The organism is Planctomycetota bacterium, from assembly GCA_016872555.1.
Taxonomy (GTDB): Bacteria; Planctomycetota; Planctomycetia; order Pirellulales; family UBA1268; genus F1-20-MAGs016.
In genome coordinates this window covers 1-57671 of record VGZO01000022.1, presented here as the reverse complement: position 1 = coordinate 57671, position 57671 = coordinate 1, and the positions used below count along the sequence as shown (strand labels likewise).

Sequence of the window (57671 nt, the reverse complement as noted above, 5' to 3'; positions counted from 1 at the left end):
CGTTCGTCCGCGGCGGGGCCGAGCTGCTCGCGGAGTCGCTCGTCGAGCGGCTCACGGCGGCGGGGCACGAGGCGGCGCTCCTGCGCGTGCCGTTCGCCTGGCATCCGCTCGAGCGCGTGTACGACGCCATGCTCGCCTCCGGGTTGCTCGCGCTGCCCCGGGCCGACCGGGTGATCGCGCTCAAGTTTCCCGCCTACCTCGTCCCCTGCCCCGACAAGACGATCTGGCTGCTGCACCAGTTTCGCCAGGTGTACGACCTGTGGGGGCCGGAAATCGCGGCCGATCCGGCGGCGACGGGGCTGCGCGCGGCGATCAAGGCTGCCGACGAAGCCTGCTTCGACGGCGCCCGGCGGATGCTGTGCAATTCCCCGGTGACGCGCGACCGCCTCGCGTGCCACAACGGCCGCCGCGCCGACGTCCTCCCCCCGCCGCTCAACGACCCGGAGCTGTTCCAGCCAGGGCCGCACGGCGACTACCTCTTCGCCGGGGGGCGGATCAACGCCGCCAAGCGCCAGCACCTCCTCGTCGAGGCGATGCGGCACGTGCGCGGCGGCCTGCGGCTGGTGGTCGCCGGGCCGCCCGACACGCCGGCCGACGGAGAACGCCTCGTGGACCTCGTCGCCCGTCATCGCCTCGGCGATCGGGTGCGGCTCGAGCTGGGGTTCGTGCCGCGCGCGCGGATCGCCGAGCTGGTCAGGGGCGCCCTGGCGTGCGCCTACTTGCCGATCGACGAAGACAGCTTCGGCTACGTGGCGATGGAGGCCTGCGAGGCGGCCAAGGCGCTGCTCAGCGCCCCCGACGCCGGCGGCGTGCTCGGGCTGGTGCGCGACGGCGAGACGGGGCATGTCGTCTCGGCCGATCCCGAGGCGCTCGCCGACGTGCTCGATCGCCTGTGGACCGACCGGGCGACGACGATCGCCCAGGGGCGCGCGTCGCGGGCGCTGTGGCGCGCCCAGGGAATCGACTGGCACCACACGATCGAGACGCTGCTGGCATGAAGCTCGCGTGGTACACCCCCTATGCACTGCCGTCCGCGGTCGGGCGGTATAGCGCGCTTGTCGTCGCCGAGTTGGCCCGTCAGGGGATTGACGTCGTCGTCGTGCGCAGCGAAGTCCCGACGGCCGACCTGCTCCGCGCCGGCGCGCACCCGGCCCCGGGGCCGGTCTGCTGGGCGGCCGATGGCGGGGCGTGTGCCGAGGCCGCCGATCTGGTGGTCCACAACATCGGCGACCACCATGGCAACCACTTCCATTCGTTCGACGGCCTCCGCCGTCGCCCCGGGATCGTGGTCCTTCACGACGTCTCGCTGCACGGGGCGCTGCTCGGGCTGGCAAGCGCGGGGGGCGCGGCGGCGCCCGACTACGAGACGGTGCTCCGCGCCGAGTGTGGCGACGGTGCCCTGCGCCGGTATCGGGCACTCCGCGAGGCCCTTCCGCGGGCCTGGTGGTACGACGCGGTGGCCGACCATCCCGTCCTCCGATTCGCTCTGCGCGACGCACTGGGAATCGTCACCCACTCGCGCTACGCGGCCGGGATCGTGGCCCCGCGCGTGGCCGCACCGCTGACGACGATCCCGCTGGCCTACGATGGCCCGCAGCTCACCCTCCCGCCGCCGCGGCTCGCCACGCCGCTGCGCCTGCTCACGATCGGCAACGTCAATCCCAACAAGCGGGTCGGCGACGTGGTGGCGGCGCTTGCCGGCGACGCCGTGCTGGCGGCGCGGTGCGACTACCGCGTCGTCGGTGCGATCGAGGATGCCGTCCGCGCCGAGATCGTGGCGCACAGCGCCGCTGCGGGCCTCGTCGTCACGGTCACGGGGCCTGTCGATGCGGCGGCGCTCGCGGCCGAACTGGCCGCCGCCGACGTCGTCATCTGCCTGCGCCGGCCGTCGCTCGAGGGGGCGTCAGCGAGCGTGATCGAAGGGATGCTGTCGGGGCGGCCGGTGATCGTGAGCGACACCGGGTGCTTCGCCGAGATTCCAGGGGCGCTGGTCGCCAAGGTCGCCCCGGGGCGCGAGGTGACCGATCTGCGGCGGGCGTTGCACGCGATTCTCGCGGCTCCCGACGGCGCCCGGGCCCGCGGTGCGGCGGCCAGGGCGTGGGCCCTCGAGCATCACGCGCCGGCGGCCTACGCGCGGAGGTTCCTCGACTTCTGCACCACCGTGCGCGATGCCGCCGGGCTGCTCCACACGGTCGACAGGATCACCGAACGGCTCGCGGGCTGGGGCGTGGCGCCCGATGGCGCCTTCGCCGAGCGCATCGACAGCGTGCTCGCGGGCTTGTTTGGCGCCAGGAGGGCAGCGTGACCACCGGCGTGCTGCCATTTCGGCCCAGCGAACGGATCCGGATGCTCCTGCCGGTGCCGCCCTCGGCGCGTGCGGCCGAGCCGGCGATCCCGATCACCTGCGTCCAGGGGCTCGGCCGCGGTGCGGGTGTGGCCGTGGAGGGGGACTTCGCCGGCTTTCATCCGCTCGAGCTCGACGGCGGCGTGCCGTTTGCTTGGACCGACGGCCATGGCACGGTCGTCTGCCGCGCCGCGCGGACGGTGACGCTCCGCCACGTGTGGATCGTCGTCCACGCGACCGCGCCGCACGGTGCATCTGTCGAGGTCAAGGTCGACGGCGGACCGCCACGCCACCTGGCGCGCGTCCGGGGGCGGCGGACCGTGCGGATCAACCTGGGACAGCGCGTGCGCTCCACCGAGATCCGGCTCGAGCTGACGAGCCCCACGTTCGTCCCGGCCGACGCCGGCCTGACCGACTCCCGGTGCCTCGGCGTGGCGATCGAGCGGATCATCCTCGGCCGGAGTGTCGCGGCGTGTGCCGCCGCCGCCTGGGCCGACGCGCTGCGCCGATTCGACCGCAGCCGGTCCGGCCGGGGGGCGTGACCGCTGGCCCGTCATGAATTCCCCTCAGCCCCCGGAGCCGCCATGAGCCCCGAGTACACCGACCGGATCACGCTGGCAGGCCGCCGGGCGCTCGTCACCGGGGCCTCGCAGGGGCTCGGTGCCGAGATCGCCACGGTGTTTGCCGACGCCGGTGCCGATCTGGTGATCACCGGCCGCGACGCTGCCGGGCTCGAGCGGACCGCGCAGCCGTCGCGGCGATGGGGCGGCGCTGCACCGCGATCGCAGCCGACCTCGCCACGGTCGACGGGCCGCGTGCCGTCGGCCGGCAGGCGCTCGACCTCCTCGGCACGGTCGACATCCTCGTCAACAACGCCGGGATCGTGTACGTCGACGAATTGCTCGCGATCACGGTCGACCACTGGGAGGAGACGCTCGCGGTCAATCTCCGCGCCCCGCTCCTCCTCGCCCAGACCGTGGCGCCGGGAATGATCGCCCAGCGCCGCGGGAAGGTGATCAACATCTCGTCGATGGCCGGAGTGCTCGTGCCCGAGGGGCACGGCGCCTACGCCGCGTCGAAGGGTGGGCTCAACCTGCTGACCCGGGCGATGGCCGCGGAGTGGGGCCGGTTCAACATCCAGGCCAACGCGGTGGCGCCGACGGTGATCCTCACCGAGATGGGGCAGCAGGTGTGGGGCGACCCGCGCAAGGGCGACCCGATGAAGGCCCGGATCCCCGTCCGCCGGTTCGGCGAGCCGGTCGAGGTCGCCGACCTGGCGCTGTTTCTCGCCCCGGGCGCGTCGGACTTCATCTGCGGCCAGATCCTCCACCTCGACGGCGGCCTGTCGGCGGTGTGAGCGTTCAGCGCGGCGGCGGGTCGGCTTCGCGCACCGCGGAGCCGGCGCCGGGGCTCGTGACGAGGATCGAGAACCGCCGGGCCGATGCGGCGTCGGGGGTCGAGAGCGAGGCGTAGTCAAACCGGCCGCGGATGTCGGTGAACCCGTCCTTGTAAAACGCTACCCGGCCGTCGTCCATCCGCGCGTAGACCTTGCAATACGCCTTCACCACCGGCTTGCCGTCGGCTGCCATGGTCACGATGACCTGGGCGTAGTTCTCCATCACGCGCACGGTCAGGCCGGTCGAGTAGGCCGGGGCCGAGCGGGTGATGCCGCCGGCGGTCACGGTGACGAGCTGGTCGCGCGCCGCGGCCTCGGCCGGCAGCGCCACGCGCGTCGTCCCGCCGGCGTCGAGCGCGACGTCGAACGTGCGGTTGGGGCGCACCGAGCCGAATTGGCCGGCGAACGTGCCGGCGAACGGGTTGCGGCTGAACAGCACCTCGAGATCCATCTCGTGCAGCGCGACCGTCGCCGTGGCGAGGTTCTCGTGGTCGAGGACGAGGTCGCGCCCCTCGACGCGCAGCGCCAGCGCCGGCGATGCCGCGGCCAGCCGCCCCTGCCGCTGCTCGCGGTCGAGCGGGTCGAGCACGGCGGCGTCGCCGCGCCCGGCCGCCTCGTCGACGTGGGCCAGGACGAGCTCGAAGCGCCGCCGCCAGCGCTCCACCGGGAAGCCGGCGTTGCGGAGGGCGATCGCCCGGGCCCGGTCGGTGTCGCCGGCGTGGAGGGCGAGGATCGCGTCGGCGTAGTCGTAGTGCAGCGGCGTCTCGGTCGCCTCGCGGCGCACCCGCGCGAAGTGGCGCGTGGCTTCGGCGACCCGGTCTTGCAGGAGCAGGTAGACGACCGCCGCCAGCCGATCGTCGTCCGACACCGACCGGGCCCGGGCCAGCTCGCCGAGGAATCGGTGGTACTGCCCGTGGAAGGCGTCGTTGACGATCTGCCGCCGGCTGCCGAGCATGAATTGGCGCGCGTTGACCAGGGGCCAGTATTCGAGGTGCTCGTAGGTGCGCCGTTCGACCGGATCGAGCGGCATCAGGCCCCCCTCGATCCGGCCGCCGAGCAGCGCCACGAATTCGTCCTCGTGCTCGAGCCACGTGCGCATCGCCGCCGGGTCGCGGTGGAGGAAGGCGTAGGACCACAGCGTCCTGTCCCAGACGTGCCGGGAAGCGAGTTTCGCCGTCACCCGGTCGAACATCCCCCGGTCCTTCATCCGCCAGGCGATCATCCCGAGGTCGACGCCGTCGAGGACGTGGGCGTCGAGCCAGGCGAGGACCTGCTCGTCGCTCCCCTCCTGCGACACGGCGGCCCACGAGCGGTCGTCGGGGCGCGCCGGCCGGTCGACGACGGTGAACGCCGTCGGCGGCACGAACGCGACCAGAGCGTCGCCCTCCGAGACGTGGGCCGGGTAGTGGGCGAATTCACCGGCGGCGGGAAACACGAACGAATACTCGAGCGCCTCGACCGCATACGGCTCGAGCACCACCTGCGCCGTCCGGGTCGGGCGGCTGCCGAGGACCGGGATCGAACCCTGCGGGATCTGGAGGAGCACCGCCACCTTGCGCCGCGCCGAGCCGGTGTTGGTGACGACGACGCGGCTGGTGTAGACGACGTGAGTGAGGAACTCGCCGGTCACGAACCGCTCGCGCGGCTCGCCATCGACGATCTCCTCGCGCTCCGACTGGCGCAGCACGTTTTGGCCGACGAGGATGCTCGACGGCGCCGCCGGGGGATCGACCGCGGTCGTCCGTTCGTGAAAGGCGACGATCGGCCCGGCCGGCTCGATCGTCATCTTCCCGTCGGCGAAGCTCGTCCGGTGCTCGGGCGACTCGTACGGCAGGTCGAGGACCGCCAGCGCCAGGAGGGTTTCGGCGAAGCTCCGCGACGCCTCGCCAAGGTGGACCGATCGAAACGGCGTGGCGGGATCGTGCGCGGCGTAGTCGAGCCAGAACCGGCTCGGGCCGATGAGGGAGGCATCCTGGGCCGCGATCCGCAGGTGGTGGTAGTTGTTTTCGGCATGCTCGCGCGTCGGGTCGAGGAGGCGATACAGCGCCTCGGCCAACCGTTCCTGCCGGGCGAAGAACTCGACAGGCTTGCCGGCCGCGTCGTCGAGAGCGGCGGGATCGGCGCCGAATCGATCGATCGATTCCCCTTCCTGGAGCTTCCGCTTCGATCGCCCGCGGAGGCTGCCGCGGGCTTCGTCGCGCCGCGCCATGTCGCGGCCGAGCATCGGGTTTTTATCGGTGGCGGTTCGTCCCTCGACAGACAGCGATTCGGGGGCCGCTGCGGCCGGCGGCGGGCTCCCCAGTGCGCCGCCGCGCGTGCCAGCGGCACTTCCGCCAAGCCCGCCGCCCATTCCCCCCATGCCGCCTCCTCCCGCGCGAAATCCGAATTCGGCATCGGCCGGCAGGGCGTTGTCGGCGTCGGCGCGGCCGAACCGGTCCTCTGTCCCGAGCGCGTCTGCCGACACCGCCGCGTCGAACAGCATCTGCCGCCGCTCCGTGTCCGGGGGGAGGACGGCGAGGAGATCGGCGAGGTGCCGGCGCGTCCGCGGCTGCTCGGCGGCGACGCGCCGGGCGAGGAGGGCGCGCTCGGCCACGTTGAGCCGGGCGTAGCGCCACGGCTCGAGCCAGGGAGACAGGTCGTCGCCGAGGAGCCACCGGTCGAGGAACGTGCGGTCCTTCTTCGTCCGCAGCCCCGGCGCGACGACCGCATCGAAGAACGGCCGGTCCTTGTGCCAGAGGAAGAAGTGCAACTCGTGGCAGGCATGCTCCGAGGCGAGGCGGCGCTTCTCGGCGTCGTCGAGCGACGGCCAACGGAGCAGGAACGCGAACGCCGCCAGGCCACGATCGCCCGACACGGCGGTGGCGAGGCCGAACACCCGGCCGAGGCTGTCGTAGGCCTCGAACCGCCCCGACGTGGCGTCTTCGATCACGATCGGACCGTCGGCCGGTCCGACGAGCGTGATCGTCTGCCGCTGGACGAAATGCCGCGCCGGGTCGAGCCCACCGCGGAAGCGCGTCTCGACGATCCGCGGGGCGCGGGCCGGCAGGGCGACGGAGCGGGCGAGCGTGAGAGCCGGATCGACGACGACCACCGTCACGTCCTGGTGGCCGGCGAGATCGGCGCGGCGGACGCGAATCGTGCCGTCGGCGGCGGGGACGAGATTGGGGACCACCGGTGGATCGTCGGCGAGGAAGTCGAGATCGGCGAAGCTCGTCGGGATGCCGCCCCCCGCGACGGGCCCCGGCGCGGCGACCTTGGCCATGCTCATCGGGGCGTCGGCCACGGCGGCGAAGTCGTCGCCGGCGGCGGCCTCCTGACGGACGGTGGTGGTGTCTTCCACCGCCCACGGATGGAGGAGCACGCTGGGCCGGTCGAGCATCGTGCCGGCAAACGGCGGTTCGGCGCGGCGGCGGAGAACGTAGGCGATCTCGTCGCCGAGGTTGCGGCCGCTGACATACGCGTTCGAGAACCCGCGCCGGGCAAACGCCCATGGCTCGGCCGCGCGAACGGTCGCGAGCGCCGCGAACGGGTCGAAGTCGGGAGCCATCCGCGTGGCCAACAGGTGCACGCGCGTGAACGGGTTGGGATCGCCCAGGCGGATGACCACCTCCTGCCCCTCCCCGTCCCCCTCGACGGTCACCGACTCGATCGCCGTCGGCGACAGCCGCGGTGCCTCGAGCTGGCGGACGCGGCCGACGAAGAACCCGTCGACCGGCGCGCCGTCGGTGATCCGGACCTCGACCCTTGCTCCCTCGCCGGGAAAAAACAGCTCGTAGTCGCCGGCGGGCAGATCGCGGAGGACGAGATTCCCCTGCTCGACGGCCAGATGCGCGAACCGGTCGACGGCATAGGCCCCGCCGCGGAGCTCGAACAGCGCCACGTCGGCCGGCGTGGGGGCCCCTGCCGCGCGGCCGGTGCGGTGGACCGCCGCCGGGAGCCAGGACACGCGGACCGGCGCCCCGACGCGCCCATGGACCACCTGTGGCCGGGTCACCCGGTCGGGGCGCAGCGGCCAGGCGTGCGACACCCCCTCGGGGCCGGTGACGGTCACCACCTCGATCCCGTCGAGCGGCCCCAGGTCGATCGCCCCCGCGGCGTCGGTCTTCAAGGAGAACGTCGCCGTTTGCCGGACATCGCGGTGTTCGAGCGTGACGACCACCGGTTGCGAGCCGCGGGGCTCGCCGCCACGCCCGCGGACTTCGACCAAAAACCGCTCGCCGGAACGGACGAGAAACAGGTTCTCGACCTTGTCGGTGCGGTCGATCTGGTTGACTGCCAGCGACCGGCTCGCCGACACGTCGAGCGGCGCGTCGCCGGCCGTGATCCGCCGCACCTTCCCCGAGAGCGTGAACGTCACCTCGGCCAGCCGCGGCGGGACGAGAAACTCGTGGACACTGTCGCGGTCCTCGAACAGCGGGAACGGCGCCACCTCGCGCACGGCCGGGACGCCGTCGGAGTCGACCGAGCGGATCGTCAGCCGCGGTTCCTCGATCGCCGCCAGCGACACCGGCCGCCGCTCGAGGAGCAGTGCCGGCCGCACGATCACCTCGGCGCTGCGGCGCGTGCGCAGGCTCTCGCGATCGACGTGGATCGCGGCTGTCAGCTCGAGCGACTCGGCGCGATGGACGAAGGCATCGAGCGTGGACACCGTCGCGGTCGTGCCGTCGGCGAGCGTGATCGGGCCGGTGACCACGATCGGCTTCCGCGCCGGCGCCGTGCTCGGCGGTACGAGGATCGTGCCGTCGCCGTCGGCCTGCTGCTCGCGCCCCTCGAACCACAGCCGGGCGCCGGTCACCTTCCGCCCCGCGTCGTCGAGGACGGTGAACCGCTGCCCGGCCGCGGTATCCTCGACCAGGGCGCGGAGCCACCCCTTGCGGACGAGCGCCCGGCTCGACCGGCCGTTGCCGACGAAGTCGACGACCCACACGCCGGGGCCGGCGAGCTGCGGCAGGGGCACGCGCTTCACCGTGCGGCGCAGCGCCGGCTCGTCGACGCGAACGGTGAATTCGGCCGTCGGCGTCAGGCCGTCGAGGGGGATGTCGGTATCGACCTCTGTGAGGGTGCCGCGGTAGTGGCCGAGCGTGTCGATCGCGAAGATCCGCACGGCCAGCTCGGGGACGTTCTTGAGCGCCACGTCGAGGGCCACCGGATCGTCGACCGCGACGCGCGTCGGATTGGACGGCAGCAGGTCGATGTCGACCCGATCACGGAGCGCCCGGAACGCCGCCGGACCGAGGACGGCGGCATGCTGCTCGGCATTGCCCAGGCCGGCGAGGAGCTTCGTCTCGGCAAACACCCGGTCGAGCCAGCCCTTCTCGAAAAACGGCTCCCAGGCGCGCGTGTCGGGGGCGTCGACGAGGAATCGGCCGAGCAGGTCGCGGACCAGTGCCTCGTCGTCGCCGACCGGCGGAAACGGGCAACCGGCACAGGGCTGGCCGAGATTGCAGGGGAAGCCCCGCGCCGCGTCGGTCGCGAGCAGCTCGGGCGACACGTAGGGCAGATGCCGCGGCAGCGCGAGGTAGTCGCGGAACACCTGCGCGTCGAGCCGGCCTTGCTTGCGGTCGAGGACGAGGCGCTCGTGGAGGACGATCGCCTTGAGGCTGTTGTGTGCCGCGCCGAGCGACCGGACGAACGGCTCGAGGCGCTCGAGGGCGGCGCGGCGGGTGGCATCGTCGCCGGGATGGTCTTCGTCGGGCGAGGGCTGGAGGCAGAGGAGCATCGCCGTGACGACCGTGGCGTCGTCGCGGAGGCCGGGCAGCGACCGGACCACCTCCTCGAGCTGGGGCCGCGTCAGGGCGCGGTGGATCGGCAGCGATCCGAAGCCGCCCGAGTCGGGCTCGCGGAGATCGTCGGCAACGAGCCGCACGAGGTCGGGGATGTCGGGGCGCGCGAGGCGCGACAGGAGCTGCCGGCGCCGGATCCGGTCGAGCGGCGCCGCCGGTTCCATCCCGGCGGCGATCCGGCGCAGGGCGGGGTCCTTCCAGCCGTCGAGCGTGCCGGGGGCGCTGTCGCTGGCCCGGCGGGCCCAGGCGTCGGCCGACACCTGCTCGGGGGCGAGTGCCGTGGGCAGTTGCGGCTCGGCACCGGGCACGACGCGCTCATGGTCGAACGACAGCCCGAGCGAGGCGACGAGAAAGTCGGCCGTCGCCGGCGGGTCGGCTGCGAACGAAAGCAGCGCCTTCCGGGCGCGGATCTCGTCGACTCCGGGCGTCTCGCCATGCGTCTTGATCCACTCGGCAAGGAGCGGCTCGACCTCGGCGAACCGCTCGGTGGCGAGGAGATGGAGACAGCGGAAGAAATAAAACTCCTCGGTGCCGGGAACGAGTTGCTCGAGGGCGGCGGCGCGGTCGTCGGCGAGGGCGAACGTCTCGACGAAGCCGATCTCGGCGGCCGCGCCGAGCGTGCCGGGGAGGACGAGGGCCGCGGCCAGTGCGGCGATCCCCGGGCGCGAGGGAGGTGTCGAGGAACGTGGAAACGACGATGGCGACATGGGGTCCTCGCGAAAGGGTGCGACCGTGCCGCCGGAGGCCGTCGTGGGCCCTCGGCGACGGGCAGTGGCGGATCCATCCTAATTCCGGGAGACGGGTCCGAGCTGCGATCGGAACGGTCACCCGCGGGCGGGGGACACCAGCCAGCGGTGACCGGAATCGGCGATTTCCTGCCGGCTGCGGTCGATGGGCGGTGCAGACCGCCGGCTCGCCTTGCCGGCCGGCGGAGCGATGGATACCGTTGGTCATCGAGGAGTTGGCGTGCATACCGGCCGGACGATCATCGCGCTTGTGACGGCCGTCGCCGTGATCGCCGGTCCGCAGTGGTGCTGCTGTTCACTCGAGGCGCTCACGCCGTCGATCGCGCGGCAGACCGCGCCGGCAGAGTCCTGCTGCTGCTGTCCGGCAGCGCCGACCGAGCAGCCGTCGTGCCCCGACGGAGCAGGCGGCCGCGGCTCGTGTCCCTGCCGCAGCAAGCCTCGGATCGCCGCCGCCGACTTCGGGTGGTCGATCGCCGATCCGGTCTGCCCGGCGATTCCGTCGGGGGATCACCTCCTTTTCTTTGCCGACGTGCCGATGCCGTGGGCCCGGCAGCCTGTTCCGGCCGTCGGCCGTTGCCGGGCCCGTGGCGGAGATGCAGCGCTCGCCGGCCGGGCGCTGCTGCGCGCGCTGTGCGTGCTGCGCTGTTGAGCGGAGCGTGACCGCACCCTCGGTGCGGCTTCCCCGATCCGGCATTCCGGCGGTCTGCCTCGGTGCGGCCGCTTTTCCCGCGCGGGGTGTCCGCGCGTCTGTCCGATCCCGTCCCGTACACGAGGAGAGTGCCATGGAATGGTTCAGTCCCGGTCGGTCGCGCGTGACCCGCGCCTGCTGCCTCCGCCCGCTGGCCGCGGTCGTGGCGATCGCCGCCCTCGCCGCCGAACCCGACGACCACGAGCACGGCGTCGGCGCGCATGGCGGCTTGATCGTCGCGCTGGGACGCGACAGTTACCACGTCGAGCCGGTCTTCGAAGCCGGGGGCATCCTCCGCATCTACCTGCTCGGCTCCGACGAGACGCGCGTCCAGGAGACGCAGCGACAGACGCTCACCGCCTATGCCAAGCCCGTGGGCGGCCGCGAGGCGGTGGCGCTGCCGATCGTCTCCGAACCGCAGGAGGGGGATGCCGAAGGTCAGACGTCGCGCTTCAAGGGGACGCTTCCCGAAGCGCTCCGCGCCGGGCCCGTCGAGGTCACGATCCCGAACCTGCGGATCGAGGGGGCACGATTCCGGGTCGGATTCACGTCGGCACCGCCGCCGCCGGTCGCGATGCCGGCAGCACTCGCCGACGACGATGCCGCGAAGCTGTTTCTCACGCCGGGCGGCCGGTACACGGCGGCCGACATCACCGCCAACGGTCGGGTCACGGCACAGCAGAAGTTCAAGGGATTCCGCGCCAAGCACGACGTCAACCCGGTCGCCGGCGACACGCTCTGCCCGATCTCCGAGACCAAGGCCAGCCCCGCCTGCACCTGGATCATCGGCGGCCAGACGTACCAGTTCTGTTGCCCACCGTGCGTCGAGGAGTTCGTGCGGATGGCCAAGGAGACGCCCGACGCGATCAAGGAGCCGGGCGAGTATGTCAAGCGCTGAGCGGGCGGGGCGGATCCATCCCGCGCTCGGGCTGGCCGCGGCGTTGATCGCCACGGCTGCCGCGGGCACGTCGGCCCACGAGGGCCACGAGGCACTGCCCACCAAAGGGGTCGTCGTCGACGCGCGTCACGGCACGCTGGCTTTGAGCGCGGCCGCCCACCGGGCGCTGGCGGTCGAGACGGCCGACGTCACGACCCACGCGCCCGCGACGCGGCTGACGGCGACGGCGCGTCTCGTCGCGGCCTGGAATCGTCATGCCTACGCCGCGCCGGGGATCGCCGGGCGGGTGGCGGCGATCCACGTCCGCCCCGGGGACGTCGTCGCCGCCGGGCAGCCGCTGGCCACCGTCGACAGCCTGGCGCTAGAGACGATCCAGGTGGAATTGCTCACCGCCCGTGCCGAGCACGAGCTCGCGGCGCGGACCTTCGCGCGGATGGAGACCCTCGCCGCGGCCCAGGCGGCGGCACTGCGCGACCGCTCCGAGGCCCGCGCGAGGCTCGAGCAGACCCAGGGAGCCGTCGACGTCGCCGTGGCCAAACTCCGCAGCCTGGGGATCGCCGAGGGGGTGATCGCCCGGCTGCTGGCTGACGCCGATCGGCCACTGACCGCGACGGTGGCGATCGCCAGCCCGATCGCCGGCACGGTGGTCCACGTCGACACCACCGTCGGCGACGTCGTCCAGGGCACGGAGCACCTGTTCGAGGTCATCGACCTGGCCGAGGTCCAGGCCGAGATCCAGGTGCTCGAACGGGACGTCGCCACCGTCGCGGTCGGGCAGCCGGTCGAACTCGCCGTTCCCGCCTGGCCCGACAAGCAGGTCACGACCGCGATCGATGCCCTCGGCATGAGGCTCGACCCGACGACCAAGCTCGGCACCGCGTGGGCGACGGTCGCCAACCCGGCCGGGCGTCCGCCGCGCTTCCTGCCGGGGATGACCGGCCGCGTCGCGATCGCGACCGCGGCGGGCCGCGCCCGGACCGCCGTCCCCGTCGGGGCGATCGTCACCTCGGGCGCGGAGCGCTCCGTGTTCGTCGAGGAGGCGGCGACCGAGCGCGGCTACGAATACCGCCGCCAGCCCGTCGTCGTCGAAGGCAGCGCCGACGGCCTGGCGACGCTCGCCGACGGGGCCGTGTTTCCCGGCGATCGGGTCGTCACCAGGGGAAGCCACCAGCTCGGCAGCTTCTTCGTCGCCGGCGCGCTGCGGCTCAGCCCGGAGGCGGAAGCATCGATCGGGTTGCAGACCGAGGCTGCCGAGCTGCGGTCGGTCGACGACGTCCTCGAGTTCGACGGCCTCGTCGACGTGCTCCCCGGAGCGCGGACGGTCGCGGCCGCACCGATCGAGGGACGGATCACGCGCCTCGTGGGCCGCCTCGGGCAGGAGGTCGCCGCCGGAGACGTCGTCGCCGAGGTCGCGAGCCTCGCGGCGCTCGATCTCCAGCTGCGGCTCATCCAGGCATCCGCGCAGCGCCGGCTCGCGAACGAGACGCTCGCGCGGCTCGCCGAGCTCGACGCAGCCGAGAGCGTGCCGCGCAAGCGGGTCTGGGAAGCGCAGACCGCGGCGCTGTCGCTGGCCGAGCAGGCCGAGGCGCTCGGTCGGTCGCTCCGTGGCGTCGGGCTCTCGGCCGCCGAGGTGGAGCAGGTGGCAGCGCACGGTGCCGTGGTCCCGGTGATCGCCGTCCGGGCTCCGGCCGCGGGGCGGATCGTGGCGCTGTCGGCGATCCTCGGCCAGGTGATCGAGCCCGACGTGCCGCTGGCGGAGATCCACGACCCGCACCATGCCTGGGTCCGCGGCCACCTCACCGAGCGCGAGGTCGGCCGGTTCGTGGCCGGTGCCGCGGGCGGAGCCGTCCGCGTCCGCTTCGTCGCTCTCCCCGGCAGGGCGTTCACCGGTGCGATCGTCCGCCGCGGCACCGTCATCGATTCCCGCGACCGGACGCTGCCGGTGTGGGTCGAGCTGGAGACGTCGCCAGCCGAGATCCTCCAGCACGACATGCTCGCCCGGGTCTCCGTGCCGCTGGCGAGCTTCCCCCCCGCGCTTGCCGTGCAGCGGTCGGCGGTGGCGCGGGAGGGCACCCAGGCCTACCTGTTCGTGCGCGAGGGGGACGGCTCGTTCCGCCGCCAGCCGGTCGTGCTCGGCCGTGGCGACGACCGGCTGGTGACGGTCGTCGAGGGGCTCGCTGCCGGCGCGATCGTCGCCGTGTCGGGGGTCGCCGACCTCCAGACCGCGTTCGCGGCGATCCGCTGACGAGGGGGTGATCGGATGCTCGACGCGATCATCGCCTTCTCGCTCCGCAACCGGCTTGCCGTCCTCGCCGCGGCACTGGCGGTGGCGGTCGCCGGGGCCGTGGCGCTCGAGCGGATGCCGGTCGACGTCTTCCCCGATCTCGACCGGCCGACGGTCACGGTGATGACCGAGGCCCCGGGGCTCGCCCCCGAGGAGGTCGAGACACTCGTCACCCGGCACCTCGAATACCTCCTCAACGGCGCCACCGGTGTCCGCCGCGTCCGCTCGTCATCGGGGATCGGCCTGTCGATCGTGTGGGTCGAGTTCGAATGGGGGACCGACATCTTCCGCGACCGGCAGATCGTCGCCGAGAAGCTCCAGCTCGCCCGCGGCCGGCTCCCGGCCGACGCCACCCCGGTCATGGCCCCGGTGTCGTCGATCATGGGGGAGATCATGCTCCTCGGCCTTCGCGACACGCGCCCGATCGACGGCCCCGACGCCGCGCGCGACAGCGCCCTGGCGATGCGGACGCTCGCCGAGTTCACGATCCGCAACCGGTTGCTGGCGATCGACGGGGTCGCCCAGGTGACGGTCATGGGGGGCATCCTCAAGCAGTACCAGATCATCACCTCGCCGACCCGGCTGGCGGCGCAGGACGTGACGCTGCGCCAGCTCGTCGACGCCGCGGCGAAGGCCAATGCGATCGCCGGTGGCGGAGTGATGGAGGACGGCACGCGCGAGTCGTTGATCCGGATCAGCGGCCAGTCGTTCACGCTCGACGAGGTCGGCGACACGCCGGTGGCGTGGCGCGCCCCGCGGCCGGTGCTCGTCAGGGACGTCGCCGACGTCGTCTTCGGCGGGCCGGTCAAGCGCGGCGACGGCGCCGTGCAGCTCAAGGAGGACGGGGGCACGACGGGGGGGCCGGCGGTGATCATCGCGATCCAGAAGCAGCCCGCCGCCGCGACGCTCGCCCTCGACCGGCGCGTCGATGCGGTCCTCGACGGGATCCAAGCCGATCTTCCCCCCGGCGTGACGATCGAGCGCCGGATCTTCCGGCAGGCCGACTTCATCCGGGCCGCGATCGACAACGTCGTCGAGGCGGTCCGCGACGGTGCGCTGTGGGTCGTCGTGGTGCTGTTCTTGTTCATGTGGAACCTCCGCGTCAGCGTCGCCGCGCTGACGGCGATGCCGCTGTCGATCCTGGCGACGGTCCTCGTGTTCCGCGGCTGCGGCATCACGCTCAACACGATGACGCTCGGCGGCATCGCCGTCGCGATCGGCGACCTCGTCGACGACTCGATCGTCGACATCGAGAACATCTACCGGCGCCTCCGGGAAAACCGCCACGCCGCGCGCCCCGAGCACCCGTTGCGCGTCGTGTTCCGGGCGTCGGCCGAGGTCCGCAATTCGATCGTCTATGCAACGCTGATCGTCACGCTCGTCGTCGTGCCCCTGCTCTCGTTGACCGGCCTCGAGGGGAGGATGTTCGCCCCCCTCGGCCTCGCCTACGTGATCGCCCTCCTCTGCTCGCTGGCGGTGTCGCTGACGGTGACCCCCGTGCTCGGGTACCTCCTGCTCGGGCGGTCGCGCCTCCTCGACGAGGCCGACGACCCGTGGTTCCTCCGCCTCCTCAAGCGGCTCGACGCCGCCGTCCTCCGCTTCACGCTCCGACACGCCCGGGGCGTGCTGGTGGTCGTCGCGATCCTGGTGGTCGCCAGTGTCGCGTCGATCGGCTGGATGGGGGGCGAGTTCCTCCCCCCGTTCAACGAGGGCACGCTGACGATCGGCGTCCAGACCGAGCCGGGGACGAGCCTCGCCGAGAGCAGTCGCATCGCCCGGCTCGTCGAGGCCCAGGTGCTCGAGGTGCCCGAGGTGATCGCGCTGTCGCGCCGCACCGGTCGCGCCGAGCTCGACGAACACGCCGAGGGAGTCCACTCCTCGGAGATCGACGTCCGTCTCGCACCGCACGAGCGGCCGATCGCCGGTCTCGGTGCCGCGGTGCTCCGGTTGGTGCCGGTGCTCCACCTGTGGGGGACGGAGCGGGTCGGCCGCCCCCGGGACGAGGTCGTCGCGGACATTCGCGACCGGATCACCACGATCCCCGCGGTGCGCCTCGCCATCGGCCAGCCGATCTCCCACCGGCTCGACCACATCCTCTCCGGCGTGCGTGCCCAGGTCGTCGTCAAGGTGTTCGGCAGCGATCTCCGCGAGCTCCGCGCCGCGGCCGCCGACATCGAAGCCCGGATGGCCCCGATCCCCGGCGTCGTCGACCTCCAGGTCGAGCCGCAGGTCGAGATCCCCCAGGTCAGGCTCCGCGTCGATCACCGCGAGGCGGCACGCCACGGCCTCGCCCCCGGCGACGTCGCCGAGCTGCTCGAAACGGCCTACAAGGGGCGGCTGGTCTCGCAGGTCGTGGAGGGCGACCGCTCGTTCGGATTGGTCGTGTGGTACGACGAGGAGTCGCGTGCCAGCCCGGCGATCATCAACGAGACGATCCTCGAGACGCCCTCGGGGCGCCGCGTGGCCCTCGGCCAGGTCGCCGAGGTGCTCGACACCACCGGGCCCAACACGATCAATCGCGAACACGTGCAGCGGCGGATCGTCGTCTCCTGCAACGTCGCCGGCCGCGACCTCGCCGGAGTCGTGGCCGACATCCGCGCCGCGATCGCGCCGGTCGAGGAGCGGCTCCGTGGCCTTCCGGGCGATGCCGGCGTGGTCCTCGGTGGGCAGTTCGAGGCGCGCCGCGACGCCACCCGCCGGCTGCTGATCCTCGGCACGGCGGCGGTGGTCGGCGTCTTCATGCTGCTGTGCAAGGCGCTCGGGTCGTGGCCGGCGGCGCTGCAGGTGCTCGTCAACGTGCCGCTGGCGGCGCTCGGCTCGGTGGTGGCGCTGTTGATCGTCAACCAGCCCTCGGCGGAGGCCCTCGCGGCGGTGCCGTGGTGGCAGTGGCCTCGGGTCTGGGCGGGGGCGACGACGCTGTCCGTCGCCCATTCGGTCGGATTCATCACCCTGATCGGGATCGTCAGTCGCAACGGCATCATGATGATCTCGCACTACCTCCACCTGATGCGTTACGAGGGAGAGCCGTTCGGCGAGCGGATGGTGATCCGCGGCAGCGTCGAGCGGCTCGCACCGGTGCTGATGACGGCGTTCACATCGTTTTTCGGACTGCTGCCCCTGTTGTTCGGTGCCGGCCAGCCCGGCAAGGAGATCCTCGAGCCGTTGGCGGTCGTCGTGTTCGGCGGGATGGTCGGGTCGACGATCCTCGATCAGATCGTGACGCCGGCGCTGTTTTTCGCGTGCGGTGGGCGGGGCCTCGCCGTCGGCGAGGCGGGCGCGCTGACGACGGCAGGCGCTACGCCGTTTCTCGACGGGAGCGATCGCCAAGCGGCCGACGGTGGTCCGGTGGCCGGAGAGAGCGATTCATGAGCACCTGGCTGGTCGCGAGCGACGTCGACGCTACCCTTCTCCGCGGCCCAGCCGACGTTCCCGCCGTCGGGGACTGCCTGCGGCAGCTGCAGCGAAGGGGTGTCGCGACCCTGCTCGCCTCGAGCAAAACGTTCGGCGAAATGGTGACGTTGCACGACGACGCCGGCCTCGACCCCCAGCCGTTCGTGTTCGAGAACGGCGCCGGCATCGGCTGGCCGCTCGACCGCTGGCCCGCCCGGATCGGTTCCCTGCCGGAGGTGCGCAGGAGTGGCTACGGGGCGATCGTCACCGGCGACGGTCCCGAGGCGATCGCCCCGCTGCTCCGCGACATCCGTGACCGCCACGGCCTGCGTTTCACGCTGCTGGGCGAGCGCTCCCCGGCCGAGATCGGGCGCTGGCTCGGGATCTCCGTCGCCCAGGCCCGGCTGGCGCTTCTGCGGCTCGCGACCGTCCCGCTCATCTGGGAGGACGACACCCACGCCCTGGCGAAGCTCCAGGACCACCTCGGCGCCCGCGGTCTTTCGGCCGTGTCGGGTGGGCGCCTCGTGCACGTCGCTCCCGCCGGAGGGAAGGCGGAGGCGCTCGGGCGGGTCCGGCCCTGGTTGGTGGACGGCGGGCTCGCCCCCGATCACCGCGTGCTGGCCTGCGGCGATGCCGAGAACGACCGCAAGCTGCTCGAGGGTGCCGCGATCGCGCTGGTGTTCCACCCGCCGGACCGGCCCCCGCTCACGCTCGCCGATCCGGCGCCGGGGATCGAACGCGTCGGCAGGGCGGTCGTCGCCGGCGGCCCACTCCGCTGGCTCAAGGCGGTCGAGGCAGCGCTCGCGGAGGCCGAGAGCACGCCCCGATGAGCGACTTCTTCCAGAACGGCATCGTCACCACGCTCCACGACCTCGACCAACGCGGCGCGGGCGCGCCCGAGGCGGCGGTCGCCCGCGCAGCGGAGCGGGCGGCGGTCACGCTCGTGCTCCCCTGCCTCCACGCCGAGCTCGATGGCCCCGCCCTGGAGCCGTTCGTGGGGCAACTGGCGACGATCCCCTGGCTGCGGAGGATCGTCATCGGCCTCGACCGCGCCGATGCCGCCGGCTTCCGCGCGGCGCGGGCCCTGTTTGGGCGCCTCCCCCAGCCGCATCACGTGATCTGGAACGACGGCCCACGTGTCGCCGGGCTCGTCGCCGAGTTGGCTGCCGAGCAGCTCGCGCCGGCGGCCGCCGGCAAGGGACGCAACATCTGGCTGTGCCTCGGCCTCGTCCAGGCGCTCGGGGACGCCGACGTGGTGGCGCTCCACGACTGCGATGTCGTCACGTTCACGCCGCGGATGCTCGCCCGCCTCGTCTACCCCCTGCTCCTTCCCGACGCCGGCTTCGTGTTTGCCAAGGCGTTTTATCCGCGCGTCACCGATGGCGTGATGTATGGCCGCATCAGCCGGCTGTTCGTCACGCCGCTGCTCCGCGCCCTGCGCCGCTGCCTGCCCCCGAGCCGGTACCTCGAGTACCTCGACAGCTTCCGCTATCCGCTTGCCGGCGAGTGTGCGCTGCGGTTCGGCGCCGCGCGGCGGCTGCACCTGCCGTGCGACTGGGGGCTCGAGATCGGCGTCCTCACCGAGATGTTCCGCGATCATTCGACGCGCGAGATCTGCCAGGTCGACATCGCCGCCATCTACGACCACAAGCACCAGCCCTTCCCCGACGCCACCGGGAGCGGCGACGGCCTCGGGCGGATGAGCCGCGACATCGCCCTCGGCCTGTTTCGGGGGCTCGCCGCCCAGGGGCAGGTCGTCGACGGGGCGCTGGTCCGGGCGCTGGTCAACGCCTACCAGCGGATCGTGCTCGACCTGATCGACTCGCATGCCGCTGACGCGGCGCTCAACGGCCTCGCGCTCGACCGTGCGGCCGAGGCGCGCGCCGTGACGTTCTTCGCCGGCTGCCTACTCGAGGCGGGGCAGGCCTTCGTCGACGACGATCGGCTCGCGCCGCTCGCCCCGACCTGGGACGAAGTGATGTCGCGCGTCCCCGACGCGCTCTCCCGGCTGGCTGCCGCCGTCGCGGCGGACCACGCCGAGCCGTAGCAGGCTGCGGACAGACCGAGCGGCCGCCGGACTGCGGCCGAGGGCCATGGAAGAGGGTGGGCGGCAGGGTGCCCGGTCAGACCGTCGCGAACGGCCGTCATGCCAATCGCGGGAGGAGTCGAGCCAGCTCGACAGGAATCCCGTTGCCGGCGTCGTCGACCACGGTGGCACACGCGACCGCTTCGTGCGGATCGGCGCTCGCTTGTTCGGCGTAGCCGCTGCTCTCCGGGCGACCGACCTCGCCACCGCCGACCGGCCGGCGAAACACGCGGATCTGCCGCGTGGCCGCGTCGATCACCCACACCTCCGGAATGCCGTGGCGGGCGTAGAGGGGCACCTTCGTACCGAGGTCGTAGGCGAGGCTCGTGTCGGCAACCTCGATCACGAGCAGCACGTCGGCCGCACCCGGATGCGATGCCGTGTAGAAGTCGACCCGAGGCCGGAGAATCGCGATATCGGGTTCAGGCTCGCTGAAATCGTCGAGATGGAGCGGGTTTTGGCACCACACGCCCCCCGCCGCCCCGAGACGCAGGCTGAAATACGAAGCCAGTCGCGCGACGATCGCCGCATGGAGGACTCCGATCGGCGACATGTCGATGATCTCCCCGTCGATGAGCTCCACGCGGTCTTCGGGACCGAGGATGCCCGTCTCGGCCATGCGGTGGAACGCGTCCACCGAAATCAGATGGCGGGACGGGGCGGCAGAAGGGAGCGTGGCCATGGTGGCGGCACTGTCGGCGGGATCGACTCATGATTCCGTGGTACTCAGTATACGAAAGCACACCGTCCGTGGCGACGTGGAGCCCGCCGGCGTATCCTTCCGCGTCACAGTCGTCAGTTCTGCCATTCGGGATCGCGGCACGCGCGCGGCCAGGGAAGTGGCCGTCGAAGACTGCAACAGCCGACATGAGACTCCTCGACCGGATTCCGATGCACTCTCCTCCGTCGCGCACGCTTCTCGGCGTCGTCAATCTGTCGCCCGAGTCGATGGTCACCGATTCGGTTGTCGACGGCACCGGCCAGCTCCTCGAGCGCGCGAGTTTCCTCCGCGACCAAGGCTGTGCCGTGATCGATCTCGGTGCCCGGTCGATCACGGCCACGGCACCGATGATCGACGACGCCGAAGAGCAGCGGCGGCTCGTGCCGGCGCTGCGCTGCCTCGTCAACGCGGGGTTCAGCGTGTCGGTCGATACCTGGAGCCCGGTGACGGTCCGCGTGGCGCTCGCCGAGGGAGCGACGGTCGTGAATTTCACCGGCGCCGTGATCGGGCAGGAGGCGCTGGCCGCGGTGGCGGCCGCCGGTGCGCCGTTGATCCTCACATACATGCCGTATGGCGATGCCTACCGGATGCGCGCGGCCGCCCCGGTGCCCTACCGGCTCCAGGGGATCCTCGACCATCTCGGGCCGCGCGTGGAGGAGGCGCGGGCCGCCGGCGTGCAGGAGGTGATCGTCGATCCGAACCTCGGCATCATCCATCCTGCGACCGACGATGCCGGCAAGACGCAGCTCCAAAACAGCGTCCTGTGGAACCTCCCCCGGCTCCGCACGCTCGGTTGCCCGATCCTTCTCTACGCGGCGCGCAAGCCCGAGCCGCTCGCGCGGCTGTTGTTCGCGTCGAACGTCCTGTTTGCCGGTGCCGACTGGATCCGCACCCACCACCCCGATCTGATCCAGGCCCTGCTCGGAGCGGCCACGGCCGACGCGCCATGAGCGCCCGACCGCTCCTCGGAAGGGTGGCGCTGGTCACCGGCGGTGCCAAGCGCACGGGCCGGGCACTGTGTCTGGCGCTGGCCGAGGCGGGTGCCGACGTCGTCGTCCACTATCGCCACAGCCATGCCGAGGCGCTCGAGGTGGTGGCGGCGATCGAGGCCCTGGGGCGGCGTGCCCTGCCCCTGGCGGCCCACCTCGACGACGCCGAGGCGACGGCCGCCGCCTTCGCCACCGCGGCCGAGCGCCTCGGCGGCCTCGACATCCTCGTCAACAACGCCTCGGCGATCGTCTGGAAGACGCTCGGCGAGATGGACGTCGCCGAGTGGCACCACGGCATCGACCACACGCTCCACATCACCCACCACGCCTGCCGTGCGGCACTGCCCTTCATGCGGCGCCGAGGCTTCGGCCGGATCGTCAACATCATCGACGTCGATGCCGACTCGCCGCTCGCCGTGCCGATGGTCACCCCCTACAAGATCGGCAAGGCGGGCGTGCTCCTGCTGACGCGCACGCTGGCGGTCACCGAGGCACCCCACGGGATCACCGTCAACGGCGTCTCCCCGGGCACGCTCGACAACTCCGAGCGCAAGCCGCCGCTCGACCGGATTCCCGCGGGGCGGTACGGCACGGTCGACGACGTGGCGCGGGCCGTGCTGTTTCTCGCCGACCCGGCCAGCGGTTACGTCACCGGCACCAACATCAAGGTCTCCGGGGGCTACCTGATCTGATCGGTTCCGCGTGTCGCACGCCGAAGGATAGCAGCCCGAGGAAAAAGGGATCGGCCGCCGGATGCGGCCGACGGCGACCCGGGAAACCCTCGGCGTTTCCCGCGGTCGCTCGAGTGGACAAAGGCCATGGAGGGCTTTGTCCACGGACAGATAGACTTATACAGATGCAGTTTGCAGCCCCCGTCCCGATCGCCTGTCGCCAGGTCAGCGTGCGGTTCGAGGGGGGCCGCGACGTGCTGTGCGGCGTCGACCTCGACGTGCCGGCGGGCGCGGCGGTGTCGCTCGTCGGCCCGAGCGGCTGTGGCAAGACGACGCTGCTGCGCTGCATCGCCGGGCTTCAGCAGCCCACCGCGGGCTCGATCGAGCCCGGGACGGGAACCGTCGCGGCCGGCGCCATGGCCTACGTCTTCCAGGAGCCAGCGCTGCTCCCCTGGCTCGACGCGGTCGCCAACGTGATGCTGCCGCTCGATCTCGTCGGCCGCGGCACCCGCGCGGAGCGCCGGGCGGCCGCCACCCGGTGGCTCGGCGAAGTCGGGTTCGCCGCGGCCGATCTGGCCAAGCGCCCCGCCGAGCTCTCCGGGGGAATGCGGATGCGCGTCTCGCTCGCCCGGGCACTGGTCACGGAGCCGGCGATCCTCCTCCTCGACGAGCCGTTCGCCGCGCTCGACGACCTGCTCCGCACGCGACTGACCGATCTGCTCCTCGATCTCCACGCCCGGCATCCGCGGACGATGGTCCTCGTCACCCACAACATCGGCGAGGCGATCCTCGTCGGCGACAGCGTCGCCTCGATCGACCGCGGCCGGATCGGCGGAACCGTGGCCGTCGATCTCCCGCGCCCGCGCCTCGCCCGCACGCGCGGAACCCCGGCGTTCGGCCGGCTGTACGACGCCGTCACCGACCTGCTCGCGGAGGCCGTACGGTGAGCCGCACGCGGACGAGCCCCGGTCGGGCACTGCTCGAGACGCTGCCAGCGCTTGCCACCGCCGTGGCCGTGGTCGCCGTCTGGCAATGGGCCATCGGCCACTGGCGGATTCCCCCCTACCTGCTGCCGTCGCCCGGGCAGGTGGCGACGGCGGCGTGGGAGAAGCGCGCCGCCCTGGTACAGGCGTTCGCGGTGACCGCGCGGGGCGCGGTGGCCGGGCTGGCGACGGCGGCGGTCGTGGGCACGGCGCTGGCGATCCTGTTCAGCCAGTCGCGGATGCTGCGGATGGCGGTCTATCCCTACGTGCTGTTTCTCCAGACCGTGCCGATCGTCGCCATCGCGCCGTTGCTCGTGACCTGGAGCGGCTACGGCGAGCGGACCGTGATCCTCGTGTCGGCGATCATCGCGCTGTTTCCGATCCTCTCCAACGTCACTGCCGGGCTCCTCGCGCTCGACGCCAACCACCGCGACCTGTTTCGCCTGTACCGTGCGGGGCGCGTGCCCACGCTCCTCCGGCTCCGTCTGCCGACGGCGACAGGCCACCTCGCCCAGGGGCTGCGGATCAGCTGCGGCCTGGCAGTGATCGGGACGATCGTCGGCGAGTTTTTCGTCGGCCGCGGCGGCGATTCCCCGGGCCTCGGGGCCGTGATGGACCGGTGGCTGGCGATGGGGAAGACCGACGCCCTGATCGCCGCGGTCCTGCTGTCGTCGCTCCTCGGCCTGGCGATGTTCGCCGCGGTCAGCCTGCTGACCGATCGGCTCCTGCGCCGGTATCTTCCCGGCACGGGCGACTGACGCCCGCTTCCAGGAGCGCTACCGATGCCGTCCAAGCTCGCATTTCTCGTCGGCTCGATCCTCGTCCTCGCCGGGTGCAGTCGCCCCGCACCGCCGGCCGCGGCGCCGCGCGCCGAGCCGGTGGTCCTCCAGCTCAATTGGTTCCCGGAGGCCGAGCACGGCGGGTTCTACACCGCCGCGATCGGCGGGCACTACGCCGCCCAAGGGCTCGCCGTCGAGGTCCGCCCCGGTGGTCGGGCGATCCGCGTCGCCGGCGAACTGGCGAGCGGACGGGTGCAGTTCGCCGTCGCCAATGCCGAGGACGTCGTCATTTTCCGCAGCCAGGGGGCCGATGTCGTCACGGTGATGACCGCCTGCCAGCATCACCCGCGCTGCATCCTCACCCGAGCCGACAGCGGCGTGACGTCGTTTGCCGATCTCGGCAGGAAGGGGATGACGCTCCAGGTGCAGCAGGGCCATGCGTTCGTCGAGTTCATGCGGTCGAAGGGAGTGCTCACCGGCGTGAAGGAGGTGCCGTTCACCGGCGGCGTCGCGCTGACCGTCGGCGATTCGTCGTTCGCCCAGCAGGGCTACGTCTATTCCGAGCCGCTCCTCGCCCGGCAGAAGGGGGTCGCGATCACGACGCTGATGGTCTCCGACCTCGGCTTCGATCCCTATTCGAGCGTGTTGGTGACGACCGGAAAGCTCGTCCGCGAGCGCCCCGACCTCGTGCGGCGGATGGTCACCGCGGCGATCGCCGGCTGGCGCGGATACCTCGCCGATCCGACGGCGACCAATGCCCGGCTCCTCGAGGTCAATCCCGAAGGAGTCACGCGGCCGATGCTCGAGGAGGGGGTGGCGATCCTCCGCGGCCTCTGCCTCCCCGGCGACATGCCGGTGGACGAGCTGGGCACGATGACTGCCGAGCGCTGGGACCGGCTCCTCGAACAGATGACCGCGCTCGATCCCTCGCTCGGGGCGAAGGTGAAGGCGACCGACTGCTACACGCTCGCGTTCCTGCCCGAGGCCGCGCCGGGCCGGTGACCGCGCGGTCGCCAGCCGACTGTGAGCCACATGATCGGCCGCCGGATGCGGCCGACCGCGACCCGAAGAAACCTCGGCGTACCCCGCTCGACCCGATTCCCACCGACAGGTGCCCTGCCCCATGACGAGCGCATGCCGTCCCGCCCGCGTGCCGTGTGCCTTGGTCGCGATCCTCCTCGCCCTCGGTCCGTCGGTCGTCGCCCCGGCCGACGACCCGGGGCCACGGTCCGCGGAGATGGCGGGCTATCTGCTCGTGCCGCACGGAAAGGTGGAGGCGACCTACGACGCTGGGTTCTCGATGTACGTGGCGGCCTGGCCGTTGCTCGAGCACTACCCTGGGCAGGCGTTTCAAAGCGGGCTGTTCGGCACGTGGATGTTCGCGCGGTACGACGGGCCGAAACCGGAGAAGGCCTATTCCGACATCGAAGGGGGCTTGGGGTGGTGGCGCGACACGCGCTTCGCCACGGAGACGCCGAAGTTCATCATGGGGGGCGTGGCGCGGGAGTTCGTCGAGTGGGCCAACGGGCCCGGCGCCGGCAAGGGGCGCGACTGGAGCAAGCCAGCCGGTCACTACGCGATCGCCCAGCTCAGCCCGTGGGTCCTGTGGCCGCCCGACGGACTCAATCTGAAGCAGGGCACCTGCGGCGAGTTGGTCGGCTACGGCTACCTGCCGCTGCCGCTCACCACCCCCAAGGCGTCGACCGCCGGCGCGGACGTGCCGACCGGTAACCAGTGCTGGACGCTGTTTTTGAGCACCGGCAACTTCAAGGGACCGGTGACGTTTTTCCTGCCGTTCTTCTGGTCGAAGCCGTCGCTGGAGGCACGCGACCTGGCCGGGGCGTTTCTCGACACCCGCCCGTCCGAACCGAACAAGGCGGTGCAGATGGAGACGCAGCACGTCCCCGCGTTCATCGCCGACGACACACATGGCGAGACGTTTGCCCGGGTCGCGCCGACGCGCTTCCCAGGTCGGCGCGACTCCCCGGCGCCTCTGATCCACCGGATCACGGCCTACGGGCGCGCCGCGCTGTGGGACGGCGTCGACGCCTGGTTCAAGGGAGGGCCGGCGGTGTCAGGGCGGATCGACCCGGCGGCGGGGCGCGTCCATCCGTTTGACGGCAAGGGAGGCGCGACCTGGCAGATCTATCCGCCGAACACGCCGCGCGACCGCAAGGTGCCGATCGCCTGGCCGTCGTTCGCCACGCCGGTCGCGCTCGACGAGACGACCTACGCCTACCGGTGGGGTGAAGCTGCGCGGGACTCGACCGATGCCCAGGGGCGCCCGGTCGTCACCCTCCCCGAGTATTTCAAGCTCGAGCGCGACGGCAACGAGCGCCGGCGCTGGGCCGTCGTCGATCGCCGCGACGTTCCGGCCGAGTGCGGCCTGGACACCGTGGAGTTTCCGCGCCGCCGCGGCGCCGAACGGGGACCGTACGTCACCCCCGACGGGCCCGGCAGTTGCTGGAAGATGCCGGGTCCGGCGGCGGGGCCGTTTCAGGTCGCCCTGGGCGACGGGAGCGTGGTCACCTACTGGTGGTATCGGTTCGCCGACCAGCCGGCGCTGCTCAATGCCGATCTCGACGCGGCCGAGCGCGAGGCGCTCCAGCAGCGGGTGGAGCTCCTCCATCGCGACTGGACGATCGAGCGCGACTACCTGCCGCCGCCGACCGTCGGCAGTCTGGCCGACCTCGACCCGGCGCTGCTCGTCGTGCCGCCGCCCGGCCTCGAGATCGGCTACGTGCCGATCGTGACCCGGCAGGCGGCCGAATGAGCCGGCTGTCACGGCCGGCCGGAGCTCGCTGGCCGTTTCGGCGGCGAATCCGAGGACGGCGGGCAATTCACGCCGACGCCCCGAGGGCAGTCGGTCAGCCGAGCCGGAGCCTGGCGAACGGGTGGAACCGGAACCGATCAGCCGGATCGAGCGCGGTTTTCTGGCGCGGGACGACGTCGGCCAGCGTCTCCGTTCCGAAGATCACGTTGTCTTCCACGGCATGGCGGGGGTCGTCGGGCTGCGAGTGCGTGCCGCTGAAGTCGACCGCCAGCCCGGGCACGCCCCGCGCCTTGGTGGCGACGCGCGCCGTCAGGTCGGCGATCTTCTCCCGCTCTTCCACGGTCTTGCCCTTGGCGTCGTAGAGCGTGATCACGTCGACGAAAAACCGGTGGCGACAGTTGCCGGTCGGCAGCGGCGTCTTCTCGATCACCGCCCCCCCGAGCGTGCGGATCTCGATGATCGAAAACGGCGCCTCGTCGAGCGGCGCCTCGGCGACGACCGTGTCGGCGATGAAGTCGAGGATCACGTCGTCGGGCGCGCCCTCGGTCCCGATGCAGTGCTGCAGCATCCCCAGCGGACTTCCCTTGATCTCGGCGAGGACCGGCCACAGCGCCGCGGCCGCCTCGTACCACGTGGTCGATGTCGCCCGGGCGACGATCGGAAGCTCGAGCCGTGCCGCGAGCTCCTCCAGCGGCCTGACGAAATCGGCCGGATCGCCCCGGAACGAGTCGTAGAACACGACCGTCACGACCACGGCCTTGGCTCCCGAGACCACCAGCTCCATCGACACCGAATCATTCGGCAGGACGCGGTCGCGGAGGATCCGCAGGGCATCCCGGGCGAATGCCACCGCCTGGGCGCGCGATTGGAATCCCACCACGCGCTGCTCGGCCGAGCGGAGGATGCTGCCATCGGCCACGCGGATCGTCACGTCGCACACGATCCCCAGGGCGCTTCCCGCCCCGAGCAGTGCCGTGCACAGCTCGCTGCCGGCCTTGACCACACGCACCTCCCCGGCCGCCGTCACCACCGTGAGGCTTTCGACGCGCTGGCCGAGCAGGCCGAGGCGGCGCGAGAAGTAGCCGCTCAGGCCGCCGTTGACGACGTACCCGACGACACCGACATCGGGCCCCGTCCCCACCGGTAGGGCGCCTCCCTTCGCCTTGACCGCCTCGACGAGCTGGCGAAAGACGACGCCCGCCCCGACCGTGACGAGCGTGCCGCCGGAGTCGGTGGCAAACTCGATCGCCTGGAGCCGCGCCAGGTCGAGGACGACCGCGTCGCTGGCGGCGACGATGGCGGCATTCGACGACTCGTGACCGCCGCAGACACAGGCGATCGGCGTGGTAGGCGGCAGCGACTTCACCACCTCGACGACCTCGGCGATCGACCCGGGGCGTTAGACCTGCCGCGCGGTGGTGGTGGTGGCGAAAGGACCGGGGCCGGTCGCCTTCACGAGCCGGTTGCCGCTCAGGCACCAGGCGCGGCTCGCCGCCCAGGCCTCCTTGGCAGCGACCGTCTCGACGGCGCCCCGCGCCTCCCCGCTCCCCGGGCCGGCGACGAGCACCCCGGCCACGGCCCCCGCGCCACTGGCGGCCGTGCGCTGGAGCACCGACCGCCTGGTCAGGTCATCGCGATCGCCTTCCATGGGCCGAGCGCTCCGTGATCGGGTGGGGGCTCCGGGGCGGTGGCATTGTGACACGACTCGCGCGTGAATCACCACCGGCCATCCCCACGTTCCCTACGACACCGACCGCGCCCCGCGGTGCAGGCCGCGCTCGGCGGCTGCCGGCCGCAGCCAGGCGAACCACACCAGGCCGCAGAGTGCGACCGGCCACGCGACCATCACCACGTCGTTCATCGTCTCGGTAAACGTGAACCATCCCAGCTCCATCGGGAGCAGGTGCCTGCCCCAGATGCCCAGCCACAGGTGGCCGAGGGTCTCGCAGGCCGCCAGACCGGCGAGGAATTTCGCCGCTTCACGAAGGGCGGTCGTCATCATCCACCTCACGGAACAGCCGAGGATGCGGGCCATCGATGGCCGTGGGCACCTCGGACCCCCCGGGGTGTGCGACTCGTTCGCCTTCGCTATCACCCGAATCGTGGAGGGGCAGGCAAGCCCGCACCGGTCGGCCGACGCCTGGCGCCCAGCAGGCCGGCGGGTCCGCCAGGGATGGCTTCGTCCACGGACAGCTAGCGCTGTTCCGCCAGGATCGTCGCCGCCCCGCCGTCGGGTCCCCGCGGCGGGGAGCGGTGGGTGGAATACCGCTGGGCAGCCGTCCAGCCCGCGACTCTGCTCACCTGGGATGACAGCCGCTCCGCACCGACCCCGACGGGTACGGTGGACCAACGACCGGTTGCATGATTGCCGATAACGACCGCGGCCGCGTGCTGTGTCGGATCGAGGTCCACCGCGGGGTCCCTGTCGTACAGTTCGAGGGCCCGTCTGAGGCCACGAATCTCGTCGGCCGAACCGGTCAGGAACACCCACTCCGGGGTATCCGGATCGGTCGTCGGAAGGCGATACCGCGCGGCATACTCGGCGATCGCGTCAACGTCGTCCTTCTCCGGTTCGATGCTGATCGAAATCATGCGCACGGACCGGCCGAAGTCGGTGGCAAGCCGATCGCGGAGGTCCGCGAGCACCAGATTCGTCCCCGGGCAGGTGCCCCGGCAGGTCGTATAGAAAAAACTGATCACCACCGCGTGATTCCTGACGAGGTCCGACATGAACCGCACGTCGCGGCCGGTGTCGTCGACGAGGGCCGCGTCCGGGAGGCGATCCCCCATCGGGTGGCGCATCAGGTGAAGCGGCCCGACGGGCGGGCTCCCGATGGCCGCCGTGGCCACCGCAGGCAACGCGGATTCCTCGCCATGGCAGGCCGCGGACAACGCGAGCGAGGCCGCAATCGCGGCGATGGACATCGTGCGGCCGAACCCGGTCATGGAAACCACCGCTGCGGGGCCGGGGAGTTGGACATCGGAATCCGTGGGTCGAACTGAAACATCATGTCCATGTCTTCGTGCTCCACGTTGTGGCAGTGAAACACGAACGGTCCCCGGAATGTTCGAAACCTCATCCGCACCACGATCTCGGAGTTAGGCCCCAGGGTCGTAGTGTCGGTCTTGAAGCTGTCGTGATACGGGATCGGCTTCCTGGTACGGAGATCGGCGACTTGGGTATGTGATTCGAGGTGGATGTGGATCGGATGCCACCATCCACCACCCCCGTTGTGAAGGGTCCACTCCTCGACGGCGTTCTCCGGCATGAACGCGTTGGCGATGTTGGGCTCGTAGAACGCACCGTTGATCGCCCACATCCCGTTCTTCCGCTCGAAACGGAACCTCCGCCGCGCCGTGACCAAATTGGCCGGAGGTGTCTCGTGCGGCCGCAACGACGACGTGAGGTTGATCGAAGCGTCGGGAAAACGGTTATCCCTCGGGACGACCACGAATTTCAGGATCCGATGCCGCCAGTCGGGTGCCGTCGGCGCGGTCGTGACGTTTTCGTCCTCCAGTTTGCCGTCCGGCCCGCGCGGATCCTCCTGATGGAGAATATTCTCCAGATAGATCTCGGTGCCCGGGCGGTACTTGCTGAAGTCGACGACGATGTCGGCCCGCGTCGCTATCGCGAGAAGGATCGACTGGGTTTGCTGCGGCTTGGGGAACAGCCAAGCGTCCTTTCCGATTCGGAGATACGGGGCGTTGTTGCTCAGCCGCAGTCGCCAGACCCGGGCGTTGCTCGCGTTGAGCACGCGAAACCGGTACTTTCGGGCCTCGACCTGCATGTACGGGTAGGCCAGGCCATTGACGCGCGCCACGTTGCCGAGATAGCCGTTGTGGCCGTTGCTCGTGTAGTTGAGTTGCCCCTTCGTGTCGAAGATGTCGTCGCGGATGACCAGCGGCAAATCGTAGGGGTTGCGGTACTCGGGGCCGACGTCCGACGTGCCCCGGATGCCGGGCAGGACCCCTGAGCGAATCAGGTCGGTTTCGAGGTCATCGAGGCAGAGGTTGACACCTCCGCCTAATCCGCGCGCGACGTGGGCCGCGGTGAGGTGGATCGCGTGGTCGTGATACCACATCGTGCTGGGCGACTCGGTTGTGTCAAAAGCTGAACCGGACTCGTTGCCGCCGTTCTTCCGCGGCAGGACATTGGGATAGTAATAATCGCGTCCCTTTCCTGGCAGAATCAGGAAGTCGGGATGGCCGTCGGGGTGTGCCGGCCAGTGGCCACCGTGCATGTGCAGCGACATTTCCTCCGGCAATGCGTTGATGACGCGCACGAGTGCCGGTTGGCCGATCCGGGATCGAAAAAGCGGGGGCAACCCCACGGGAAACATCGTTCCGTTCGCCCCTCCGCCCGCATACCCCCAGAAGTTCGTCGCGGGAATCCGCATCGAACTGGGGAGGAACCTGTAGCTGCCCGTTGTGTAGTACAACTGGTAATACTGCGTGGGGAAGCGATCCCAATCGGCTGGGTGCGAAAACCACTCCGGGGCGACGCCGTGGTGGACACTTCCGACCGGGCCACCGAAGGCTGACGGAACGGCTCCCGTCGAAACCGGCGGCAGCCACCGCGGGAAGATGATCCGATCGACCCACCGCGGGATCTGTTCGTTGATCAGCGGATCGGCGAACGTCGAAAGGTCGACCGTCAACGGGGCGTCGGGCTGCTTGAGCACCGGAAACTGCTGATCCGGGAGCCTGCTTTGAGCGTGGAGCCGCGATGTGCCGAGAGCGGCAGACAGGGCAACGGAGGTTCCGAGGAGTTTGCGACGGGATGTCGCGGCAGCAGAAACACGGGATGAGCTCGGACGACGGTCGACGAAACTGGAAACGCGACGCTTGGGCATGAGAACTCCGTTTACAACAAGGTTCCGCGACGAGTCGGACGAGGGTCGTCACTCGGGCGGAGAACAAACTTCTTCAACCGACACTCTGTGTTCTTTCAGTCAATTTCCGAAAAACAGGTTCTTCGGGGAATTTCGTGGCACGGGCAGGTCGTTCCGGGGGCTTCGGTGACATAAAGTGCGGGGATGGACGCACTTTTCACGCATTATACCCGGCTTCTGGGCCTCGACAACTCCTGGCGAGTCGATGCTGTTGACCTTCGGCTCGATGAGCGGCGAGTCGAAATCCGCCTGGCGCATGTCGGTTCGGGCGTTTACTGCCCGGAATGCAGCCAATCCTGCGGTATTGCCGATCACGCGGAGGAGCGGCGCTGGCGGCACCTCGACACGATGCAGTTCACGACGGAGCTGGTCGCCCGACTGCCACGGTGCCGCTGCCCGGATCACCGGGTGAAGACGATCGTGCCGCTGTGGGCAGGAAAGCACAGCCGTTTCACGCTGTTCTTCGAAGCCTTCGCCATAGAAGTCCTGCAGGCATGCCGCACCGTCAAGGCCGCGGCCTCCCTCCTCGGGCTCTCCTGGGATGCGGCCCAGACAATCATGGATCGGGCCGTCGAACGGGGCCTCGAGCGGCGCGAGGCGACGCCCATTCCCCACGTCGGCATCGACGAGAAGAGCTTCGGAAAAGGGCACGACTATGTCACCGTTGTCACCGACATTGACGGCTCCCGCGTCCTGGACGTCGCCCCAGGGCGAACCCAGGCCGCGGCGGAGGCCGTCCTTGAGACGCTGACGGTCGAGCAGCGGCAGGAGGTTGTGGCCGCGGCTGCCGACATGCTCCCAGCCTACGCAAGCGCGGTGGCGAACCAGACCCCGAACGCGGAACTCGTGCACGACAAGTTCCGTGTCGCAAAGCACTTGGGAGAGGCGGTCGATCAGGTGCGGCGTGCCGAGAACAAGGCTCTTCAGGCCGAAGACGATGACCGGCTCACGGGGACACGGCAGCTCTGGCTCTTCAACAAAGCCAATCTCTCGCCAAAGCAGCGGCGCAGGTTCGCGGCCATCCGGCGGAACGGCCTGAAGACGGCCCGAGCCTGGGCGATCAAGGAGGAGTTCCGCTGGTTCTGGCGGCATGTGTAGCCGACGAGTGCCGAGGACTTCTTCAACCAGTGGTACGCCTGGGGTGTGCGGTGCCGCCTGCGGCCGATCATCAAGGTGGCGAGAATGCTCAATCGCCATCTGCCAAATCCTCTGAGCTACTTCCGGCACCGCATCACCAACGCCACGAGCGAGGGCTTCAACAGCGTCATCCAGGCCTTGAAGTACGCAGCTCGTGGCTTCCGGTCCTTCCAGAACTACAGGACGCGAATCCTGTTCTTCTGCGGGAAACTCGACCTCAGCCCGCGGCTACCCTGCCACTGAAATACCGGAAGAACCGAAAAACAGCAAACACTTGGTTCGGGTTGAACGCGACCTCACCTCTCGGCATGCGCTGGCAAACGCAGCGAGATCGGTGACGAAACCTTGCGGTTTCGAGAGCACGCCTGACTGTGATTCAGGCGAGCAACCGCGATTGCGGCTGGTCTTTTGAGGCGGGAGTTGCGGGGCAGGCGCTATCTGGCGGAGTGACTGGAAGGCAATTCACACAGTGGCAATTCTTCTACGGATCGAAGCCACAGATCCTGACGACCAGCACCTGAACGAACCGCGCGAATGTAGGTTTCATAGGAAAAACTTTGATTACCCATAGGAAAAACAATCACTGTCGTCTCATTGCGAGACGGCTCAGTGGGGCACGAAACAGTGTCGAACCGTGACTTGCCTGACCTGCCTGGCTTCGGGTTCGTAGCAGCGGATTCGAATCTCGATCCCCCGTACGGGGAACGGATATGGCGGTGAAGTCTCCAATTCGCCGCTGTCGTCGGCCACGCCGTCGGCCGGATGCCCGGTGAGGGCTCCGGACCGGGGCGGAACGTCGTCGTCGAGTCCGTTCGTCGCCTGATCGGGTCCGGCGGCGGAGTCCTCGTCGATGCCGTTGGACTCGTAGTGGGTGGTCCACGTGTCGTAGGTGCGCCGGGTCGTCGCCGATCCGACGAGCCCTCCACTGAGCGGGTGCCCGTAACCAGCGAATCGGGGGCCCTGCGTCTCGGGAAGTGACGCGGCTCGACCGTGGACGCCATTGCCAAGATCGACGTAGCACCCGTTGGCGATGCCGCCGCCGATCTCGACGGCATCGCCGGGCGTCACCGCCGTGAGACCGTCGCCCCCTCCGAGCGCGACGGGTGCCGCCGGATCGAAGACCCGGACATCGAACGCGATCACGCCGGTGAGCAGCACGTCTTCGCCCTGGCGGTGGCTGGTGGAATCGAACACCAGGCCGCGGGCCGAGGGTGGAAGCGTTTCCGTGGACGTCGAGAGCGACGGAATCTGGTGATCGGCGATGAACGGGAACGGGAATCCCCCCGCCACCGCAGGATCCAGCGGACCATGGAAAAACCGTCGCTCGCGGCACGTCAGATCGGCGAGCGTGTTCGGCACCAGGCGCGCCGCGGAGCCCGAGCCGACGGGTGCCAGCGAGACGTCGAACCGGTCGTAGACCGCCGCCAGGCCTCCCGTACGGAATCGCGCGAGGATCCGCCCGAGCTCCGCCGTCCCGAGCCGGCCGACCACGAGCAACTGCCGTCGGTACAGCGTGCAGGTGGGCGGAACCGTCGCCGGCACCGTCGGCCGGAGAAACCACGCCACCTCCGCCGTGCCGGCGTTCAGGATGCCGTCGTCGAACGTGCCGACGAGCCGTCGCTCGACGCCGGCCGTGGTGAACAGCAACACGTCGTCGGTGTCGGCCCGGAGCTCGGCCGAACCGTCGGCTGCATCCCGGTCTTGCCGGGGACCCTCGATGTATTCGAAGTAACCGGCCCCGGCTGCCGGGCTGAGCGGCGGCAGGAGAGGGGCTGTGACGCCATCCAGATCGCGCCGCAGGAGGAGAGCCGTCGTCCGCAGCCGCGCGTTCAGATCCATCACGGCGCGGCCGTTGCCGACGCCGCGGGCGAATTCGGCAAACATCACGGCGACCGCACCCATGACGATCATCGTGGCCGCGGTTGCCACCAGCATCTCCACGAGCGTCATGCCGTGCCGCCCGCCGACGCCGTTGTGCGCTGGCCGCGACGGCGTCATCGGAGCACCCGCTCGAGGATGATTCCGTCGCGGACGTTGTGATCGCGCCCCGGCTCGAAGGCCACGGGCCGCGACCGGTCGTAGACGAGGAACATCCGGTGCAGGCTCACCGTCTCACGGTCGACGCCGCCGCCGGGCACCGTGTCGATCGTCCGCAGCGTGATCCAGATGCCGAAGACGTGCGAGCGGTGGGTCGCCAGGCTGCTCAGCCGGATCGCCGTATGGTAGGCGTGCGCGGGATTGAGGCTGGCGTCGGCGATCGCATTGGTGCCGTTGAGGACGAGGGTCGGCCTGACCTCGACGCCGGACAGGCCGAGCACCTGGCCGGTCGTCTTCGCCGGGGAGATGGTTCCCGCGGTGCCCGTCGAAGCGAGCTCCGCGAACCGGCCTGTCGTCGGCACCGTGCCGCTGGTGCGCGCCCGGACGAGGCCGTGTGCGTACGGAGATCGGTCCCGACGCTCGTCGATCCGCGGCACGGTCCCCTGGACGACAGCCTCCCAGACGGCATCGGAGGAGATGGTGTTGAGATTGACCCGTCCCGGCTCCCGTCCGACGTGCAGTTCGTTGCCGTCGAAGGGCGCTCGATAGGACGCCGCCGCGTCGCCGGCGAAGCCGACGGCGTGGCGCGCGAGGGCATCCCAGTAGGGGGCGGTGCGGTCGATGCTCTGCCGGGTGCCGGCGAATCGCGACGGCACCATGAAGGCGTCGAGGGCGATCAGTTCGTCGCCGGGAATGCGATCGGGGAGATAGACGCCGTCGTCGGGATCGGTGACGTGGTCGTCGAGCATCCCCACGCCGTCGCGGTGAGTCTCGTCGTTGACCGCTCCGGAGATGAATCCCGGCACGAACACCAGCTCGGCGAGGCTCGTCAGCGGACGATTCGGCCAACAGAACCAGCGCGGGTCGCCTTCCCACTCGGTGGTGATCTCCGGCGCCTCCCCCTTCGGCCACTGCCGTTCGTCATGTTGCTGGGCCCACCCGGCGTTGCGCCGGCACGACGTGAAGCGAGCGTCCGGGTCACCCTCCTCGTCGGCCGCGCCCGAGCGATCGGCGACGATCACCGACAGGGCGTCGACGATCAGGTAGGGGTTGGTCGTCGTGTCGTGGTCGGCGCGGGGATCGGCAAGCCTCTCGAGATACACGAACGTCGCGCGGGGCCGCGGCGCTGGCGCTCCGCCCGGCGGCAGGACGGTGGCCCGGAGCCCCTCGATCGGCACCACGCGCCGCGTCGGGGTCGGTGTCGGCACACGGATCCCTTTCGTCGATACCGTGCCCGGCGCGAGGACGAGCCACTGATTGGCCTCGAGGCACGTGCCGCGCGCCGGAAACGTGAACGCGTCCCCACAGCGAATCCGCCAGATCGGGTCGCCGGCCGGAGCCCGTCGCCCCAGATCGACCGAGCCGGGGCCGAGCGGCCCGGCAAGATCGGGATCGACGGGCTCGGCGGAACCCGGCTGCCCGTCGCCCACACGCCCGTCCCAGGGGTGATTGAGCACCACGAACAGTTCGCCGGTCGTCTCGTCCTCCCAGGCGAGTGTCTGGGTGATCACGACCTCGGGCCGTTCCGCACCCCACACCGTGGCACGCTGCGGTTCGACGGTCGTCGGATCGCCATCGACATCCCAGCCGTCGAGCGGGCGGATGTCGTACTCGAACCGGCCCATCGTCGAGTCGGTGTCTTGGTATTCGATGACGTTCGCTGCCCACTGGGCACAGCGCCGGGCGACATCGGCCGAGGGATCCGCGCCGGCCGGTGCCGACAGGGCGACGGCGGCCATGTAGAGGTCCTTGAAAAACAACCGGCGCTGGAGGGCGCCGCCCACGGGCCGGGCCACGTCGATCCGCAGGCCGGCCGCGAGCTCGGCAGGTATGACGTTGTTCGGGATCCGCTCGCCCGCTGCCATCTCCGCGCGCTCGGCGTCCGCTGCGGCGTGCTCGTGGAGCACCCCCGCCGGCACGGCCGAAAACCACTCGTAGACCCGCAGGGCCGCATCTCCGACGATCGCCGCGGTGTCCCAGCTGTCGGTCGTGACGACCAACCGCGACGCCTCGGCCTGCGATCCGAGGAGCCCGGCGAGCCGCTCCGGGAGCGTGGGGGAATCCGGATCGTAGGGGCGCAGGATCCGCTCCAGTTCCGCCGGCGAGAACGGATTGTCGGCGACGCCGCTCGGCGCTGTCCCGCTCGTCGCCGGGTCGTGGAGCCCGGTCCGGCGCCCGAGGCCGGTGAGCGTGATCTCGTAGGGGTGGTCGACGAATTCGTCTCTGCTGTCGGCTTTCGCGTACGACATCGTCGGGACCGGCCCCGGCTCGAGGACCGCGCGCCGTTGGAGCCGCGCCTGGAGATCGACCGCCCAGTCCCGACGCCCCGGCGGCACCATCATGAGGTTGCGGATGCCGTCGGCCGCCGCGGGGTCGGCGACGCCGTTGTGACCGGGCAACGGCAGCGCCTCGGCGAGCACGGTCCAATCGGCAAGGTCGCGCAGCGGCGCCGATGCCCCGTTTGCTCGCCAGCCGTAGCGCCCCTCGACCGCCGCACCGGCAGGCGACTCCAGCGGCATCAGGCGGTCTCCGGATCGCGGCAGGGAGGTTTGATGAAGCGTGCTCCCGGCACGGGCACCGAGCAGCACGTTCATCCACGGGTCGTCGCCGCGGTGGTTGCCGCTCTCCTCGGCCAGCGACCGAAACACGGCGCCCCCGTCGATCTCCGCCGGGCCGTAGCCACTGCCGTACGGCACCGTGTCGGCGCGGCGGAGGAGATCGTTGACCGACCCGTGGGCATTGACGTTGAGCCGTCCATCCATGTCGAGGACCAGGAAGGAGACATGGACCTGTACCGGAAGGCCGGTGCGCGGCGAGACGATCCGCGGCAGCCGCGGGTCGAAGAACCAGCCGTCGAACACGCCGTCGTTGTCGTTGTCGGCCCGGTCGTCGACGCCATCGCCGTCGAGGTCGTCGTTGGACGCGTCAGGGTCGTCGAGGGCCTCGACGGCCTCGGGTTTGAACAGCGACGGCCGGATCACCAGCTGCCGCGACGGTCTGGCAGGGTCGGGCTCGACGTGGGCCAAGTAGGGATTCGCCGCGTCGAAGCCGTCCCAGGCCTCATTCTTCGTCGTGCCGCGGGAACTGTGGGCACGATTGTTGATGATCACTTCGGTCCCGGCCCGCGCGAGGTCGCGCTCCGCGCCGGCGGACGACCGGGACAGCCGGAGCCCGTCGTGCGTGACGCAGAGGCGGATCGTACGGCGTTCTTCCACCTCGGCGCGGACGATGCGGTGGCTCGTCGCGGACGCTCCGACCGGCAGCAGCGACACGACGCGTCCACTCAACTCGGCGGGCGTGACCGTCGCCGACGGGGGAAGCTCGACCGTGAGCCGGTACAGCGGGCCGCAGTCGACGATGTCGACGAGCGTCCCGCGGAGTGGTTGTTCGGTGCCGTACTGGTCGACGAGCAGTGCCTCGAAGACCAGCGCCCGGGCCGGATCGGCGTCGGTTTCGTCCGTGGAACCGCCGAGCGCCGCCGGCTGCCGCTCGGACGTGGTCTCCGGCGATCCGCGGAGCAGGAGCATCGCGGCCTGCTTGAGGAGTCGCTCTGTGGGCAGGATCGCGTCGGCGGTGGCCTGGGGCGTGGTCGCCACCGCCCGCGCCGTCGCGTGGGTCCGGGCCGACAGCACCACGAACGTGACACCCAGCACCATGAACAGCGACAGCATGCTCAGCACGATCAGCAGGATCACCCCGCGATGCTGGCTGGTCGGCGGCCGTCGGGCTGCGGCGCCACGGGGCGGCTCGGGAAGTGCCGGCAGGCTGTTCATTATGCGGCGGACCGTCATCGGGTGTACTCGTTCCTCCCCTCGATGGTAACCGTGTAGGCCCGCACGGCGGTCGCATCGGGCAGGATCGCGACGGGCAGCGAGACCGGCCGAGGCTCGGCGGGATCACCGGCCGATGACTCCCCCACCGGCGACGGATCACCTTCGAACGTCACCTCCGCCTCGCTGGGCGCACCCGCAGCGGCATCCGGGAAGGTGACCGTCGCCAACGACAGGAAGCGCGGGGGACGGTACGGGTCCTCCTCGGGACCGGAGGGGAGGACGAGCAGGATCGCTCCCTTCTTCACGACCTCGCGATCGAGGCGGTCGGGAACGACGTCGCGTCCGCGCTGCCACGCGAGCCGATACGGCGGGAGGGAGGTCCGCGCGCCATCGGGTCCGCGCGGCGTCAGCCGCAACTCGAGCGCCGTCGCGTTGCCATCTTCGGGAGGCATCAGGCCGAGGACCCGGTTGCGAGAGACGACGATCCACAACGTCGCCAGCTCGCCGGGGACCAACGGCGTCGCCGTGTCCTTGGCCAGCACCGCCAGCCAGCTGAACCGGCCGGCCGCCGCGCGGACCCCGTTGACGAAGCGATTGGTGACCGGGGTGTCGCCGTCGGGCGTCGTCATGAGCACGTCGTCCGACGAGGAACCCGTCAGCGCCGAAACCTGCCATGACCGCGGCCGGGCGCTGTCCGGGGTCCTGTCGGCAAGCGTGCCTCCCGCACGGAGAACGGCCGTGTTCAGCCCGAAGCGGGCGGGCCACGTGCCGCGCGACTGCCCCAGCGGATCGATCACCAGCGGCGCGGCGGGACACGGCCCGCCGTCTGCCGCCGCCAGCGCGTCGACATGGGTGAGCCCCGACGTGACGACCGTCGCCCGGGCATTGTCGAGCAGGACACCGCTGTGATCGGCGACGATCGCCTTGGTGAGCAGGGACCGGCCGAGCGGAATCAGGGCGAGGATGCTCGACAGCCCGATGGCGAGGATGCCGATCGCGATCAAGACTTCGAGGATCGTGATCCCCGCGCGACGCCGCGCCGGGGAAGGTGGACGCGTCATGCCTTCGCCCCTCAGGGTGCCGAACGGATCGCGGCCTGCGACCGCCGGGCCGTGGTGACCGGGCCATCCGCGTCGCGAAGGGTGACCCGCGCGGAACGGGCGAGCCCCGTCTTGGGATCGATCGACACCCAGAACGACTCCGGATACTGCCAGTTCGCCCCCGGGGCCTCCTCCGACACCGGCTCCCGGAATCCCAGGCCACACCGGTCGATTCGGCCGACGAGCAGCAACAGGGGTGCCTGCAGCGGCGCCCGCAGCTCGGCCGTATGGTCGGGCGCCTCACCGGCGGCGACCGTCGTCGCGGTGTTGAAAAAACCGATCTCGCCGACGGCCCCGGTGCGGTCGAACAGGATCGCGATCGCCTGGCCGGCCGTGTAGGTGCCCAGCGGCAGCACGTCGTCGGACACGTCGGCGGTAGCCGAGCCATCTCCCGCCAAGGCCGTTCGACCGAAGCGCCCCGTGCCGACACCCGACCAGGCGAGGTCGATCGCGAGGCCCGAACCGAGCGTCAGCCCCGCGGCTGCCGGCGCCGGGCGCCGGAGGATCGAGAATCCGTGCCACACCGTGCCCGATCCCTCGAGCGCCGGAGTCGGCCAGAGGGTGTTGGCCGCCGTCTGCCCGGCCTCCGCCCGGAGCGCCGCACGGAAGCCGGTGCTCGCCGGCGGATCGGGGCAGATCAACGTGAACCGGCTCGCTGAACCGGCGAACTCGATGAAATCGCCGGTCGTCGCGAACGGGGTCTCCGCCGGAGCCGTGAGCGTGGTCACCGACGTGCCCTTTTCGGAAAACGTCAGCTCCATCGTCCCGCCGGCGACGGGACCGGACAGCGCGACGGTCGCGTCGAACGTGTCGCCGCGGTAGGGCGCCGGCTGTCGCGCGAGCACCACGTCGATCGCCGCGTCGACCGACAGCGGCTCGATCCACAACCCCGCAGGGCTGTCATGACCGAGGGATCGCCCCTGGGCCGTCGCGACAAGGCTGGTCATCGAGGCGGCGGCGTTCCGCGCGGCCCGCAGCTCCCCGCCGTCGAGGATCGGGATGACCGCCACCGACAGGAGACCGAGGATCACGATCACGGCCAGCAGTTCGACGAGCGTCATGCCGTCGCGCCCGCTCGGCACGGTGAAGCTCATGGCACGCCCATCCCGAGGTTGGTGACGTTGTCGAGGTGGGAGCGTTGCATCGGTTCGGGGCTGCCCGCCTCCAGTCGCGAGAAGGGATCGAACGGCAGCGGCACGAAGCTCACGCCGTTCGGCCGTGCCGCGGTCCACGGCGAGCCCTGGTCGACGATCGGGTGGGTAGCGTCCCTGCGCACCCCGATGCGCTCGTCTGGCCCCGCCGAAACGATCAACGGCGTCAGTGGGAACGAGCTCTCCCCTCCCAGGCGATACGGGTCGAACGGATCGGTCCCCGGCCGTGACCCGGCGGGCGGCATCGCCCCGGGTGCCCAGCGGAGAAAGTGGATCGGCCGGCCGAAGCCGTCGGAGAATTCGCGCGCCCCGTCACCATCGGCATCACCGAGCTCGTCGGCCCGAAACGGCTCGAGGGCGTCCGGCTCGAACGACCCCAACGCCACGACGAGAAACAGGGTCTCCGCCGATGCGGCCGAGCGTCCGAGTCCGGCGAGGACCGCGTCGCGGGACTGCCGCTCCGGGTCGGCACGGTCCACCCAGGAATCGATCTGCCGGAGGAACCGCTCGAGCACGGGCGTGCCGGGAGGTGCACCGCCCGTGCGCAGCGGGTCTTTCGGATCGTTTGGGTAGACCGGATAGCGAACGTCGAGCCACTGATCGGGCATCTCGCACACCATCATCCCGCGGATCTGCACGAGCCTCTTCCATGCCGCCCGCCGCGAGGTGCCGGCAGCGATGCCGAGCTGCGAGCGATCGATCTCAAACTCGTGGCCGGTCCACATCGAATCGTCGAGGCGGCGATCGAGGTAAGCGTCGTAGCGCGGCACGATCGCCTCGTGAAGCTTGCGGATGGTGCTGCGGGTCTTCGCCACCTTGGCCCGCGTCCTGATGCCCGCGAGCGAGACGGTCGCCAGTGCCCCCAAGATAGCCACGATCGCCATCGTGACGGCCAACTCGACGAGCGTGAACCCTCGCCGCGAAGCGGCCGACGTCACCCGTTGCCGACGGTGGGACGCGGCCCGGCGACTCGGTCGGCAAGCCGCCGGGACGCAGCCGGCAGGGTCAGCGCAGCCCGTCATCTCTCGGCGCTCCGTCGGGCCCGACGAGCGACCCCCCGAGGAATGGTTCGATCGGCCGCGCGAGTCCTTCGGCCCCCACCGCCGGCTTGACGACGATCATCGAGCGCGCCACGCCGGGGATGGCGGCGTCGTCGGCGGCGACATGGCCATCGGGCAGTGCCAGCGACGGATGGTCGAACGGCGCCCGTTCGTAGGCGACGCGCGGATCGGTGAGGGCGCGCATGAACGCCGCCACCGCGCGGATCTTCGCGCGATCACCGTTGAGCTTCGGGAGGACCTTGATATCCGACGCCATCGCGACCCCGTTGGCGCTGTTCCACCGCTTGAAGTCGGATCCCCGCGCGTAGAACTTCACGACCTGCTCGAGCGTGAGCGCACCACCGTTGTGGAAGTATGGCCCCGTCAGATCGACGTTGCGAAGCGTCGGTGTCTTGAAGGCCCCCGCGACCGCGATCGTCTCACCGGACGCCGGGGGCACGCCCTTGTCGACTTCGAAGCGGTCGGGATCGCCGAACGGGGGCGCGACGTCGACGGTTCGGGACCGTCCCGTCGCCTGGGCGGCGAACGACAGCGGCGTGCCGAACGGATCACGGTCGCCGACGCCGAGGTCCTCGAAGGCCGGGCGGAGACCGATGTTGTAGTAGCCCTCGTCGTAGATCGCCGGTGCCGACGGCGCGGCCATCCGATCGATCAGCTGCAGGCGGATCGACCCGGAGCTGTTGAGCCGTGCGCGGGTGGATGCCGACGTGAGCTCGGGGCCGGAGTGACATCTGACGCACTTGCCCTCGTCGATGAACAGCTCCAGTCCGGTGCGCTGGAGAGGGGTGAGCGCGGAATCATCGCCCTCCATGAACCGGTCGAACGGAGACCGGTCAGACACCAGCGTCCGCTCGTAGAGCATGATCGCGATCCCCCAAAATAGCGAGAAGTTCGCTTCCATCTGCGAATAGTGCTGACCGTCGATGACGATCGGCTCGCCGGGGGCGCCCCACCACGACTCCACGAACGCCTCGCGGATCAAGTCGCCGTAGCCGGGCTTCAGGCCGGTCCTCGTCGGACTCGGCGAAGACGCGGTGTAGCGTCCGAGGACGCTGTCGGTCGCGGCGACCGACTGGTGGACCAGCGGGGTGGAGCCAAGCAGCTTCCGCCCGACATCGAGGAAACTCCGACCGTGGGCTGACATCTCGAAGACGCTTTCGACGGGTCCGACCGCCTGGGAGGCGAGGCTGGCGTTGTCGAGAAGGACGGCGACGGGCTCGAGGGCCGAACCCCTGAACCTCCAGACCCGCGCGTCGGGGTCGCGGGGCCCGAACGGATTACGGCCGTTGAAGTGGAAGTTCGCACGGCCGTCCCAAAAGTTCCTGTGATTGAAAGCGGAGTTGATGACCGTCGGCGAGTTCCGCGGTTCGACCCGACGCGTGTTCAGTCGACCGCTGCCCGAGGGAATCGAGAATCCGAGCGGGTCGGGCTGAACCGCGTCGAACGCCTCTGCGACCTCGGTCGCCAGCACCCTTCCCATCAACGGTTCGACCGTGGCCCTTGCCGCCGAGCTCGGGGTCACTCCGTGGAACCGGTTGGCCCGCTGAGTGACGAGATCCATGGTGACCGGCGGCACCTTCGACCGTGGTCCGAGGGAGAGCAGCGACAGGTTTGCGACCCCCGCTGACGTCACGGCGTCGTCGGAGTCGAAGGCGACGTTGGACCCGAGCCGATTGCTCCGCGGGTCTTTCTTGCGGTGGAGCGGGAAATCAGCCCTGGTGAGGGTGTAGTTCGGACCCCCGGATGCAGTTCCGGAGGGGAGCCGGTCAAACCTGCCGTTGCCGCCGAGCAATCCCGGCGAGATCTGGTTCTTCACCCTCGAGTCCGCGCCGGCGTGGAAATGGCAGCTCGCGCACGCCATGCCGTCCGATCCGGCTTGTTGGTCCCAAAACAAGGCTTTCCCGAGCGCGATGGCGGCACGCTGATCCCGGACATATTCCCCGATGGTGCTGGGGATTGGAACCGAGACCGTGGTAAGCGAGTCGAGGCCCGCCTCCCGGGCTTTCTCCCGCAACTCGTCGGGGTCGTCGTCCGACGAGCACGCCACCCCACCGGTCACCGCGCCAAGAAGGGCACCGATGACGACGGCGACCACTCGGCCGGAAACCGCTGATGCGAGTCGCGTACACCGGACATGGCAGCGACGCTGGAGCCGGACGAGCGATTTCATGTACTGCTCCTGCCAACTGATTGGGGGGGAGCCGGCCGACCGTCTTGGCAGGCGGGCTGGGGGGCGGGGAGGAGGGCTTCGAGCGCGATCCACTCGGACTACGCAGTGCCTGTTCAGCTTCCGAGTGTAAGGCATGCCGCGTTGGTGCCAAGTCTTGGGCAGGATAACGAAACCGTAATGAGTCGCGTCAATGACCGCGGAACGGTGGCTGGCCTTCCCGCGGATTTGCTGTCGGGTGAGCGGGTCATGCGGGGCCGGATCTACGGAGAGTCCTTCGGCAGGCTGACAGCCGTTTCCCGCTGAACATCGACCTCGGGTCGCCGCGCTCCGCGAGCGTGCGGGCCAGCGTGCCGATCGTCCGGCGGACCGTCGCCGAGGCGACGGCCTTGCCGCCCGACGGCGCGGGCAGGCGGGCGCGTCATGGCGGGAAAAATCCTTGTCGTGGTTCGTGCGGCGGGCTGATGACGGTCCCGATGCAGCCGTCGCGACGGGCCGGTTGTCGAAGCCGCCTGCGACCTTTGTGTAGCCCGGTAGTCTAGCTGCCCGTGGACAGAGCCCTCCGTGGCCGCGCCCGGCCGCGGGGCGGCCGGCTCATTCAGTCCACTCAGGCGACCGTGGGTGACGCCGAGGGATTCCCGGGTTGCCGTCGGCCGCAGCCAGCGGCCGACCACGCTGTCCACAGCATGTGAGAGGGGGCTTGGAGGTTGCTGCATGGTTGCCCTATCCGCGCCGCGGGCGATGGCATAACTCCCCGGCGCCTTCTTCTTCTGTCTCGACGCGAGGCCCGTCGGTCGCCGAGTCCGCGATCTGGTTCCACGCCACGTCTGTTCGCCGGGCTTGTGTTCGCCCGACGTCCTGCTGGTGCGGCGTGGTCTGGCGGCGCTGCGTTTCACTTCTCGTCGTGCCGGCGCCTGCTCCCTCCGGAGTTGCGCCGTTCGACGGTTCGGCACCTTTTCCAGGGGCCCACCATGTGGCTGTCGGTCCAATTGTTTGGTTGGTTCGTGGCGATGGTCGTGCTGATGTCGATCATCGAGCATCAGGCGCATGCGCGGCTGATGCACAAGGCACCGCGATCGTTGTTGTTTCGTCGGCTCGGGGCGCGGAGGAAAATTTTCACCAGCCACGCCGTCGAGCACCACCGCCAGTACCGGGAGCACTTTCACGACCACGCCCTGCCCGCCGGCAAGGATCGCGGCATCCGCCTGAACCTCGCCGAAGGCTTGCTCCAGGCCGTTCCCGTGAGCGCCGGGTTGTGGTGTGTGTCGGCGATCGCGGCGGGGATGTTTCCGCTCGTCGTCCTCATCCACCATCTGCTCTGGAATCAGATCCATCTCGAGATGCACCAGCCGGTCGGCCGCTTCTTCTCGACCTGGCCGGCCTACCGCTACGTGGCCCGGCATCACTTCCTCCACCACCGGCACCCGGACAAGAACTTCAACGTCGCGTTCCCGGTCGGCGACTGGCTGTTTCGCACCGTGGCGACGGCGACCGATTCCGACCGGCGCGCGATGAAGGCGGAGGGGATCGCCTGATCTCCGTCGCGCGACGGAGGATAGCAAGCCATCGCCAACGCGGGCGGTGCATGATGGGGTGGAACGGGTCAGGGTAAAACAATCCGTCGCGTGATGAGGCACTGTGAGGGAAACCGGAGCTCACGACCATGCGACTGGGGCTGGTGACCGATATCCACAATCAGAGTAGCGAACTGGCCGAGGCACTGCGGCTGTTTCGCGACCGCGGTGTCGACCAGGTCGTCACGATCGGCGATACCTGCGATGCGTTTACCGTCGTCGACGGGGCGGGCGCTGTCGCCGAGGCGTTGGCGGAGTGCAGAGCGATCGGTGTCTAGGGGAATCACGACTTCGCCCTGTGCCGCGACGTGCCGGACATCGCTCGCGAGCGCTACCCGGCGGTGGTCCTCGATGTCATGGCCAGGATGGAGCCACGGCTCGTCGTCGACGGCTGCCACTTCAGCCACATGGAAGCCTCCGTCGACCCGACCGACGTGGCCCAATTGTGGAATCGTTTTGAGGTGCCGATCGAACTGATGGAGCGGGCCGCCCGCGGCTGGGCGGCCGAGGGGAGCCGGTGGCAATTCGTCGGGCACTACCACCGCTGGTGGGCGGCGACACCCGCCGGGCCGATCGACTGGACCGGTACGCAGCCCCTCCGGCTTCCTCTCGGCCAGCGCGCGTTCGTGATCGTGGCGGCCGTCTGCGACGGTTGGTGCGCGATCCTCGACACCGCCACCGGCCACCTCGAACCGCTGCGCTGCCTGGTGCCGGGTTGATTGCCGCGGGAAGCGACTGAGCGAGTTCCGTGAAGGGTCATTCAGGAGGGAGATCGTGGGAGTGACAAGACTGCACATCCTTGGCGCGGCGGCCGCGGTCTGCGGGGCGCTCGCGGTCGATCCCGGAGCCCGCACCGTGCTGGCGCCGTCGACCGACGCCGTCGTCGCGGCTCTGGAACTTTTCCGTACGCGGGGGTTGCTTCATTCGCCGTAACAGGGGGCTGGTTGACACCGCGGGATCGTAGCCCGATCAGGCCGCCGCGGTGAACGCTGGCACGACTCATAGACCCAGCGAAAGGAATCATCGATGCGTTGCAACGGGATTCGCCACGCGGTTCGGATTCTGACTCTCGCGGCGTGCTGCGCATGCTGCTTGTGCGGCTCATGGGGAGGCAGCCTGTGGGCCGAGCCGGTCGCCCTCTCGACGCCGTCGGGGCTCAATGCCGGCGACCGGTTTCGGTTCTTGTTCGTGACCGCCGGGACGACCACGGCCACGTCATCAGCAATCGGTGATTACAACACCTTCGTCCAGACCCAGGCCGGCGGGGCAACGTCCAACGGCTCCATCGTCACGTGGAAGGCGATCGGCTCGACGGCGACCGTGGATGCCCGTGACAATGTCGGTGGGTTCGGAACCACGGTCGGCGTCTACCTTCCGGGCGGGACGCTGTTGGCATCGAGCTTGACGACAAACTCGGGTGGGTTGTGGTCCGCAGCGCTGTTCTCAGCCCCGAACCAACTCATCAATGGAACCGTGTCGACCGGAACGACGTGGACGGGCAGTAATCCCAGCGGCGTGGCGACGAGCCTCCCCCTCGGTGCGACTGCCGGATCGAGCTCGTGGGCCGACAGGTCGCGGTCCGACAACGGGTGGATCCTCATCAACCCGTTCAGTTCCACCAACAGCTACGGGATGTACGGCCTCTCCGACGAGCTGACCGCTTCATCCCCTGTCGTGCCCGAAATCGATCCGGCCGGCATGGGTTCCGTACTGGCCCTCGTGACCGGCGTCCTCTCGCTCGTCGAGCGCCGGAGACATGCCCGAGTCGGGGCGAGGGACTGCTGACTTTTGCGGCTTCTCCAGTCACTCGCGAGGCGCGTGCCCGCCTCAGCCCGATCATGTCTCCTGTCGCGGCGTCAGGCGGGCAGGCGCTCGAGCCGGCGGCCGCTCGTCCGCCCCACGGCCACGTCGGTCATCCGGGCAAACCGCTGGAAGACCGATTCCTGCCGGTAGGGAAGACCGTGCCGCTCGCAGAGCGATTTCACCACCGGCTGGATCTCGCGGTACTTGCTCATCGGCAGGTCCGAGAAGAGGTGGTGCTCGATCTGGTAGTTGAGCCACAGGCTCAGGTAATCCACCAGCTCGGTGCCGCAGGAGTAGTTCGCGGAGCTCAGCACCTGCGTCGCGTAAAACTCCTGGCGGCCGTGGGAGTGGAAGTCGAACTGGTAGAGGTCGTCGGCGGTGTGGTTCGGGGCGACCACCAGGAACGCATGGACGTTGGTGAGGCACTCGGCGAGAAGTTTGTTGAGCAGCACCCACAAGGCCACGGTCGTGCCCAGCGGCAGGAACAGGCTGGGCACGAGCACGAAGTGGAAGCCGGCGTAGGGGAGGTAGCAGCGGGCCCACAGGGCGCGGACCGTGGGCGACCGCAGGTCGAGGACGTTGCCGAACGAAACGTTGAGGATGTGGTCGCCGGGCCGGCGGCGCATGGTGCGCGGGTCGAGCACGCTCATCGTGCGCGGCGCGTAGTAGGTGAACTTCCAGGTGCACGCCAGCAGCGTCAGGAACGCGTATTTGACCGCCAGCGGCACCCGCAGCGCCCGGAGGAACTCGACATGCCGCTCGATGACGTCGGGATCCTTGTCCTCACCCGTGTAGGCATGGTGCAGGGTGTTGTGCTCGTAGTCCCAGCCGCTCGGCAAGATCCAGTCGAACCAGTCCACAAAGCGCCGCCAGCCCCGGGCGAACCCGCGGCTGGTGTACCGGGAGGGGATCCCGGGAATGCGGTCGTAGCCCCGGTGCGTGATGTGGTGCGCCAGCAGCCAGCGGGTGCTCTGGCCGAGGCTCAGTGCCACCGCGGTCAACGGGTTGGGGGGCAGCCAGACCGTGAGGTACCCCACGAGCGTCGCCAGGCGGCCAAACCGCTCGATCCGCCGCATGTGGCGGTAGTCGGCCTGGGAGATCGTCGCGTAGGCCCGCCGCCGCAACGCCTCGATGTCCGCGGCGAACCCCGCGACATCCATGGCCGCGAGATCGGGGTCCGGCGTGCTTGAACCAGCCGGGAGCGTCGTGCTGCAGACGGACATGAAGTGGCGGCCGTGCCTGGGCTTGAATGAAGGACCGACAGGATAGGTCAGCCGCTGGCCCGTCGGCAAGCGTTTGCCGAGCGAAGCGGATCACGACGAGCGGCGGTCGCCTACCTGCGAGCATCGAGCGTGCGAACTGCCCGATAGGCGAGTATCCGTTCGTCGGCTGTCACGAGCGTAAGGTCGTTGATCCTGGCCGTGGCGACGAGAATCCGATCGGCGGGGTCCTTGTGGAACCGCCCTGGCAGTTTGTAGGCCTCGATCGCGACCGGGTGATCGATCCCGACGCTGCGGGCCTCGATCGAATCGATCGCGGCCCGTACCCAGCGGTCGAGGCTGCCTTTGACCTCGAGGAGCCCACCCGCGACGAGGCGAGCGATCTCGAGCGAGGACACTGCCGATACGCACAACTCCTCCCTGGTCGACTCGAGCAGACCACGGGTCTTCACGCCGATGGCGTCGGGTTGCTCTTGCGTCCAAATCCACACGTGCGTGTCGAGCAGGAAGCTCACGACCCTGCTTCCCAGTCGGCAGAAAAGTCGGCGTGCACGATGTCGCCCTTGATCTTCATTCGCCCACGTTGCCTCCCGAAACGACGCATCGGCACCGGCTCGCTGAGCGGTTCGATGCGGGCCAGCGGCCGACCCCGGCGCGTCACGATGATCGGTTCGGCCGTCTTCTGCGCTTCGCGGAGCAGAGCGATGCAGTTGGCCTTGAAGATGGAGAGAATAACGGTCTTCATACCGTCACCATACCAGACCAAATGACCTGGTCAAGTTGAGGGAGTGGACGAGGGCCGCCGGCACGTCACGTAATGGAAGTAGGCGGCCTCGGCCGGCCGGCGGCTGCTCGACTCCTTCTCGGTCGTCAGGCTGATCTCACGAAAGCCCGCCGCCTCGAGCAGATTCACGAGCTCGTCCGGCGTGAAGTGGTGGGTCACGTAGAGCACCGTGCCGGCATCATCCCGCGACACGTAGGTGTGCCGCTCGCCGGTCAGGTGGATGTCGTCGGCATACAGCCTCGCATACCCCGCATTGATCGTGTCTGACACGCCCGATGCCGACAGCGAGAGCCACCCGCCGGGCCGCAGGCATTGCCACACGTTGCGCAGGAGGTTCGCGCGGTGGCGGGCGTCGCCGATGATCGACAGCACGAGTTGGCAGACGGCGACGTCGAACGGGGTGCCCTCGATCCGGGGCGAGTGCTGTGCCGCGAAGTCGGCCTCCTCGAACCGCAGGCCACGACCGGAGGCGGCGGCAGGGACGGCGAGATGCCGCGCCGCGGTGATTGCCTCCGGATTGACGTCGACGCCCAGCACCGAGAAGCCCTGGTCGTACAGCCGCCTGGCGATCGCGCCGGAACCGCAGCCGACGTCGAGCAACGTGAGCGGGCGGTCGGCCGGGCCAGTCGACTGGATCTCCGCCAGGAATCGGTCGAGATACGGCGTCGCCGCCTTGCTCGGAATCCTCCCGGCGTCGAAGCGCCGCCAGTCTTCTCGGGCGTCACGCATCACGTGGTTTTCTCCAGCCTGGTTCCGGTTCGTCAGGCGTGCCGTGTACCCGCCCGCTCGATTCTCGGCAACAGCAACTGCAGCCAGCCAAGGGCGAGCGGGTAGGAGAGCGCGGCGAACACGAGCAGGGGCATGAAGCCCAGACCGGCCTCGAGCACGCGCCCCGTCACGATGCTCATCAGCACGCCGCCGAGGTTTCCCATGAACGCGCCGGCCGCCGTCACCCGGCCCACCGCGCCGGTGGGAACCACGTCGGTGATCGTCGAGAACAGCGTGAGCGAGAACCCCTGGTGACCGGCCATCACCACGCCGAGCATCACCGCCACCGGCCAGAACGACTCCAGCCGGAGCACCAGCGGGAGCGGAGCGACGACGAGCGCCGACACGAGCAGCATCCCCTTCCGCACACGGTTCACCGACCAACCCCGCTCGAGCAGCCGCGTCGACACCCATCCGGCGGCCAGCGCGCCGAGCCCCGAGCCGGCGAAGGCGATGCCGAGGGGGACGGCGAGGTCGAGGGTGTCGAGGCCGAACACGCGCCGATAAAAGTCGGCGAGCCAGAAATTCATGAACCACCACGTCATGTCGGAGAGCGCCTTGGCGATGACGATGGCCCAGGTCGTCCGCCGAGAGAACACCGACCCGACAGCGGCCTCGATCGCCACCGGCGGTGCGGCCAGCGGGCCGGCATCGAGGACCACGCCCCGTGCGAGCCACAGCCAACAGGCAAGCGCGCCGAAGCCGCCGACGCCGCTGGTCACCAGCGCTCCGCGCCACCCGACGGCCGCCGCGAGCGGCGGGATCGCGACTGGCATGAGGATGGTCCCGACCCCGGCAAGCAGCGTCGAGACGCCGAAGGCGAAACTCCGCCGGTCGGGCGGAAACAGGGTCGCGACTGCCTTGATCGTCAGCGGCGTCTGCATCGCCTCGGTAGCGCCGAGGGCCGCACGCGCCGCCACGACCTGCCAGGTGGCGACGGCCCCGCCGTGCGCGATCGCGGCGAGGCTCCACGCTCCCGCCCCGAGGCGCATGCCGCGATCGACCCCGAGGCGATCGACGAGCCACCCTGTCCCGAGAAAGGCGATGGCGGCGGCGAACTGCGTGACGGCGGCCAGATCGCCGAACTCGCGGTCTCCCCAGCCGAAGTCGGCGAGCATTTCGGGTTTCAGGATGGCGATGATCGGCCGATCCATCGCGTTGAAGATCCCGGCGACGCAGAGCACGGCGAACAGGGCCCAGCGTCGTCGCGTCGATGGCACGCGCATCCGGGCGCTCCGCTCCTGCCGCTCGGTCACGCCGGCGGTCCCTCGCCGGGGAATTGTCGCCATGCCCGGGCCGACACCGCGCGGCCATGGCGCGGTAGATTCCCGGTGGTCGTCACGGCCGCCCGGTGCCACGCTGCCGTAGGTTCGACGGGGCGAAGCCCGGTGTCAATCGTGTCGGGAGCCCAACACACGATGCTGGCCTTCCGTCGGAACGGCGACACGCTCGCGCTCCACGCCTCGGGCCACCCCACGCCGCTCTGGGAGTATTCGGCCGCGCACCCGGGAATCACGCTCTGGCAGGGCCGGCCCGAGGTGGTGATGGTGCGCGGCAACTTCCGCCTCACCGACCAGGCGACGCCGGAAGTGCCGCTGCGGGCGGCGCGGTGCACCGGGCCGGACGAGGTGGTCCTCGCGCCCGCGGCCGAGGCGCCCGCCGCGCTCCGGCTGCGGGTCGACGGCCACCGCGTCGTGTTCGAGCCACTCGACGCCGCGTTCAACCGCTGCGCGATCCGGATCCCGGCCGCGCCCGACGAGCAGGTGTGGGGATGTGGCACGCAGCTCTCGTATCTCGCGCTCCGTGGCCGGCGCTTCCCGTTGTGGGCGAGCGAGCCTGGCGTGGGCCGGGATCCGTCGCGCGAGCTCACCCGCGCGATGGACGCGGCAGCCCTGGCGGGCGGGGATTATTTCACGACCAACTACCCGCAGCCGACGATCCTCTCGTCGTCCGGCTACGCGGTGCACGTCGACTGCGACGCGTATCAGTGCTTCGACTTCACCGCGCCCGACGCCCATCGCCTCGAGGCGTGGGCGATCCCCGCGGCGCTCGAGGTCTTCCTCGGCGAACCGCTCGCGCTGGTGGAGCAGCTCTCGCGGCGCTTCGGCCGGCAGCCGATGCTCCCCGGCTGGGCGACCGACGGCGCGATCATCGGCTTGAAAGGCGGGGTCGCGGGGCTGGCACGGTTCGACGCGATGCGCGCGGCCGGCGTCGCGGTGAGCGGGCTGTGGTGCGAGGATTGGTGTGGGATCCGCGAGACGAGCTTCGGTCGTCGACTGTTCTGGGACTGGCGCTGGCAGCCGACGCGGTATCCCGATCTCCCCGCCCGGATCGCCGCGCTGCGCGAGGAGGGAATCGCCTTCGTCGGCTACGTCAATCCGTACCTCGCCGTGGATGGAACGTTGTACGCCGAGGCACGGGCGGCGGGCTTTCTCGTGATGCGGGTCGACGACGACGTGCCGTACGACGTGGACTTCGGTGAGTTTCGCGCCGGACTGGTGGACCTCACCCATCCGGCCGCGACGCGCTGGTTCCAGGACCGCGTGCTCGGCCGGGAGCTCATCGACCTCGGACTTGCCGGGTGGATGGCCGACTTCGGAGAGTATCTTCCCCCCGACGTCCGCCTCCATTCGGGGGCCGATCCGCTGTTGGAACACAATCGCTGGCCGGTGCGCTGGGCGCGCGTGAACGCCGACGCGGTGGCGGCGGCCGGACGGACCGGCGAGGTGGCATTTTTCATGCGCGCGGGCTGGAGCGGCATCGGGCGGCATTGCCCGCTCCTCTGGGCAGGGGACCAGCTCGTCGACTTCTCGCGGCACGACGGCCTCAACACGGCGCTCACCGCCGCGCTCTCCGCGGGGCTCGTCGGCAATGCCTGGCACCATGCCGACTGCGGTGGCTACACGAGCGTGGCCGGGATCGTGCGCACCCCGGAGCTGCTGCAGCGGTGGTGCGACTTCACCGCGTTCACGCCGGTCATGCGGTCGCACGAGGGGAATCGGCCGGACGACAACCTCCAGGTGGACGGCACTCCCGAGCTCCTCGCCCACTTCGCACGGATGACGCGGTTGCACGCCGCGCTCGTGCCGTACGTCCGCGCCGCGGGTGCCGACGCCCAGGACCGGGGGCTGCCGCTGGTGCGCGCGCTGTTCCTCCATCATCCCGAAGACCGCACCTGCTGGACGATCCAGGACCAATACCTCTACGGACGCGATCTGCTCGTGGCGCCGGTGGTGACCGAGGGGGTGTCGGGCCGCGCGGTCTACCTGCCCGCGGACGCCTGGCTCGGCTTCTATGATGGTGCCGCGGCCGCTCCGGGGTGGCACACCGTCGAGGCGCCGCCCGGGCGGCCGCCGGTGTTCGTCCGGGCGGCCGCTCCGCTGCGGGAGTTGCTGCTCGCCGTCGGCCGTGCGCACGCGGCGACGGAGCCCCGGAATGCCGTGATGACACGCTCTCGACCGCCCCGATGAACGACGCCGCCGTGCCGCTCGCCGATCCGCCATTCCCCGCAGCCGCGCCGCTCCCGCCGTGCGAGGTCGCATGGTTCGCGGCCCTCTGCGACGACGACTACGAGTTTCTCGGCGTCCCCGACCCCGCGCTCGCCTCGAGCTGGGCGCACTGTCGCGACATCGTCCTCGCTGCCGACCGCGCGGGGTATGACAACATCCTCCTGCCGTCCGGCTACGCGCTGGGGATCGACACCACCGTGTTTGCCAGTGCGGTCGCGCCGCTGGTGGCGCGGATCCGGCTGCTGGTGGCGGTGCGCGTCGGCGAGGACTGGCCTCCCCAACTCGCGCGGCGCATCGCGACACTCGACCGGATCCTCGGCGGGCGGCTGACCGTGAACGTCATTTCCTCCGACCTCCCCGGTGAGTCGCTCGACGGGGCTCCCCGGTATCGGCGCACGGTCGAAGTGATGCGGATCCTGCGCACGCTGCTCGACGGCCGGGCGGTCGACGTCGACGGGGAGTTTTATCGGCTCCGGCTCGACCCGCCGCGCGTCACGACCGTGTCGGGGCGCTGCCCGCCGTTCTACTTCGGTGGGCTGTCGCCACTGGCGCGCGAGGCCGCGGCCGAGGCCACCGACGTGTACCTGATGTGGCCAGACACGCTGCCGAACGTCCGCGCCATCGTCGCGGACTTGCGTGCCCGCGCGGCGGCGAAGGGGCGGCGCTTGCGGTTCGGCTACCGCGTGCACGTCATCGTCCGCGAGACGGAGTCCGAGGCCCGGGCCTTCGCGCGGCGGCTCGTGTCCCGGCTCGATGCGGCGCGTGGCGATGCCATCCGCGGCCGATCGCTCGACGCCGCGACGTTCGGGGTGCGGCGGCAGGCCGAACTGCGCGCGGAAGCGGACGGGGAGGGGTTCGTCGAGCCGCACCTGTGGACGGGGATCGGGCGCGCCCGGTCCGGGTGCGGCGCCGCGATCGTCGGCGATCCTGATCAGGTGCTGGCGAAGCTGGAGGCCTACCGCGCCGAGGGAATCGAGGCGTTCATCCTGTCGGGGTATCCGCATCGGGCGGAATGCGAACTCTTCGCGCGGCACGTGCTGCCGCGGCTGTCGCACGGCATGCTCGGTTGAGCGGCGGCCGACCGGGCACGGCACCCCGATCACCGTCGCCAGCCACCGTTTCCTCGCCTGTCGGTGGGGGGCTCCTTCGCGATCCCGGCGACGCCGCCCGACCGCCTGCCAGCCGGCCAGGCCCGCACCGAGCGCTGCCAACGCCACCGCCGACGCGGTGTAGGTGGTCAGCGAGAGCGACCCGGAGGTCTGGTTGAACTGGAGCGTGCCGCTGTTGGAGACGGCCCCCGTGACGCTCCCGCCGTTGTCAATCCGCACGGTGTCGCCGGCCACGATCGTGCCGCCCGGGTAGGCGGGGCCGGCCTGGCCCGCAGCGGTGCCGTAGACGGTCAGCGTCTGGCCGAAGACGGCCATCGGCATCGCGAGGGCAGCCATCGCGATGCCGGCAAGCACGACCGCCGGCGACTTCGTGAGGCACGCTCTGGGCATGAGAATCTCCGCGGATCGGCGGTGTCGGGCTGACCAGCCACAAGCCCCACGGTCGAGGCGGTGAGACCAGCCCGGCATCGGCAACCATCGGGAGCACGTGAGGCGGTGCGACACCTGCCTGGCACGGAGCACACCACCGGCAGAACGCCCCGAATGGTCGGACGGGGGCGACGTGGCCGGCCAGATTGCCGTCGGCAGCCGATTGCTCGACGCGACAGCGTGGGTGCTTGCAGCAGCGGTTCCAACCCGGAGATCGGGAAAGTGAATATCGACTCTGAAAACTCCTTGGGCCAAAAACGTCAATGCAACGTGGCCATCGAAACCGGCGATTGGGGGCACCAACGCCCCCGTAACGCCCGGGTCGCGCCACGAAAGTCCCCGAAGAGCCAAAAGGGTCCATCCGGCATTTCCGTGGGTCATCGCGGCGGGCGCAGCCTCCGCTCGGGCTCTGCAGAGGGGGACGCCCCCCGCGCCTTTGCCCTCGCATCGACCCGCAGCCAGGGGGTGACGGGCCGATGCGAGGGCGACGGCGGAGGGGGCTTCGCCGGCCCTGTGATGGGAATGCCGGGATGTCGTCTCCTGTCGTCCACCCGCAAAGATCACGGATGGGCTTTCTCTTCCAGAGCCAGTGCAATTGTGAGCAGTCGCTGATTTTTTCCCAGGTCGTTGACAGCAGAGGGGAAGGGCGTTCGATCACCGGATTGATTGGTCCTTCTCTGGATCTGCTCCTGCAAGCACCCACCCGTCGCGCCGCATACCGGCTGCTGACGGCAATCTGACCGGCCTTTCTCGCGGAGAGATTTTCCTCCGCGTGTCTGCCGGTGGTGCTTTGGGATTTTCGTAGAGCCCGGTGTCGAACACGGGGCTGGCCTCCGGGGGGAAATCGCATTCTCCCTCACGGACTCACCCACAAAAACCAGGATGGACCCGCGTGACGGCGGATTCCGTCGAGCGTCCGAGGAGCGAAATCAATGGCGGGCAATGGTGCGATCAAATCAGCCGGGCAACCCGCGGTGGTGAAGGCCGGCATCTTTCAATGCCTTGGCAGGCCGATCGCGCTAGCAGCCGCAGCCCATGCCGTAGCGCTGCTGATGGCCTCGACGGCGAGCGCCCAGCTGACAACCACGACGAGCGGCACCGATTACTGGGTCGTCACCACTGGGAGCACTGGTCGGTGGTTGCAGAGTGGCACGGCGGTCAACGGCACCGGCAACTGGGTGTCGGGCTCCGACGTCACCTTCGCCGACGCCGGCACCTACACCTTCGGCAGGCTCGTTGCCTCGGGGTCGGGGACCCTCGGCAACATCACCACTGGCACCGGCGTGTTCATCAGCTTCAACGACACGACTACGGGCAATGTCATGAGCTTGGGTGGCGCTGTGAAGACGTTCGACTTCGGCGCCGGGAGCGTGGTCAACTTCGGAGGAATCACATCATCTGGTTCGAACGGTATCATCAAGACCGGGGCTGGCACCATGATGTTTCAGGGAAGTAGCTACACCGGAGGCTTCACACTCGGCACCAGCGGCAGCGTCGGCGGCACCTTCATCGCCAGGTCGAACAATGCCCTCAGCAACGGTGCGATCACGATCAACAGTGGCACGATCGGTGGAATCCAAAACTTCACTTCACCGGCTAGGAGCGCCGGCATCACCGTCGGTGGTGACTTCACGATCGGGGCGACTGGCACGATCGGCGGCTCGAGCGTCGAAGGCTTCAACGTCTCGTTCAATAACGCCGGCAACACCGTGAACCTCACCGGCGGCACCCGGGCGATCACGCTCAATACGAGCGGTGTGGTGAGCTTCGGCCAAGCGGTCTCCAACGGCTCCCTGACGCTCAACCGGACTGCGACTGGCTCGGCGGGGGCGTTCGCGCTCTCGGGATCGAACTCGTTCAGTGCATTGACCCTCGACAGCGTCAGGCTCAATGTGACCAGCCACAACTTCGCTCTCGGGAGCGGCACCGTGACCCTTCAGGGGGCCAACGCCACGACGCTCAGCTTCAATGATGGCCGGACCTTTGCCAACGCCTTCACGATCGCCGACTCCGCGGGATTCAAGACGATCGCTACCAATGCCAACAGCACCATCAACGGCACGATCACCAACAACGACTCGACGGGCGGGTTGGTGATCGGGGGCACCTCGACCCGCACGCTCACGGTCGGGTCGATCTCGGGCACCGGCTCGAGGGGGGTGACTTTCGGCAGTAGCGCGTTGACCGGCACCGTCACTTTGAACGGTTCTTCGACCTACGCCGGTGACACGCGGATCGACTCCTCGACGCTGAGGATAACGGGAACTGGTGTCGTGCCATCAGGCGGGAATCTTGTCTTCCAAGGATCTGGTTCGGCCATCTTCGATGTCAACGGCACGACGCAGACCGTCGCTGGCCTCAATGATTCGGTTCTTGCCGGGGCTATCAGGTCGACGGCCGCCAATGGAAAGCTGATTGTCGGCGACAGCAACGATTCCACGTTTCGGGGAGTGATCTCTGCGAACCTGGCGCTCGAAAAGGTCGGCAGCGGCAAGCTGATGTGAACGCCGGTTGAAAAGTGCAGCGCGGGGCGGTCGAAAAGTGCAGCGCTGGGGATGGGTTGAATCTACTCCGGGGTAGCTGGTTGCTCCAAGGATGGCGGGTTCAGGACGGGCCGGTTGCTCGC

Annotated in this window: 38 protein-coding genes and 2 pseudogenes (1 of these 40 running past the window's edge); 23 read left to right on the top strand and 17 right to left on the bottom strand. The window is 70.1% G+C overall.

The annotated features are described in order from the left end of the window. From FJ309_09360 to FJ309_09345, 4 genes and pseudogenes are all read left to right on the top strand, one after another. Positions 1-998 carry the 3' portion of a glycosyltransferase family 4 protein gene (locus tag FJ309_09360; protein ID MBM3954805.1) on the top strand. The gene continues 31 nt to the left of window position 1, outside the view, so the window shows 998 of its 1029 coding nt (coding positions 32-1029); its start codon lies off the left edge, out of view; the stop codon is at positions 996-998. After that, complete coding sequence (locus FJ309_09355; protein MBM3954804.1) at positions 995-2305, top strand: glycosyltransferase family 4 protein; 1311 nt, start codon at positions 995-997, stop codon at positions 2303-2305. Before FJ309_09360 ends, FJ309_09355 begins: the two co-directional genes overlap by 4 nt. Continuing rightward, complete coding sequence (locus FJ309_09350) at positions 2302-2886, top strand: hypothetical protein (protein ID MBM3954803.1); 585 nt, start codon at positions 2302-2304, stop codon at positions 2884-2886. The genes FJ309_09355 and FJ309_09350 overlap by 4 nt, the downstream gene beginning before the upstream one ends. A gap of 42 nt (positions 2887-2928) precedes the next feature. Next, positions 2929-3701, top strand: a pseudogene (locus FJ309_09345) (SDR family oxidoreductase). Between the two features lie 4 nt (positions 3702-3705). On the opposite strand, the gene FJ309_09340 reads toward FJ309_09345, so the two are convergent. After that, entirely contained in the window at positions 3706-10230 is a 6525-nt protein-coding gene (locus tag FJ309_09340; GenBank protein MBM3954802.1) for a hypothetical protein, read from the bottom strand. Positions 10231-10489: 259 nt separating this feature from the next. Between FJ309_09340 and FJ309_09335 the strand changes: the two genes are divergently transcribed. The 5 genes from FJ309_09335 to FJ309_09315 all read left to right on the top strand — a co-directional run bounded on the left by FJ309_09335 (position 10490) and on the right by FJ309_09315 (position 19576). Beyond that, positions 10490-10918, top strand: a complete 429-nt coding sequence (locus FJ309_09335) for a hypothetical protein (GenBank protein ID MBM3954801.1) — start codon at positions 10490-10492, stop codon at positions 10916-10918. Between the two features lie 401 nt (positions 10919-11319). Further along, the gene (locus tag FJ309_09330; protein ID MBM3954800.1) at positions 11320-14100 is read left to right on the top strand and encodes an efflux RND transporter periplasmic adaptor subunit; all 2781 of its coding nucleotides are present in this window, start codon (positions 11320-11322) and stop codon (positions 14098-14100) included. A gap of 15 nt (positions 14101-14115) precedes the next feature. Next, positions 14116-17508, top strand: coding sequence for an efflux RND transporter permease subunit (locus FJ309_09325; GenBank protein ID MBM3954799.1), 3393 nt, complete (start codon positions 14116-14118; stop codon positions 17506-17508). Then, a complete protein-coding gene (locus FJ309_09320) occupies positions 17505-18359 on the top strand; it encodes a hypothetical protein (GenBank protein ID MBM3954798.1) in 855 nt (284 codons plus the stop codon). The genes FJ309_09325 and FJ309_09320 overlap by 4 nt, the downstream gene beginning before the upstream one ends. Next, entirely contained in the window at positions 18356-19576 is a 1221-nt protein-coding gene (locus tag FJ309_09315) for a glycosyl transferase (protein MBM3954797.1), read from the top strand. The genes FJ309_09320 and FJ309_09315 overlap by 4 nt, the downstream gene beginning before the upstream one ends. 97 nt (positions 19577-19673) lie before the next feature. Here FJ309_09315 and FJ309_09310 read toward each other — a convergent pair whose 3' ends face one another. After that, on the bottom strand, positions 19674-20297 hold the full coding sequence (locus FJ309_09310; GenBank protein ID MBM3954796.1) for a Uma2 family endonuclease: 624 nt from the start codon (positions 20295-20297) through the stop codon (positions 19674-19676). Positions 20298-20326: 29 nt separating this feature from the next. Between FJ309_09310 and FJ309_09305 the strand changes: the two genes are divergently transcribed. The 6 genes from FJ309_09305 to FJ309_09280 all read left to right on the top strand — a co-directional run bounded on the left by FJ309_09305 (position 20327) and on the right by FJ309_09280 (position 26531). Next, positions 20327-21286, top strand: a complete 960-nt coding sequence (locus FJ309_09305) for a hypothetical protein (protein ID MBM3954795.1) — start codon at positions 20327-20329, stop codon at positions 21284-21286. Next, complete coding sequence (locus FJ309_09300) at positions 21283-22017, top strand: SDR family oxidoreductase (protein ID MBM3954794.1); 735 nt, start codon at positions 21283-21285, stop codon at positions 22015-22017. The genes FJ309_09305 and FJ309_09300 overlap by 4 nt, the downstream gene beginning before the upstream one ends. 164 nt (positions 22018-22181) lie before the next feature. Next, positions 22182-22943, top strand: coding sequence for an ABC transporter ATP-binding protein (locus FJ309_09295; GenBank protein ID MBM3954793.1), 762 nt, complete (start codon positions 22182-22184; stop codon positions 22941-22943). 29 nt (positions 22944-22972) lie between these two features. Further along, the gene (locus FJ309_09290) at positions 22973-23737 is read left to right on the top strand and encodes an ABC transporter permease (protein MBM3954792.1); all 765 of its coding nucleotides are present in this window, start codon (positions 22973-22975) and stop codon (positions 23735-23737) included. 24 nt (positions 23738-23761) lie between these two features. Continuing rightward, positions 23762-24760, top strand: a complete 999-nt coding sequence (locus tag FJ309_09285) for an ABC transporter substrate-binding protein (GenBank protein MBM3954791.1) — start codon at positions 23762-23764, stop codon at positions 24758-24760. 235 nt (positions 24761-24995) lie between these two features. Further along, positions 24996-26531: a hypothetical protein gene (locus FJ309_09280; GenBank protein MBM3954790.1), complete on the top strand. Its 1536-nt coding sequence runs from the start codon at positions 24996-24998 to the stop codon at positions 26529-26531. A gap of 94 nt (positions 26532-26625) precedes the next feature. On the opposite strand, the gene FJ309_09275 is transcribed toward FJ309_09280, so the two are convergent. From FJ309_09275 to FJ309_09255, 5 genes are all read right to left on the bottom strand, one after another. Beyond that, on the bottom strand, positions 26626-27918 hold the full coding sequence (locus FJ309_09275) for an FAD-binding oxidoreductase (protein ID MBM3954789.1): 1293 nt from the start codon (positions 27916-27918) through the stop codon (positions 26626-26628). A gap of 12 nt (positions 27919-27930) precedes the next feature. Beyond that, complete coding sequence (locus tag FJ309_09270; GenBank protein ID MBM3954788.1) at positions 27931-28179, bottom strand: hypothetical protein; 249 nt, start codon at positions 28177-28179, stop codon at positions 27931-27933. 93 nt (positions 28180-28272) lie between these two features. Next, positions 28273-28530, bottom strand: a complete 258-nt coding sequence (locus tag FJ309_09265) for a hypothetical protein (protein MBM3954787.1) — start codon at positions 28528-28530, stop codon at positions 28273-28275. A gap of 194 nt (positions 28531-28724) precedes the next feature. After that, positions 28725-29477 carry an SCO family protein gene (locus tag FJ309_09260; GenBank protein ID MBM3954786.1) on the bottom strand — a complete coding sequence of 251 codons (753 nt, stop codon included), beginning with the start codon at positions 29475-29477 and terminating at the stop codon, positions 28725-28727. Next, entirely contained in the window at positions 29474-31384 is a 1911-nt protein-coding gene (locus tag FJ309_09255) for a hypothetical protein (protein ID MBM3954785.1), read from the bottom strand. The genes FJ309_09260 and FJ309_09255 overlap by 4 nt, the downstream gene beginning before the upstream one ends. 183 nt (positions 31385-31567) lie before the next feature. Here FJ309_09255 and FJ309_09250 point away from each other — a divergent pair. Beyond that, positions 31568-32803 (top strand): annotated as a pseudogene (locus FJ309_09250) (ISL3 family transposase). A 363-nt stretch (positions 32804-33166) separates the two neighbouring features. Here FJ309_09250 and FJ309_09245 read toward each other — a convergent pair. Genes FJ309_09245 through FJ309_09220 form a run of 6 tightly spaced genes read right to left on the bottom strand, consistent with a single transcriptional unit; the run spans position 33167 to position 43987 of the window. Further along, a complete protein-coding gene (locus FJ309_09245; protein ID MBM3954784.1) occupies positions 33167-34558 on the bottom strand; it encodes a prepilin-type N-terminal cleavage/methylation domain-containing protein in 1392 nt (463 codons plus the stop codon). Then, positions 34555-38388: a hypothetical protein gene (locus FJ309_09240; protein MBM3954783.1), complete on the bottom strand. Its 3834-nt coding sequence runs from the start codon at positions 38386-38388 to the stop codon at positions 34555-34557. Before FJ309_09240 ends, FJ309_09245 begins: the two co-directional genes overlap by 4 nt. Continuing rightward, complete coding sequence (locus FJ309_09235) at positions 38385-39431, bottom strand: hypothetical protein (protein ID MBM3954782.1); 1047 nt, start codon at positions 39429-39431, stop codon at positions 38385-38387. Before FJ309_09235 ends, FJ309_09240 begins: the two co-directional genes overlap by 4 nt. An 11-nt stretch (positions 39432-39442) precedes the next feature. After that, positions 39443-40564, bottom strand: a complete 1122-nt coding sequence (locus FJ309_09230) for a prepilin-type N-terminal cleavage/methylation domain-containing protein (GenBank protein MBM3954781.1) — start codon at positions 40562-40564, stop codon at positions 39443-39445. Next, entirely contained in the window at positions 40561-41643 is a 1083-nt protein-coding gene (locus FJ309_09225; GenBank protein ID MBM3954780.1) for a type II secretion system protein, read from the bottom strand. The genes FJ309_09230 and FJ309_09225 overlap by 4 nt, the downstream gene beginning before the upstream one ends. Beyond that, the gene (locus FJ309_09220; GenBank protein MBM3954779.1) at positions 41627-43987 is read right to left on the bottom strand and encodes a cytochrome-c peroxidase; all 2361 of its coding nucleotides are present in this window, start codon (positions 43985-43987) and stop codon (positions 41627-41629) included. The genes FJ309_09225 and FJ309_09220 overlap by 17 nt, the downstream gene beginning before the upstream one ends. Positions 43988-44820: 833 nt before the next feature. Here FJ309_09220 and FJ309_09215 point away from each other — a divergent pair. From FJ309_09215 to FJ309_09200, 4 genes are all read left to right on the top strand, one after another. Beyond that, positions 44821-45384, top strand: coding sequence for a sterol desaturase family protein (locus FJ309_09215; GenBank protein ID MBM3954778.1), 564 nt, complete (start codon positions 44821-44823; stop codon positions 45382-45384). Between the two features lie 128 nt (positions 45385-45512). Next, positions 45513-45701, top strand: coding sequence for a hypothetical protein (locus FJ309_09210; GenBank protein MBM3954777.1), 189 nt, complete (start codon positions 45513-45515; stop codon positions 45699-45701). A gap of 30 nt (positions 45702-45731) precedes the next feature. Next, positions 45732-46142 (top strand): hypothetical protein, encoded by a 411-nt coding sequence (locus FJ309_09205; protein ID MBM3954776.1) that lies wholly within the window; start codon positions 45732-45734, stop codon positions 46140-46142. Positions 46143-46515: 373 nt separating this feature from the next. Beyond that, on the top strand, positions 46516-47208 hold the full coding sequence (locus tag FJ309_09200) for a hypothetical protein (protein MBM3954775.1): 693 nt from the start codon (positions 46516-46518) through the stop codon (positions 47206-47208). Between the two features lie 71 nt (positions 47209-47279). Here FJ309_09200 and FJ309_09195 read toward each other — a convergent pair whose 3' ends face one another. The 4 genes from FJ309_09195 to FJ309_09180 all read right to left on the bottom strand — a co-directional run bounded on the left by FJ309_09195 (position 47280) and on the right by FJ309_09180 (position 51287). Next, on the bottom strand, positions 47280-48449 hold the full coding sequence (locus tag FJ309_09195; GenBank protein MBM3954774.1) for a fatty acid desaturase: 1170 nt from the start codon (positions 48447-48449) through the stop codon (positions 47280-47282). A gap of 110 nt (positions 48450-48559) precedes the next feature. Next, the gene (locus FJ309_09190; GenBank protein MBM3954773.1) at positions 48560-49156 is read right to left on the bottom strand and encodes a type II toxin-antitoxin system VapC family toxin; all 597 of its coding nucleotides are present in this window, start codon (positions 49154-49156) and stop codon (positions 48560-48562) included. Positions 49157-49221: 65 nt separating this feature from the next. After that, a complete protein-coding gene (locus FJ309_09185) occupies positions 49222-49959 on the bottom strand; it encodes a class I SAM-dependent methyltransferase (protein MBM3954772.1) in 738 nt (245 codons plus the stop codon). 32 nt (positions 49960-49991) lie between these two features. After that, entirely contained in the window at positions 49992-51287 is a 1296-nt protein-coding gene (locus tag FJ309_09180; GenBank protein MBM3954771.1) for an MFS transporter, read from the bottom strand. 129 nt (positions 51288-51416) lie between these two features. Here FJ309_09180 and FJ309_09175 point away from each other — a divergent pair, with 129 nt between their 5' ends. The 3 genes from FJ309_09175 (at position 51417) to FJ309_09165 (ending at position 57549) form a co-directional block, all read left to right on the top strand. Further along, on the top strand, positions 51417-53468 hold the full coding sequence (locus tag FJ309_09175) for an alpha-glucosidase (protein MBM3954770.1): 2052 nt from the start codon (positions 51417-51419) through the stop codon (positions 53466-53468). Next, positions 53465-54577 carry an LLM class flavin-dependent oxidoreductase gene (locus tag FJ309_09170; protein ID MBM3954769.1) on the top strand — a complete coding sequence of 371 codons (1113 nt, stop codon included), beginning with the start codon at positions 53465-53467 and terminating at the stop codon, positions 54575-54577. Before FJ309_09175 ends, FJ309_09170 begins: the two co-directional genes overlap by 4 nt. A 1400-nt stretch (positions 54578-55977) precedes the next feature. Continuing rightward, entirely contained in the window at positions 55978-57549 is a 1572-nt protein-coding gene (locus tag FJ309_09165) for a hypothetical protein (GenBank protein MBM3954768.1), read from the top strand. Positions 57550-57671 lie beyond the last annotated feature (122 nt).

Coding starts and splice junctions, on each gene's coding strand:
- FJ309_09355 (MBM3954804.1), top strand. CDS start 995: ATGAAGCTCGCGTGGTACACCCCCTATGCACTGCCGTCCGCGGTCGGG.
- FJ309_09340 (MBM3954802.1), bottom strand. CDS start 10,230: ATGTCGCCATCGTCGTTTCCACGTTCCTCGACACCTCCCTCGCGCCCG.
- FJ309_09330 (MBM3954800.1), top strand. CDS start 11,320: ATGCCAAGCCCGTGGGCGGCCGCGAGGCGGTGGCGCTGCCGATCGTCT.
- FJ309_09325 (MBM3954799.1), top strand. CDS start 14,116: ATGCTCGACGCGATCATCGCCTTCTCGCTCCGCAACCGGCTTGCCGTC.
- FJ309_09320 (MBM3954798.1), top strand. CDS start 17,505: ATGAGCACCTGGCTGGTCGCGAGCGACGTCGACGCTACCCTTCTCCGC.
- FJ309_09315 (MBM3954797.1), top strand. CDS start 18,356: ATGAGCGACTTCTTCCAGAACGGCATCGTCACCACGCTCCACGACCTC.
- FJ309_09310 (MBM3954796.1), bottom strand. CDS start 20,297: ATGGCCACGCTCCCTTCTGCCGCCCCGTCCCGCCATCTGATTTCGGTG.
- FJ309_09305 (MBM3954795.1), top strand. CDS start 20,327: ATGATTCCGTGGTACTCAGTATACGAAAGCACACCGTCCGTGGCGACG.
- FJ309_09300 (MBM3954794.1), top strand. CDS start 21,283: ATGAGCGCCCGACCGCTCCTCGGAAGGGTGGCGCTGGTCACCGGCGGT.
- FJ309_09295 (MBM3954793.1), top strand. CDS start 22,182: ATGCAGTTTGCAGCCCCCGTCCCGATCGCCTGTCGCCAGGTCAGCGTG.
- FJ309_09285 (MBM3954791.1), top strand. CDS start 23,762: ATGCCGTCCAAGCTCGCATTTCTCGTCGGCTCGATCCTCGTCCTCGCC.
- FJ309_09280 (MBM3954790.1), top strand. CDS start 24,996: ATGGCGGGCTATCTGCTCGTGCCGCACGGAAAGGTGGAGGCGACCTAC.
- FJ309_09270 (MBM3954788.1), bottom strand. CDS start 28,179: ATGGAAGGCGATCGCGATGACCTGACCAGGCGGTCGGTGCTCCAGCGC.
- FJ309_09265 (MBM3954787.1), bottom strand. CDS start 28,530: ATGACGACCGCCCTTCGTGAAGCGGCGAAATTCCTCGCCGGTCTGGCG.
- FJ309_09260 (MBM3954786.1), bottom strand. CDS start 29,477: ATGACCGGGTTCGGCCGCACGATGTCCATCGCCGCGATTGCGGCCTCG.
- FJ309_09255 (MBM3954785.1), bottom strand. CDS start 31,384: ATGCCCAAGCGTCGCGTTTCCAGTTTCGTCGACCGTCGTCCGAGCTCA.
- FJ309_09245 (MBM3954784.1), bottom strand. CDS start 34,558: ATGACGCCGTCGCGGCCAGCGCACAACGGCGTCGGCGGGCGGCACGGC.
- FJ309_09240 (MBM3954783.1), bottom strand. CDS start 38,388: ATGACGGTCCGCCGCATAATGAACAGCCTGCCGGCACTTCCCGAGCCG.
- FJ309_09235 (MBM3954782.1), bottom strand. CDS start 39,431: ATGACGCGTCCACCTTCCCCGGCGCGGCGTCGCGCGGGGATCACGATC.
- FJ309_09230 (MBM3954781.1), bottom strand. CDS start 40,564: ATGAGCTTCACCGTGCCGAGCGGGCGCGACGGCATGACGCTCGTCGAA.
- FJ309_09225 (MBM3954780.1), bottom strand. CDS start 41,643: ATGACGGGCTGCGCTGACCCTGCCGGCTGCGTCCCGGCGGCTTGCCGA.
- FJ309_09220 (MBM3954779.1), bottom strand. CDS start 43,987: ATGCCTTACACTCGGAAGCTGAACAGGCACTGCGTAGTCCGAGTGGAT.
- FJ309_09215 (MBM3954778.1), top strand. CDS start 44,821: ATGTGGCTGTCGGTCCAATTGTTTGGTTGGTTCGTGGCGATGGTCGTG.
- FJ309_09210 (MBM3954777.1), top strand. CDS start 45,513: ATGCGACTGGGGCTGGTGACCGATATCCACAATCAGAGTAGCGAACTG.
- FJ309_09195 (MBM3954774.1), bottom strand. CDS start 48,449: ATGTCCGTCTGCAGCACGACGCTCCCGGCTGGTTCAAGCACGCCGGAC.
- FJ309_09185 (MBM3954772.1), bottom strand. CDS start 49,959: ATGCGTGACGCCCGAGAAGACTGGCGGCGCTTCGACGCCGGGAGGATT.
- FJ309_09180 (MBM3954771.1), bottom strand. CDS start 51,287: ATGGCGACAATTCCCCGGCGAGGGACCGCCGGCGTGACCGAGCGGCAG.
- FJ309_09175 (MBM3954770.1), top strand. CDS start 51,417: ATGCTGGCCTTCCGTCGGAACGGCGACACGCTCGCGCTCCACGCCTCG.
- FJ309_09170 (MBM3954769.1), top strand. CDS start 53,465: ATGAACGACGCCGCCGTGCCGCTCGCCGATCCGCCATTCCCCGCAGCC.
- FJ309_09165 (MBM3954768.1), top strand. CDS start 55,978: ATGGCGGGCAATGGTGCGATCAAATCAGCCGGGCAACCCGCGGTGGTG.